Origin of the sequence: Palleronia marisminoris, assembly GCF_900172315.1 — a bacterium.
GTDB lineage: Bacteria > Pseudomonadota > Alphaproteobacteria > Rhodobacterales > Rhodobacteraceae > Palleronia > Palleronia marisminoris.
In genome coordinates this window covers 1-56,996 of record NZ_FWFV01000006.1, presented here as the reverse complement: position 1 = coordinate 56,996, position 56,996 = coordinate 1, and the positions used below count along the sequence as shown (strand labels likewise).

52 protein-coding genes (1 of these 52 running past the window's edge) are annotated in these 56,996 nt (G+C 66.1%); 39 read left to right on the top strand and 13 right to left on the bottom strand.

The window, feature by feature from the left end; genetic code table 11:
* The 3 genes in view from PAM7066_RS11215 to PAM7066_RS11205 are tightly spaced (at most 31 nt apart) and all read left to right on the top strand, a layout consistent with a single transcriptional unit that may run on beyond the window.
* Positions 1-570, top strand: the 3' portion of a protein-coding gene (locus tag PAM7066_RS11215; protein ID WP_085854262.1) for a double zinc ribbon domain-containing protein. The gene continues 156 nt to the left of window position 1, outside the view; 570 of the gene's 726 nt are visible here — the last part of the coding sequence; the start codon falls outside the window, past its left edge; it ends in the stop codon at positions 568-570.
* A gap of 31 nt (positions 571-601) precedes the next feature.
* Complete coding sequence (gene grxC, locus PAM7066_RS11210; RefSeq protein ID WP_085854261.1) at positions 602-856, top strand: glutaredoxin 3; 255 nt, start codon at positions 602-604, stop codon at positions 854-856.
* A complete protein-coding gene (locus tag PAM7066_RS11205; RefSeq protein ID WP_085854260.1) occupies positions 853-1,674 on the top strand; it encodes a carbon-nitrogen hydrolase family protein in 822 nt (273 codons plus the stop codon). Before grxC ends, PAM7066_RS11205 begins: the two co-directional genes overlap by 4 nt.
* Here the strand turns inward: PAM7066_RS11205 and ubiG are convergent.
* Positions 1,664-2,395, bottom strand: coding sequence for a bifunctional 2-polyprenyl-6-hydroxyphenol methylase/3-demethylubiquinol 3-O-methyltransferase UbiG (ubiG, locus tag PAM7066_RS11200; protein WP_085854259.1), 732 nt, complete (start codon positions 2,393-2,395; stop codon positions 1,664-1,666). The two genes, PAM7066_RS11205 and ubiG, sit on opposite strands and share 11 nt — an antisense overlap.
* A gap of 67 nt (positions 2,396-2,462) precedes the next feature.
* Between ubiG and pip the strand changes: the two genes are divergently transcribed.
* From pip to PAM7066_RS11150, 10 genes are all read left to right on the top strand, one after another.
* On the top strand, positions 2,463-3,434 hold the full coding sequence (gene pip / locus PAM7066_RS11195; RefSeq protein WP_085854258.1) for a prolyl aminopeptidase: 972 nt from the start codon (positions 2,463-2,465) through the stop codon (positions 3,432-3,434).
* A gap of 163 nt (positions 3,435-3,597) precedes the next feature.
* The gene (gene rimP, locus PAM7066_RS11190) at positions 3,598-4,206 is read left to right on the top strand and encodes a ribosome maturation factor RimP (RefSeq protein WP_085854257.1); all 609 of its coding nucleotides are present in this window, start codon (positions 3,598-3,600) and stop codon (positions 4,204-4,206) included.
* Positions 4,207-4,212: 6 nt separating this feature from the next.
* Positions 4,213-5,832 (top strand): transcription termination factor NusA, encoded by a 1,620-nt coding sequence (gene nusA / locus PAM7066_RS11185; protein ID WP_085854256.1) that lies wholly within the window; start codon positions 4,213-4,215, stop codon positions 5,830-5,832.
* Positions 5,833-6,471 carry an RNA-binding protein gene (locus PAM7066_RS11180; protein ID WP_085854255.1) on the top strand — a complete coding sequence of 213 codons (639 nt, stop codon included), beginning with the start codon at positions 5,833-5,835 and terminating at the stop codon, positions 6,469-6,471.
* Entirely contained in the window at positions 6,464-8,965 is a 2,502-nt protein-coding gene (gene infB, locus PAM7066_RS11175; RefSeq protein ID WP_085854254.1) for a translation initiation factor IF-2, read from the top strand. The genes PAM7066_RS11180 and infB overlap by 8 nt, the downstream gene beginning before the upstream one ends.
* 217 nt (positions 8,966-9,182) lie before the next feature.
* The gene (locus PAM7066_RS11170; protein ID WP_085854253.1) at positions 9,183-9,950 is read left to right on the top strand and encodes a flagellar motor protein MotB; all 768 of its coding nucleotides are present in this window, start codon (positions 9,183-9,185) and stop codon (positions 9,948-9,950) included.
* Between the two features lie 68 nt (positions 9,951-10,018).
* Positions 10,019-11,308, top strand: a complete 1,290-nt coding sequence (locus PAM7066_RS11165; RefSeq protein ID WP_085854252.1) for a flagellar hook protein FlgE — start codon at positions 10,019-10,021, stop codon at positions 11,306-11,308.
* 8 nt (positions 11,309-11,316) lie between these two features.
* Positions 11,317-12,753: a flagellar hook-associated protein FlgK gene (gene flgK / locus PAM7066_RS11160; RefSeq protein ID WP_085854251.1), complete on the top strand. Its 1,437-nt coding sequence runs from the start codon at positions 11,317-11,319 to the stop codon at positions 12,751-12,753.
* A gap of 1 nt (position 12,754) precedes the next feature.
* Positions 12,755-13,777, top strand: a complete 1,023-nt coding sequence (locus tag PAM7066_RS11155) for a flagellin (RefSeq protein WP_175484627.1) — start codon at positions 12,755-12,757, stop codon at positions 13,775-13,777.
* The gene (locus PAM7066_RS11150; RefSeq protein WP_085854249.1) at positions 13,774-14,871 is read left to right on the top strand and encodes a flagellar basal body P-ring protein FlgI; all 1,098 of its coding nucleotides are present in this window, start codon (positions 13,774-13,776) and stop codon (positions 14,869-14,871) included. Before PAM7066_RS11155 ends, PAM7066_RS11150 begins: the two co-directional genes overlap by 4 nt.
* Positions 14,872-15,077: 206 nt before the next feature.
* On the opposite strand, the gene PAM7066_RS11145 is transcribed toward PAM7066_RS11150, so the two are convergent.
* Complete coding sequence (locus tag PAM7066_RS11145) at positions 15,078-15,299, bottom strand: hypothetical protein (protein ID WP_085854248.1); 222 nt, start codon at positions 15,297-15,299, stop codon at positions 15,078-15,080.
* A 51-nt stretch (positions 15,300-15,350) separates the two neighbouring features.
* On the bottom strand, positions 15,351-15,614 hold the full coding sequence (locus PAM7066_RS11140; protein WP_085854454.1) for a DUF7218 family protein: 264 nt from the start codon (positions 15,612-15,614) through the stop codon (positions 15,351-15,353).
* Between the two features lie 81 nt (positions 15,615-15,695).
* Between PAM7066_RS11140 and PAM7066_RS11135 the strand changes: the two genes are divergently transcribed.
* The 4 genes from PAM7066_RS11135 (at position 15,696) to PAM7066_RS11120 (ending at position 24,578) form a co-directional block, all read left to right on the top strand.
* The gene (locus PAM7066_RS11135) at positions 15,696-16,562 is read left to right on the top strand and encodes a formate/nitrite transporter family protein (protein ID WP_085854247.1); all 867 of its coding nucleotides are present in this window, start codon (positions 15,696-15,698) and stop codon (positions 16,560-16,562) included.
* Positions 16,563-16,653: 91 nt separating this feature from the next.
* Positions 16,654-18,456 (top strand): autotransporter assembly complex protein TamA, encoded by a 1,803-nt coding sequence (locus PAM7066_RS11130; RefSeq protein ID WP_090928953.1) that lies wholly within the window; start codon positions 16,654-16,656, stop codon positions 18,454-18,456.
* Positions 18,457-18,466: 10 nt separating this feature from the next.
* On the top strand, positions 18,467-24,280 hold the full coding sequence (locus PAM7066_RS11125) for a translocation/assembly module TamB domain-containing protein (RefSeq protein WP_085854245.1): 5,814 nt from the start codon (positions 18,467-18,469) through the stop codon (positions 24,278-24,280).
* Positions 24,281-24,395: 115 nt separating this feature from the next.
* A complete protein-coding gene (locus PAM7066_RS11120; RefSeq protein ID WP_085854453.1) occupies positions 24,396-24,578 on the top strand; it encodes a DUF1328 domain-containing protein in 183 nt (60 codons plus the stop codon).
* Between the two features lie 80 nt (positions 24,579-24,658).
* Here the strand turns inward: PAM7066_RS11120 and PAM7066_RS11115 are convergent, their stop codons facing one another.
* Positions 24,659-25,483, bottom strand: coding sequence for a response regulator (locus tag PAM7066_RS11115; protein WP_085854244.1), 825 nt, complete (start codon positions 25,481-25,483; stop codon positions 24,659-24,661).
* Positions 25,484-25,590: 107 nt separating this feature from the next.
* Between PAM7066_RS11115 and PAM7066_RS11110 the strand changes: the two genes are divergently transcribed.
* Genes PAM7066_RS11110 through PAM7066_RS11085 form a run of 6 tightly spaced genes read left to right on the top strand, consistent with a single transcriptional unit; the run spans position 25,591 to position 31,284 of the window.
* Positions 25,591-25,755 carry a NepR family anti-sigma factor gene (locus PAM7066_RS11110; protein ID WP_245749664.1) on the top strand — a complete coding sequence of 55 codons (165 nt, stop codon included), beginning with the start codon at positions 25,591-25,593 and terminating at the stop codon, positions 25,753-25,755.
* Positions 25,748-26,323 carry an RNA polymerase sigma factor gene (locus tag PAM7066_RS11105; protein ID WP_085854243.1) on the top strand — a complete coding sequence of 192 codons (576 nt, stop codon included), beginning with the start codon at positions 25,748-25,750 and terminating at the stop codon, positions 26,321-26,323. The genes PAM7066_RS11110 and PAM7066_RS11105 overlap by 8 nt, the downstream gene beginning before the upstream one ends.
* Position 26,324: 1 nt before the next feature.
* Positions 26,325-28,040, top strand: a complete 1,716-nt coding sequence (locus tag PAM7066_RS11100) for a sensor histidine kinase (protein WP_085854242.1) — start codon at positions 26,325-26,327, stop codon at positions 28,038-28,040.
* Positions 28,037-29,578, top strand: a complete 1,542-nt coding sequence (locus tag PAM7066_RS11095) for a phospholipase D-like domain-containing protein (RefSeq protein WP_085854241.1) — start codon at positions 28,037-28,039, stop codon at positions 29,576-29,578. Before PAM7066_RS11100 ends, PAM7066_RS11095 begins: the two co-directional genes overlap by 4 nt.
* A gap of 33 nt (positions 29,579-29,611) precedes the next feature.
* On the top strand, positions 29,612-30,568 hold the full coding sequence (locus PAM7066_RS11090; protein ID WP_175484626.1) for an amidoligase family protein: 957 nt from the start codon (positions 29,612-29,614) through the stop codon (positions 30,566-30,568).
* Entirely contained in the window at positions 30,565-31,284 is a 720-nt protein-coding gene (locus PAM7066_RS11085) for a gamma-glutamyl-gamma-aminobutyrate hydrolase family protein (protein WP_085854239.1), read from the top strand. The genes PAM7066_RS11090 and PAM7066_RS11085 overlap by 4 nt, the downstream gene beginning before the upstream one ends.
* Before the next feature lie 3 nt (positions 31,285-31,287).
* Here PAM7066_RS11085 and PAM7066_RS18975 read toward each other — a convergent pair whose 3' ends face one another.
* On the bottom strand, positions 31,288-31,890 hold the full coding sequence (locus PAM7066_RS18975) for a hypothetical protein (protein WP_175484625.1): 603 nt from the start codon (positions 31,888-31,890) through the stop codon (positions 31,288-31,290).
* A gap of 202 nt (positions 31,891-32,092) precedes the next feature.
* On the opposite strand from PAM7066_RS18975, the gene PAM7066_RS18970 reads away from it, so the two are divergent.
* The 3 genes from PAM7066_RS18970 to PAM7066_RS11070 all read left to right on the top strand — a co-directional run bounded on the left by PAM7066_RS18970 (position 32,093) and on the right by PAM7066_RS11070 (position 33,686).
* Positions 32,093-32,386, top strand: coding sequence for an ElaB/YgaM/YqjD family protein (locus PAM7066_RS18970; RefSeq protein ID WP_176237567.1), 294 nt, complete (start codon positions 32,093-32,095; stop codon positions 32,384-32,386).
* Between the two features lie 97 nt (positions 32,387-32,483).
* Entirely contained in the window at positions 32,484-32,795 is a 312-nt protein-coding gene (locus PAM7066_RS11075) for a hypothetical protein (protein WP_085854237.1), read from the top strand.
* A gap of 159 nt (positions 32,796-32,954) precedes the next feature.
* Entirely contained in the window at positions 32,955-33,686 is a 732-nt protein-coding gene (locus tag PAM7066_RS11070) for a Crp/Fnr family transcriptional regulator (protein WP_085854236.1), read from the top strand.
* Here the strand turns inward: PAM7066_RS11070 and PAM7066_RS11065 are convergent, their stop codons facing one another.
* Positions 33,687-34,643 (bottom strand): YihY/virulence factor BrkB family protein, encoded by a 957-nt coding sequence (locus PAM7066_RS11065; protein WP_085854235.1) that lies wholly within the window; start codon positions 34,641-34,643, stop codon positions 33,687-33,689.
* 241 nt (positions 34,644-34,884) lie between these two features.
* Between PAM7066_RS11065 and rsfS the strand changes: the two genes are divergently transcribed.
* The 8 genes from rsfS (at position 34,885) to PAM7066_RS11025 (ending at position 43,762) form a co-directional block, all read left to right on the top strand.
* A complete protein-coding gene (gene rsfS, locus PAM7066_RS11060; protein ID WP_085854451.1) occupies positions 34,885-35,253 on the top strand; it encodes a ribosome silencing factor in 369 nt (122 codons plus the stop codon).
* Between the two features lies 1 nt (position 35,254).
* Entirely contained in the window at positions 35,255-35,725 is a 471-nt protein-coding gene (gene rlmH, locus PAM7066_RS11055) for a 23S rRNA (pseudouridine(1915)-N(3))-methyltransferase RlmH (RefSeq protein WP_085854234.1), read from the top strand.
* Between the two features lie 61 nt (positions 35,726-35,786).
* Positions 35,787-37,310 (top strand): 2,3-bisphosphoglycerate-independent phosphoglycerate mutase, encoded by a 1,524-nt coding sequence (gpmI, locus tag PAM7066_RS11050; RefSeq protein WP_085854233.1) that lies wholly within the window; start codon positions 35,787-35,789, stop codon positions 37,308-37,310.
* The gene (locus tag PAM7066_RS11045; RefSeq protein ID WP_085854232.1) at positions 37,307-38,422 is read left to right on the top strand and encodes a murein hydrolase activator EnvC family protein; all 1,116 of its coding nucleotides are present in this window, start codon (positions 37,307-37,309) and stop codon (positions 38,420-38,422) included. The genes gpmI and PAM7066_RS11045 overlap by 4 nt, the downstream gene beginning before the upstream one ends.
* Positions 38,423-38,429: 7 nt before the next feature.
* Positions 38,430-39,773 (top strand): S41 family peptidase, encoded by a 1,344-nt coding sequence (locus PAM7066_RS11040; protein ID WP_085854231.1) that lies wholly within the window; start codon positions 38,430-38,432, stop codon positions 39,771-39,773.
* Positions 39,770-40,255 carry an RNA pyrophosphohydrolase gene (locus PAM7066_RS11035; RefSeq protein WP_085854230.1) on the top strand — a complete coding sequence of 162 codons (486 nt, stop codon included), beginning with the start codon at positions 39,770-39,772 and terminating at the stop codon, positions 40,253-40,255. Before PAM7066_RS11040 ends, PAM7066_RS11035 begins: the two co-directional genes overlap by 4 nt.
* Positions 40,252-40,722, top strand: coding sequence for a hypothetical protein (locus PAM7066_RS11030; RefSeq protein ID WP_085854229.1), 471 nt, complete (start codon positions 40,252-40,254; stop codon positions 40,720-40,722). Before PAM7066_RS11035 ends, PAM7066_RS11030 begins: the two co-directional genes overlap by 4 nt.
* A 40-nt stretch (positions 40,723-40,762) precedes the next feature.
* Complete coding sequence (locus PAM7066_RS11025; RefSeq protein ID WP_085854228.1) at positions 40,763-43,762, top strand: error-prone DNA polymerase; 3,000 nt, start codon at positions 40,763-40,765, stop codon at positions 43,760-43,762.
* On the opposite strand, the gene PAM7066_RS11020 is transcribed toward PAM7066_RS11025, so the two are convergent.
* From PAM7066_RS11020 to PAM7066_RS11000, 5 genes are all read right to left on the bottom strand, one after another.
* Entirely contained in the window at positions 43,752-44,165 is a 414-nt protein-coding gene (locus PAM7066_RS11020; protein ID WP_085854227.1) for a VOC family protein, read from the bottom strand. The two genes, PAM7066_RS11025 and PAM7066_RS11020, sit on opposite strands and share 11 nt — an antisense overlap.
* A gap of 50 nt (positions 44,166-44,215) precedes the next feature.
* On the bottom strand, positions 44,216-46,390 hold the full coding sequence (locus PAM7066_RS11015; RefSeq protein WP_085854226.1) for a xanthine dehydrogenase family protein molybdopterin-binding subunit: 2,175 nt from the start codon (positions 46,388-46,390) through the stop codon (positions 44,216-44,218).
* Positions 46,387-47,358: an FAD binding domain-containing protein gene (locus PAM7066_RS11010; protein WP_085854225.1), complete on the bottom strand. Its 972-nt coding sequence runs from the start codon at positions 47,356-47,358 to the stop codon at positions 46,387-46,389. Before PAM7066_RS11010 ends, PAM7066_RS11015 begins: the two co-directional genes overlap by 4 nt.
* On the bottom strand, positions 47,355-47,882 hold the full coding sequence (locus PAM7066_RS11005; RefSeq protein WP_085854224.1) for a 2Fe-2S iron-sulfur cluster-binding protein: 528 nt from the start codon (positions 47,880-47,882) through the stop codon (positions 47,355-47,357). The genes PAM7066_RS11010 and PAM7066_RS11005 overlap by 4 nt, the downstream gene beginning before the upstream one ends.
* Before the next feature lie 88 nt (positions 47,883-47,970).
* A complete protein-coding gene (locus PAM7066_RS11000; RefSeq protein ID WP_085854223.1) occupies positions 47,971-49,386 on the bottom strand; it encodes an alkaline phosphatase D family protein in 1,416 nt (471 codons plus the stop codon).
* Positions 49,387-49,469: 83 nt separating this feature from the next.
* On the opposite strand from PAM7066_RS11000, the gene PAM7066_RS10995 reads away from it, so the two are divergent.
* The 4 genes from PAM7066_RS10995 to xth all read left to right on the top strand — a co-directional run bounded on the left by PAM7066_RS10995 (position 49,470) and on the right by xth (position 53,240).
* Positions 49,470-50,561: a THUMP domain-containing class I SAM-dependent RNA methyltransferase gene (locus PAM7066_RS10995; protein ID WP_085854450.1), complete on the top strand. Its 1,092-nt coding sequence runs from the start codon at positions 49,470-49,472 to the stop codon at positions 50,559-50,561.
* Positions 50,562-50,935: 374 nt separating this feature from the next.
* Positions 50,936-51,274, top strand: a complete 339-nt coding sequence (locus PAM7066_RS18650; protein WP_139214995.1) for a hypothetical protein — start codon at positions 50,936-50,938, stop codon at positions 51,272-51,274.
* Positions 51,275-51,637: 363 nt separating this feature from the next.
* Complete coding sequence (locus tag PAM7066_RS10990; protein WP_085854222.1) at positions 51,638-52,348, top strand: nitroreductase family protein; 711 nt, start codon at positions 51,638-51,640, stop codon at positions 52,346-52,348.
* A 106-nt stretch (positions 52,349-52,454) separates the two neighbouring features.
* Positions 52,455-53,240, top strand: a complete 786-nt coding sequence (gene xth, locus PAM7066_RS10985) for an exodeoxyribonuclease III (RefSeq protein WP_085854221.1) — start codon at positions 52,455-52,457, stop codon at positions 53,238-53,240.
* 78 nt (positions 53,241-53,318) lie between these two features.
* On the opposite strand, the gene csgH is transcribed toward xth, so the two are convergent.
* Both csgH and PAM7066_RS10975 read right to left on the bottom strand, forming a co-directional pair.
* Complete coding sequence (csgH, locus tag PAM7066_RS10980; RefSeq protein ID WP_085854220.1) at positions 53,319-53,705, bottom strand: curli-like amyloid fiber formation chaperone CsgH; 387 nt, start codon at positions 53,703-53,705, stop codon at positions 53,319-53,321.
* A 63-nt stretch (positions 53,706-53,768) separates the two neighbouring features.
* Positions 53,769-54,209: a hypothetical protein gene (locus tag PAM7066_RS10975; protein ID WP_085854219.1), complete on the bottom strand. Its 441-nt coding sequence runs from the start codon at positions 54,207-54,209 to the stop codon at positions 53,769-53,771.
* Positions 54,210-55,986: 1,777 nt separating this feature from the next.
* On the opposite strand from PAM7066_RS10975, the gene PAM7066_RS10970 reads away from it, so the two are divergent.
* A partial coding sequence (locus PAM7066_RS10970; protein ID WP_246799790.1) for an ABC transporter permease occupies positions 55,987-56,996 on the top strand: 1,010 nt, incomplete at its 3' end.

Sequence of the window (56,996 nt, the reverse complement as noted above, 5' to 3'; positions counted from 1 at the left end):
CCGGGCGAGGATGCGTCCCTCGATCTGCGCTGCGACGATTGCCTCGTGGTCGGCCGGCCGTGGTCCCGGGGCCGGTCGGCGCTCGCTTACGAGGGGCCGGCGCGAACCATGCTGCTGCGTCTGAAGCATGGCGACCGCCTGGATCTGGTCGCGCCGGCAGCGCGTTGGATGGCCGAGGCGGGGCGGGCGATCTGGCCCGACGCGCCCTTGCTCGTGCCCGTGCCCAATCACTGGACCCGCCGCGTCAAGCGTCGCTACAACCAGGCGGCGCTTCTGGCCCGTGCGATTGCCCGGCAGACCGGGGCCGAGGTCGCGCCCCGTGCGCTGGTCCGAACGTCCCAGACCGCGCTTCTTGACGGAAAGAGCCCGGCGGCCCGCTTCGAGGCGCTGGATGGCGTGATCGCCGCGCATCCCACTCACGGAGGCGTCGTCGCCGGCCGCAACGTCATCGTGATCGACGATGTGATGACGTCGGGCGCCACTCTTGCGGCCGCGACGGAGGCCCTGATCGGCGCGAGCGCACAGGAGGTTCGGGTTCTCGCACTGGCACGGGTCCTGAAGGAGACCTAGATCTCGTGGCAACACAGAAAGAGGACATCCCATGGCAACCGTCGAGATCTACACCACGCCGCTTTGCGGCTACTGCCACGCCGCGAAACGCTTGCTGAAGTCGAAGGATGTGAGCTTCTCGGAAACCGACGTATCCCGCGACCCCGACCTGCGGGCGAAGATGACCCAGCGGGCGAATGGCAGCCGGACCGTGCCGCAGATCTTCATCGACGACACCCATGTCGGCGGCTACGACGACCTCGCCAAGCTCGAACGGGACGGAAAGCTCGATCGGTTGCTTGCGTGAGGATCGGTCTCGTCCAGATGACGTCGTCGGATGATCCGGCGGCGAACCTGGTGACCGCCCGGGACGCGGTGCGCGAGGCAGCCGGGCAGGGCGCGGAATTCGTCCTGACGCCCGAGGTCGCGAACTGCGTGTCGGCCAGTCGCACCCGGCAGCGCGAGGTTCTGCGCCGCGAGGGCGATGATCCGACCCTCGCCGCACTGCGCGACGAGGCGTCGCGGGCGGGCGTCTGGCTGCTGATCGGCTCGCTTGCGCTGGCGACCGAGGAAGAGCGGTTTGCCAACCGGTCTTTCCTGATCGCGCCGGATGGCGAGATCGCGGCACGCTACGACAAGATCCACATGTTCGACGTGGACGTCTCGGAGACCGAGACCTACCGCGAGTCTTCCGGCTTCCGCCCTGGCGAGAGAGCCGTGATGGCGACGACGCCCTTCGGCTGTGTCGGCCTGACGGTCTGCTATGATGTGCGGTTCGCCTATCTCTACAGGGCGCTGGCTAAGGCAGGGGCGGATATCCTTACGGTGCCGGCTGCCTTCTCGCCGGTCACGGGTGCTGCGCATTGGGAGCCGCTTTTGCGCGCCCGTGCCATTGAGACGGGCTGCTTCGTCCTCGCCCCGGCGCAGACGGGCCGGCACCAAGCCGGTCAAGGCCGCGCGCGCGAGACTTACGGGCACGGGATGGTCGTCGCACCATGGGGAGAGGTGCTGCTGGACCAGGGGACCGAGCCGGGCATCGCGGTCCTCGACATCGACCTTTCGCAGGTCGAGGCGGCGCGAAAGCGCGTGCCCAGCCTGTCCCACGACCGGGACTTCAGCTTTTGACGGCGGCGCCCACGTAGTTCACCGACAGATCCGTCGCGCTGAGCGACCACTTCCAGGACAGCGAGTCGAACACCATTCCGGTGCGGTCCACGCAGGCCAGTCCCGCGCCTTCCATCATCTGCTTCATCTCGTCGGGCTTGACGAAGCGGTCCCAGTCATGCGTGCCGCGGGGCAGCCAGCGCAGCACCCATTCCGCCCCGACGATGGCGAGCGCAAAGCTTTTCGTCGTGCGGTTCAGGGTGGAGCAGATCATCAGGCCGTCGGACTTCAGAAGCGATCCGCAGGTGGTCACGAAGCCGGGCGGGTTGGCGACATGCTCGATCACCTCCATCGCGAGGACGACGTCGTAGGTCGACCCGTCAGAGGCGAGTGCCTCGGCCGTGGCGGCGCGGTAGTCGATCGTCAGTCCCTGTTCCTCGGCATGGGTCTGGGCGACGGGAATGTTGCGCTCGGACGCGTCGATCCCGGTGACGGTGGCGCCGAGGCGGGTCATCGGCTCGGCCAGCAATCCGCCGCCGCAGCCGATGTCGAGGAGGGAAAGACCTTCAAACGGACGTTTCGCCCGCAGGTCACGTCCGAACTGGGCGGCGATCTGGCGGGTGATGTAGTCCAGGCGGATCGGGTTCATCTGGTGGAGCGGCCGGAACTTTCCGTTCGGATCCCACCACTCGGCCGCCATTGCGGAAAACTTGTCGACTTCGGAGGGGTCTATGGAGGACATGCCACGCCTTTGATTTTCCGGGTCGCGCCCCTCGCAGGGGCCGTCGCCGCGTCTATATAGAGCGCCCATGGATCATGCAGCAGGGCAAAAAAGCGCGGCGTCATACTTGTACCCGCGATTGGATCCCTTCGACCAGCGGATGCTGGCCGTTGGAGACGGACACTCGGTCTATGTCGAGCAATGCGGCAATCCCGAGGGTGTTCCCGTCGTGGTGCTGCATGGCGGCCCTGGGGGCGGGTGTTCGCCGTCCATGCGCCGCTATTTCGATCCCGAGCACTACCGGATCATCCTGTTCGACCAGCGGGGCTGCGGGCGGTCGCGGCCCCACGCATCGGTCGTCGACAACACCACCTGGCACCTCGTGGCCGATATCGAGCTGATCCGGAGCACCCTCGGCATCGAGAAATGGGTCGTCTTCGGCGGATCGTGGGGCGCAACGCTTGCCCTGATCTATGCCGAGGCCCATCCCGACCGGGTCCGCCACCTGATGCTGCGCGGCGTGTTCCTGATGACCCAGGCCGAGCTCGACTGGTTCTACGCCGGCGGAGCGGGGCGGTTCTGGCCGGACCTGTGGTCGAAATTCGTCGATCTGGTCCCCCACGACGAGCGCGACGATCTGGTGGCCGCCTACCACAAGCGGTTGTTCTCGGGCGAGCTGATGACCGAGATCCGCTATGCACGCGTCTGGGCGGGATGGGAGAACACGCTCGCGTCGATCGACAACGAGGGTCCCGCAGGCGAAAGTCCGGCGGAATATGCCCGCGCCTTCGCAAGGCTCGAGAACCACTATTTCACCAACCGCGGGTTCCTCGACTACGACGGCCAGATCCTGGGCGAGATCGACCGGCTGGCCAATGTACCCGGAACCATCGTGCAGGGGCGCTACGACATGATCTGCCCGCCCGGTTCGGCCTATGCGCTGCACGAGGCGTGGCCGCTGTCCAAGATGATCTTCGTGCCACGCGCGGGTCATGCGCTGAGCGAGCCCGGCATCAGCGCGGCGCTGGTGCGCGAGATGGATCGCCTGAAGACACGGTAGGTCTTGCACTCCGGAGCGATTGCGTCTATCTGCCCCTTCAACAGCGGCGCGCCGGGGTCCAAACCCGGCCCCACCGGACTTGTACGAACGGGCCGCGGGCCCGTTTTTTTGTGCCCGATCCGCCCGAAACGCGCCTGAACCTTGTAGGAGCCTCGTAGGACTCATGTCGGACCTCATCGCAAAGGCCAGCATCGACCGCCGCCTCGCCGAGGTGGTGACGCCCGTGATCGAGGATCTCGGGTTCGAGCTGGTTCGCGTCCGTTACCAGGGGGGCAGGACGCCCACCGTGCAGATCATGGCCGACCGTCCCGAGGGCGGGATCGAGGTGGACGACTGCGCCACGATCTCGACCGCCGTTTCCGCACATCTGGATGTCGAGGACCCCATCGAAGAGGGATACCACCTCGAGGTGTCCTCGCCGGGGATCGACCGGCCGCTGACGCGGCTCAAGGATTTCGACATGTGGGACGGCTACGTCGCCAAGATCGAGACGAACGAGACCATCGACGGCCGCCGCCGCTTCAAGGGCACCCTGCAGGGGACCGAGGGCAACGAGGTGCTGATCGAGATAGAGGAACATGGGCAGCCGGTCACCATCGGGCTGCAATTCGACTGGCTGTCGGACGCCAAGCTGGTGCTGACGGACGACCTGATCCGCGATGTCCTGAGGTCCCGCAAGGACAAGGGCGAGGTGGACGAGAGCCAGTTCGACGAAGTGGAAACCATCATCGACAGCGAAGACGATGCGCGTCTTCCTGAACAGAAGGACTAAGGCATCATGGCCATTACCTCTGCCAACCAGCTCGAGCTTCTGCAGACGGCCGAAGCGGTCGCGCGCGAGAAGCAGATCGACCCCGGCCTTGTCGTCGAGGCGATGGAAGAGAGCCTCTCTCGCGCCGCGAAGTCCCGCTATGGCAGCGAAATGGACATCCGCGTGTCGATCGACCGCAAGACCGGCCGCGCGAAATTCACCCGCGTGCGCACGGTGGTCGCCGAGGAAGAGCTGGAAAACTACCAGGCCGAGATGACGGTCGAGACCGCCAAGCAGTACATGGAGAACCCGCAGATCGGCGACACTTTCGTCGAAGAGGTTCCCCCGGTCGAGATGGGACGCATCGCCGCCCAGTCCGCCAAGCAGGTGATCCTGCAGAAGGTCCGCGAGGCCGAGCGCGACAAGCAGTACGAAGAATTCAAGGACCGCGTCGGCACGATCATCAACGTCGCCGTCAAGCGCGAGGAATACGGCAACATCGTCGTGGACCTGAACCCCGGCGAGGGCGTGTTGCGCCGCAACGAGAAGATCGGGCGCGAGCTTTACCGCCCCGGCGACCGCATCCGCGTCTACATCAAGGACGTGCGCCGCGAGCCGCGCGGCCCGCAGATCTTCCTGTCGCGCACCGCGAACGAGTTCATGGCCGAGCTGTTCAAGATGGAAGTCCCCGAGATCTACGAGGGCATCATCGAGATCAAGGCCGTCGCTCGTGACCCGGGTTCGCGCGCCAAGATCGGCGTGATCTCGTACGATTCCAGCATCGACCCCGTCGGCGCCTGTGTCGGTATGCGCGGTTCGCGCGTGCAGGCCGTCGTGAACGAACTGCAGGGCGAGAAGATCGACATCATCCCGTGGAACGAGGACATGCCGACCTTCCTGGTGAACGCGCTGCAGCCCGCCGAAGTCTCGAAGGTGGTGTTCGACGAGGATGCCGAGCGGATCGAGGTCGTGGTGCCCGAAGAGCAGCTGTCGCTGGCCATCGGTCGTCGTGGTCAGAACGTGCGGCTCGCGAGCCAGCTGACCGGCCTGAACATCGACATCATGACCGAGGAAGAGGAAAGCGCGCGGCGCCAGAAGGAGTTCGAGGAGCGCACGCAACTGTTCGTCGACACGCTGGACCTGGACGAGTTCTTCGCGCAGCTTCTGGTGGCCGAGGGATTCACCAACCTCGAAGAGGTCGCCTATGTGGAGCTCGACGAGCTGACCGTGATCGACGGCGTGGACGAAGACACCGCCGAAGAGTTGCAGGCCCGAGCGCGCGACTTCCTCGAAGCCAAGAACAAGGCGGCGCTGGATCACGCCCGCGAGCTGGGTGTCGAGGACAGCCTGGTTGAATTCGAGGGCCTGACGCCCCAAATGGTCGAAGCACTGGCGGAAGATGGCGTGAAGACGCTGGAAGATTTCGCCACCTGCGCCGACTGGGAGCTGGCGGGCGGCTGGACGACGGTCGATGGCGAGCGCGTCAAGGACGATGGCCTTCTGGAGAAGTTCGACGTCTCGCTCGAAGAGGCGCAGACGATGGTCATGACGGCCCGTATCCTGCTCGGCTGGGTCGATCCCACCGAACTGGAGGGTGAGACCGCCGAGGATGAAGGTGACGAGAACGAAGAGGAGGCGACCGCCTAAGTGACCCGCGGCACGCCGAAACCCGCGCCGGATGAACCCGAGCGCAAATGCCTCGTCACCGGCGAGGTGAGTCCCAGGCGGGGGCTCATCCGCTTCGTGGTGGGGCCCGAGGATAAAGTCTATCCCGATGTTGCGGCCAAGTTGCCGGGGCGCGGGATGTATGTTTCGGCCGAGCGCGAGGCGCTCGAGACGGCCGTGAAGAAGCGGCTGTTCTCGCGCGGGGCCAAGCGGCAGGTGAAGGTGCCCGAGGACCTGGTCGACCAGGTCGAGGCGCAGCTCGCGCGACGCGCGGTCGACCGGCTGGCGCTGGGACGCAAGGCGGGCCAGGCGGTGGCCGGGTTCGAGAAGGTCAAGGACTGGCTCGACAAGGACAAGTGCAGGATACTCCTGCAGGCGTGCGACGGGTCGGAGAGAGGTAAGTCGAAGCTGCACAGGCCGGGTGGCCGCGGCAGCTTCTTCGACATCCTGACGGCGGATGAATTGGGTTTGTCCTTCGGTCGGGAACGTGTGATACATGCGGCGCTTGCCGCAGGCAGACTCGCTGAGGATTTCAGGGATGATGCCGTGCGGCTATCGGGCGTCCGCAAGCGGGAAGTTGGCGGAGAAGACGCCGGAAAGGTGAATAGACCTGATGAGTGAGAACGACGGCAAGAAGACACTCGGCGTGCGCGGCCCTGGCCGGCCCGGACAGGTGAAGCAGAGCTTCAGCCACGGCCGGACGAAGAACGTCGTGGTCGAGACCAAGCGCAAGCGCGTGGTCACGCCGAAACCCTCCACGGCGAAATCCGAAGGTGGCAGCGCGAAGCCCATCGGCGGCGACCCCAAGAAGCGTCCCGCCGGGATCACGGATGCCGAGCTCGAGCGCCGGATGAAGGCGCTTGCCGCCGCCCGTGCGCGCGAGGCCGACGACGCCAAGGAGCGCGAGGAAGAAGAGGCGCGACGCACCGAAGAGCGTGAGCGCCGCCGCCGCGAGATCGAGGAACGCGAGCAGGAAGAGCGCGAGCGCGAGGAAGCCATCAAGGCCAAGGCCGAAGATGACGCCCGTCGCCTGCGCGAGGAAGAAGAGGCCAAGAAGAAGGCCGCGGAACCCAAGGCCGCTCCCGCCGCCGCCGATCCGTCCGAGGCGCAGGCCCGCGAGCAGCGCGGCCAGAAGACGGCTGTGCCGGCCCGCCCCGATCGCGATGCGCGCGAGAAGGAACGCCAGGCGAAGCCCGTCAAGGGTGCCGAGGACAAGCGCCGCGGCGGCAAGCTGACGGTGAACCAGGCCCTGACCGGTGGCGAAGGCGGCCGGCAGCGCTCCATGGCGTCCATGAAGCGGCAGCAGGAACGTGCCCGCCGCAAGGCCATGGGTCAGAACCAGGATCGCGAGAAGGTTACCCGGACGGTTCAGCTGCCCGAGGCGATCGTCGTTTCGGAACTGGCCAACCGGATGTCCGAGCGCGTCGCAGACGTCGTCAAGGCGCTTATGCAGAACGGCATGATGGTCACGCAGACGCAGACGATCGACCAGGACACTGCCGAGCTCGTGATCGAGGAATTCGGCCACAAGGTGCAGCGCGTCAGCGCGTCCGACGTCGAGCAGGTGATCGAGCAGACCGCGGATCGGGCGGACGATCTTCAACCGCGCGCGCCGATCATCACGATCATGGGCCATGTCGACCACGGCAAGACCTCGATCCTGGACGCGATCCGCAAGGCGCGCGTCGTGCATGGCGAGGCCGGTGGCATCACCCAGCATATCGGCGCCTACCAGGTGCAGTCCGAAAGCGGCACGCCGCTGACGTTCCTCGACACGCCGGGTCACGCGGCCTTCACGTCGATGCGGGCCCGTGGTGCGCAGGTGACGGATATCGTGGTGCTGGTGGTTGCCGCGGACGATGCGGTGATGCCGCAGACGATCGAGGCGATCCACCATGCCAGGGCCGCGAAGGTCCCGATGATCGTCGCGATCAACAAGGTCGATCGGCCCGAGGCGAACCCCGACAAGGTCCGCACCGACCTGCTGCAGCACGAAGTGATCGTCGAGAAGCTGTCGGGCGACGTTCAGGATGTCGAAGTCTCGGCCAAGACCGGCACGGGCCTCGACGAACTGCTGGAGGCAATCGCGCTTCAGGCAGAATTCCTCGAGCTGAAGGCCAATCCCGATCGTCCTGCCGAGGGCGCGGTGATCGAAGCGCAGCTTGACGTGGGCCGCGGCCCCGTGGCCACCGTGCTCGTGCAGCGCGGCACCCTGCGGACGGGCGACATCTTCGTCGTCGGCGAGCAGTGGGGCAAGGTCCGCGCCATGGAGAACGATCAGGGCGACCGCGTTACCGAAGCCGGTCCGTCGGTTCCGGTCGAGGTTCTGGGCCTCAACGGCACACCGCAAGCGGGCGACGTTCTGAACGTGGTCGAGACCGAGGGGCAGGCCCGCGAGATCGCCGAGTACCGGCAGAACGCGGCCAAGGATAAGCGCGCCGCGGCCGGTGCCGCGACCACGCTCGAACAGATGATGGCGAAGGCCAAGGCCGACGAGAACGTGGCCGAACTGCCGATTCTCGTGAAGGCCGACGTTCAGGGCTCGGCCGAGGCGATCGTCCAGGCGATGGAGAAGATCGGTAACGAGGAGGTCCGGGTGCGGGTCCTGCATTACGGTGTGGGCGCGATCACCGAGACCGATGTCGGCTTGGCGGAAGCGTCCGGCGCCCCGATCATGGGCTTCAACGTGCGGGCCAACGCCTCGGCGCGGCAGACGGCGAACCAGAAGGGTGTCGAGATTCGCTATTACAGCGTGATCTACGATCTCGTGGACGACGTGAAGGCGGCGGCCTCGGGCCTGCTCTCGGCCGAGGTGCGCGAGCACTTCATCGGCTACGCCGAAATCCGCGAGGTCTTCCGGGTCACCAAGGTCGGCAATGTCGCCGGCTGCCTGGTGACCGAGGGTCAGGCGCGTCGTGCGGCGGGCGTGCGTCTGTTGCGGGACAACGTGGTCATCCACGAAGGCACGCTGAAGACGCTCAAGCGCTTCAAGGACGAGGTGTCCGAGGTCATCTCGGGTCAGGAATGCGGTATGGCGTTCGAGAACTACGATGATATCCGCCCCGGCGACGTCATCGAAATCTTCACCCGCGAAGAGGTCGAGCGCTCGCTCTGATCCTCGTGCTCTGAAAGATGGAAGGCCCGGCTGTTTAATGCAGCCGGGCCTTTTTCGTTCTCCGTCGGCTTCTCTTGAAGGGTTTCCGAAGCCGGACGGTGCCTCCGGCCGGGCGAACTTGGGCGAAACTGTGGAATACGCGGGCGGTTTTACTTGTTAGCCCGGTGTTCATGGCTGCTGTTGCAGGTTAGCCGTGGGGAACGAAGGGGGTACAACCATGGCCGCGGTAGGGCAGTCACGGATTATCATCAAGAGGAAGAAGAGCGGCCGGAGCGAGGTTCATCACGGCGGCGCGTGGAAGGTGGCCTATGCCGACTTCGTGACGGCCATGATGGCCTTCTTCCTCATGATGTGGCTTTTGAGCGCGACGACCGAGGGCCAGAAGCAGGGCCTCGCTGACTATTTCAGCCCGCAGTTCGCGATCTCTCCTGAATCAGGTGGGTCGGATTCCATGCTGTCGGGCCAGAGCATCGCCGTCGATGGTGCTGTCGGGCAGGCCCGTGCCGAGGCCGAAGAAGACACGTTGCGCAGCGTCGAGTCCAAGTTCGACGCCAACTCGGGCGAGAGCGCGGTCGAGGATGAACTCCTTCAGCATATCAAGACGCGCATCACCGACGAGGGTCTGATCGTCGACCTGTTCGACCTTCCGGGCGCGCCGCTGTTCCAGCCGGAAACAGCCACGCCGACGCTGTTGCTGGGCGACCTGATCGCTGTGGTGGACGATGTGTTCCGCGGGGTTCGCAATGGAATCGCCGTGAAGGGCCACGTGAGATCGACCGCAGTGGTCGTTCGCGACAAGGATGCATGGCCTCTTTCGGCCGGACGAGCCGAGGCGGTGCGAGACCGACTCGCGCGTGGCTGGACGAGCGAGAGCCGGCTTCGCAGAACCGAGGCCCATGGCGACATGGCGCCTGCGCTTCCCGACAGAATGGACGTTCGCAACAACCGGATCGAGCTGATCCTCTTGAGAAACGTCGCACGTTAGGACGGCGTTAAGTTGGCGCACGTAAGACGGGACCCAGCAGGTAACGGAGCGGAAAGGGTCCCGTCCACATGTCCATCTCAGCCTCTCTCGCATCCGGTATCAGTGGCCTGAGCGCGAACTCGACGCGACTCGCCAGCATTTCGGACAACATCGCGAACTCGGCGACCTACGGGTACAAGCGGAGCGTTACCGAGTTCCATTCTCTCGTGGTCAGCGGCGGCGGCCAGCAAAGCACGGGTAGTGGTGTGCGTACGACGGGCCAGCGTCTGGTCGACGAGCAGGGGCAGCTACAGAATTCTTCCAATTCGACCGACATCTCGATCAACGGCCGCGGCTTTCTCCCGGTGACCGACCTCGAGGGATACAACCCGGGCGGTGCCACGAAGCTCGCATTGATGACGACTGGTTCGTTCCGGCCGGATGCAGAAGGCAACTTGGTCAACGCGACGGGCAAGGTGCTTTTGGGCGTTCCGGCGAATCTCGACGGCTCATTCCCGAACTTCCCGCGTGACAGTGTCGACGGGCTCGAGCCGGTTAACATCTTCCACAACCAGTTCGCGGCCAACCCGACGACCGAGATGACTCTCGCCCTGAACCTGCCATCGGACGACTCGGTGTCCGACCCTCTCGGGGGTCCTCATGATCTCACCGTCGAATATTTCGGCAACCTCGGCCAGGCGGAGTCGCTGTCCTTCGGCTTCGAGCCTACCGGGGACGCGAACGAGTGGACCATGACGGTAACCGACAGCCAAAGCGGCGACACAGTCGGCGAATTCACGATCCTCTTCAACGCAACCAATGACGGCGGCGGTCAGATCGAGACTGTGACTCCTTTCGGTGCGTCGGGCGGCACCTACGATGATGCTGACGGCAACATCACTCTTCCGATCGGTGGTGGAACGATGGCTGTGAATATCGGCGGCCCGAACCAGTCGACCGGCATCACTCAGCTCGATTCGAGCTTCGCTCCCTCGAACATCATCAAGAACGGTGCCGCGACCGGGAACCTGACCGGTGTCGAGGTCGCCCAAGATGGTATCGTACACGCAATCTACGATACCGGCATGACCCGCCCGATCTTCCAGGTGCCGGTCATCGACGTGCCAAACCGAAACGGGCTCAAGGCCTCCGATTCGCAAACCTATGAAGTGAGCCTCGAGTCTGGCGGCATCTTCCTCTGGGACGCGGGCACCGGGCCTGTCGGGGCGACTATGGGATACTCTCGCGAGGGTTCCACCACCGACGTTGCGACCGAACTTACCAATTTGATCCAGACGCAGCGCGCCTACTCGTCGAATGCCAAGGTCATTCAGACGGTGGACGAGATGCTGCAGGAAACCACGAATCTGAAACGGTGATCTGACCCATGGGCATCTCTTCCGCCATCGCGTCCGCCACGTCGGGCTTGTTTGCGACCGCACGTTCGGCTCAGACCGTTTCGGACAATGTCGCAAACGCCCTGACGCCGGGCTATGCCGCGCGCGAAGTTGTCCTCGCGACGGGTCAGTTCGGCGGCGTCGGCGTCGCCACCATCGCCCGGCGCGAGACGCTGAGTCTCATCACCGACCGGCGAATGGCCGAGGCCGACACATCAGGAGAAAGGGCGCGCAGCCAATCGCTCTCCAAGGTCGTGGATCTCGTCGGTTCTGCCGACGATAGTGGGTCGCTTTCCGGTCGCGTAGCGACCTTCGCGGCCGGCCTGACTGCGGCGGCGAGCCTGCCTTCTTCGGACCAGCGGCTGGAAACGGTGCTGACTTCTGCTCAGGCCCTTGCGACGCATCTGAACAAGGCGGGTGATGGGATCCAAGCCGAGCGTCTCGCAGCCGATCATGCCATTGGCGACGCGGTGGAGGCCCTCAACCAAGGGCTTCTGCGGGTCGAACAACTGAACCGCGAAATCGCCAGGCAAACAGCGTCAAAGGGCGACGTGAACACACTGCTCGATCAACGTCGTGCCGTAATCGACGGGATATCCGAGTTCATCCCCGTTCGCGAATACCCTCGCGAGAACGGGCGCGTCGGACTGATCACGGAAACTGGAGCGGTCCTCTTGTTGGATTCTGCGGCAGAGATCGGATTCGATAAATCCGCTGGCATGACGCCCGGGATGATGATCGACGACCCCTTGTCGGGCCTGACGATCAACGGTCGCGCGGTCGACACCGCACGTGAGGGCGGTCCTATCGCCGGTGGCCAGATCGCGGCACTGTTCGAACTCAGGGACGAAGAGTTGCCCGAGGCGCAAGTTCGCCTGGATGCCTTCGCCGAGGAACTCGTCGTCCGCTTCCAGGATATCAAGACTGATCCGTCGCTTGAAGCGGGAGAAGCCGGGCTCTTCATTTTCAGCGGTGACGCCACGTCCACGAAAGGCTTCTCTCAGCGACTCGCGGTGAACGAGGACAAGGTCAATCCCGATGCCGGAGGAGAGCTTTGGCGGCTACGGGACGGGCTCGGGGCCGACGAGGCAGGTCCGTCCGGCGATGCGCGCGTTCTACAATTCTTTTCGAGTGGACTTGAGCGTGCGTCGGTTCCAGCGAACTCTGCCCTCGGGACGTCCAGCCTTGGGATCGGCGCGCTGGCGGATCTTGTGGTCGGCTCTACCGCCGGGGCCGCGTATCGCGCCGAGACAGATCTGAGCTATTCCGAGGGCCGTCTGAATATCCTGGAAGAGGCCGTGCTGTCGGAAGGCGTCAATACGGACGACGAAATGCGAATGCTTCTGCTCATCGAGCAAGCCTATGCGGCAAATGCCAGGGTCATCCAGACCGCTGGCATCATGCTGGATAGAATATTGGAGATCTGAGATGCCAGTAACCTCAATCGGCGACCTCGCCCAGAACTTCAAGCAACGCTCGATCGGAAATCGGCTGCACCGCGAATTGTCCACGCTGAACCTCGAGCTTACAACTGGGCTCAAGCAAGACGTCTCGAAGGCCGTGGCCGGGAAAACGAAACCGGTCGCCGCCATCGAGCGCGCGCTAACGCTTATCGACGCGCAGAGCCTGGCGGTCAAAGAAGCAAACATCTTTGCCGATGCCACGGGAACGGCCTTGGCTGCGACCAAGTCGCGTATCGAGGGTATTGAACTGGGTGGCATGGCCATCACGAACGGAATGCCCAAACTGCAGATCGACGCTATGGCACAATCGGCGCGTATTGCGTTCACCGGGATGATTTCGGACCTCGGAACTCAGGCCGCCGGGCGTGCCTTGTTCGGCGGCGCCACCGGAACTTCGCAAACGCTGCGGTCGGCCGAGGACATCTTGGCTGATCTCGCAGCCAGCCTCGCCGGCGCGACATCGGCAGCGGATATCGAAGCCGGCGTGAACGAGTACTTCGGCATCAACATCGATCCCTCAGAGGAATATGCATTTCGGACGAACGACTACCTCGGCGAAGCGGTCGATCTGGCGCCCTTCGACCTCGGCGACGGTTCAACTGCCGATATCGGGATCCGTGCCGACGACACCGAGATTCGCACTGCACTCGCCGAAGTCGCGCGCGTCGCTGTGCTGAGCGAGGATCTCGGGGTCAGTCAACAGGCTCGGGCTGAAACGCTCGCCGAGGGTTCACTGGGTCTTCTTCAGGCTCGAAACGAGATCATCGCCTTGGAGGCGCGGCTCGGAACGGGTGCGGCCTCGATCGAGGATGCGATGGTCCGTATTGGAATCGAGCGAGATGGTCTTCAAACAGCGCGGCTCGGACTGTTGGCGGCCGACCCATATGAGACTGCCACCCGCCTGCAACAGACAGAATTCCAGATTTCGTCGATATACACGCTCACGGCCCGGCTGTCGGGGCTCAACCTGGTCTCATACCTGCGATGAAATCTCTCCTGTTCATCCTGTTCGCCGTGTGGGGCGCAATGGTCGATGCTGCGGCCGTTCGTATCAAGGATCTCGTGGAATTCGATGGTGTCCGAGGAAACGACCTAGTAGGCTACGGTCTCGTAGTGGGTCTGAACGGGACGGGCGATGGCCTGCGCAATTCGCCTTTCACGGAAGAGATCATGTCGACGATCCTCGAACGACTCGGGGTGAATGTCAGCGGCGAGGACTTCAGACCGAAGAACGTAGCGGCGGTGCTCGTGACAGCGGATCTTCCGCCTTTCTCTCGAGCAGGGAGCCGGATTGACGTGACCGTCTCGGCGATTGGCGACTCGTCGTCCCTTTTGGGCGGAACACTCGTGATGACGCCGCTGAATGCGGCTGACGGAGAGATCTACGCCGTCGCTCAGGGAACGGTGCTTGCCGGCGGCGCGGTCGCCGAAGGAGAGGCCGCGAACGTGACGCAAGGAGTCCCCACGTCGGGGAGCATCCCTAGCGGCGCGCGTGTCGAGCGCGAGATCGACTTTGCTTTCGGCGATCTCGATACGGTGAGGCTTGCCTTGCGGACTCCCGATTTCACCACGGCCGGCCGGATCGAGCAGGCGATCAACGGCGCGATGAAGCGGAGCGTCGCAGTCATGCTCGACGCCGGCACTGTCAGCGTGGATATCGCGGCGACCCATGCAGCCTCGCCTGCTCACGCGCTGTTGCAGATCGAGAACATAACGGTCGAACCGGAACAGCGCGCACGTGTGGTCGTCGATCAGAGATCCGGCACCATCGTGATGGGTCAGGATGTGCGCATCAGCCGTGTTGCCGTCAGCCAGGGCGGTTTGACGCTACGGGTCGAAGAGGCGCCGATCGCGGTCCAGCCCAACCCGTTCGCACCGGGTGAGACCGTCGTCGTTCCCCGCACGGGCGTCGCGCTCGAAGAGGAACCGGGCATCGGGTTGGCCGAAGTGCCGGATGGAGCCACACTGTCGGATGTGGTTGCGGGGCTGAACGCGCTGGGCGTGGCGCCTAGGGACATGATCGACATCCTCAAGAGCATCAAGGCGGCCGGCGCACTGCACGCGGACTTCATCGTGCACTAGCGCAGCCCCGAGGGCGCAGCTGATCGTTCGCCGACGGGGCTGCCAAGGCTGAGCGGTTCGGTTGAGGTCGCTGGCATGTGTCCGCCACTCAGGTCACCGCAACGTTGTGCTGGACTCGCGACGGACTGGTGTCGCGTGTTCGTCGATCCGACGGAGGAGCCTGAATGGACCTTCGGCAGGCTCAGTCCGTCGCTGGCTCTTTCGCGCTACTCGGGCACGACAGAGGCACTTTCGCCGCGACCCTGTGCAGGGTCTAAGGCGAGCCTCGGCAAGACCGGTGTGGCCGGCAGGATGATGCACATGATCTGCGCAACAAAGTGGTGCAGGCGATCGCTCCCGTCGCGGATCAGGCGAACCGGCGCGCCGTCAGGGGCGATGGCAATCCCGCCAATCTCATGCACGAAGCCGACGGTGCTCAGAACCTGCAACGCCGGCGGACGGGCGCTCCATCGATCCGAATTCGACAAGTTCGAGGGGGGTCAGTGGTTGCGCAGCGCCTCGATCAGCTTGTCCTTGGTCATGTCGGACCGCCCCTCGATCCCGACCTTCTGGGCCTGATCGTAGAGGTCATCCTTGGTCCAATCCTCGTATCGCGGGTTTTGGCCTCCCTTCTCAGAAGGGCTCATCTCGTCATTGGACTTGGCGTTCGCGATGCGGGCTGCCTTCTCCTTGGACATGCCCTTGTCCCGAAGCGCCTCGAAAGTCTCGTCGTCCTTGATGGTCGGTCCGTGATCCTTGGTCATCATCGCCTCCATGCTAGCTTGGAAGGGAACGGAACGCCGGAGGCGCGGTTCCGACCCGGCTAGTTATCCGAGGAATCCGGAATGGTGGACAACACCGAAGAACGGGTGAAAGCCCACGAGCTCAAGCGCCAGAAGCGCGGCCAGGACGACGTCAGCGGCGAAGAAGAGAACTGGGTGGACCAGGCGACGCGCCTGTCTGCCCGATTGATCTTCGAGGTGATCCGCCGCGACGGCGTGGACGAGATGACGCGGCCCAAGACCTCGTTGCTCTTTTCAGGCCTCGCCGCAGGAATCCTGATCGCCTTCTCGATCATCGGCGAGGGGATCCTGCGCGCCTATCTGCCCGATGCGCCATGGCGTCCTCTGGTCGAAAGCTTCGGCTATACGCTGGGTTTCCTGCTGGTCATCAAGGGCCGGATGCAGCTGTTCACCGAGAACACGATCACCACGGTCCTGCCGCTCATGTCGCATCCCTGCCGTGAGTATTTCTATCTCACCGGACGACTCTGGGCGATGGTGCTGAGCGCGAACGTGGTCGGCGCCTTCATCGCAGCCGCGTTCATGTACTGGACTCCGACCTTCACCCCCGAGGTGAAGGCGGCCTTCCTCGCGATCTCGGAGCATGCGGTGTTGCACCCGCCGCTCGAGGCGTTCTTCAGGGCGATGCCTGCCGGCGTGATCATCGCGGCGATCGTGTGGATGTTGCCCACATCGACGGGTGCGCCGTTCTTCGTCATCGTCACGTTCACGTGGCTGATCGCGGTGGGTGGCTTCACCCATATCATCGCGGGATCGGTCGAAATGGCATATCTGGTGGTCAGCGGCGGCATCGGCTTCATCGAGGCGATAAGCTTCTTCATCCCCGTGCTCGCTGGCAACGTCGTGGGTGGAACGGCTGTCTTCACGCTCATCACCTGGGCTCAGGTGGCGTCCGAGGTTGATGAATAGATCGCGCAAAAGAAAAACGTGATCCGCCTCGGGTGGCCCTTGGGTCAAGCGCGCCCTACACTCGCTTCGTGCGTAACGGGGGGCGGAAAACGTGACGAGACGCTTGGTCGGTGGGGTGGGGCTCGCCGTTCTTTGCCTTGGGGCGCCTGCATGGGCCTTCGACGAGCTTCGTTTCGTCGTCCGGGGGGGCAACGAAGATCTCGAACGGACATTACGCAATGCTTCCCTTCTGGTCGCAGCCCAGAACGAGGACGTGACCGACGCGACCGAGCTTCTGGCCGCAGCCCGGGCCGACTACGCGCGATTGGTGGGCGCATTGTACTCCACCGGGCGCTACGGGCCGGTGATCCACATCTACATCGACGGGCAGGAGGCCGCCGCCCTGTCTCCGCTGACCCGGCTGCAGCAGATCGACACGATCACCGTCGATGTGCAGCCCGGCCCCGTCTATCCCTTCTCGCAGACCGAGCTGGGCCCGCTGGCCCCCGAGACCGAGATCCCCGACGGGTTCACGGTGGGAGAGCCGGCGGAGTCCGGCACGATCCGCGACGCGGCGCAAAGCGCGGTGTTGGCGTGGCGCGAGGTTGGCCATGCCAAGGCCGAGGTTGGCGACCAGCAGGTCGTGGCGCAGCACGAAGAGAACCAGCTTGCCGCCGATATCGACATAGCGCCGGGGCCGTTGGTGCGGTTCGGAGACTTGATCCTGACCGGCAGTGAAGCGGTCCGCCCCGAGCGCCTGCGCGCGATCGCGGGTTTTCCCGCCGGCGAAATCTACAGCCCCGACAAGCTCGACGACGTGACCCGGCGCATCCGGCGCACGCAGGTCTTTTCGACCGTCGCGTTGACCGAGGCCGAGACATTGACCCCGAACGACCGTTTGGATGTAGAGGCGAACCTCGTCGCGTTCCCGCCCCGCCGGATCGGCTTCGGCGCCGAGGTCTCGACCGTGGACGGGCTGACGCTGTCGGGCTTTTGGCTGCATCGCAACCTGCTCGGCGGGGCCGAGCGGCTGCGGCTGGACGGCGAGATTTCCGGCCTCGGCGGCGGGACCGGTGGCCGCGACTACGAGTTGGGCGCCCGGTTCGAGCGTCCGGCGACCTTCGCGCCCGAGAACACCTTCTTCGCCGAGGCCGCCGTCGCGCGCCTGAACGAAGAGGACTACACCTCGGACGCGGGCGAGCTGACCTTCGGCATCCACCGCTACGTCAATGAAGAGATCGAGATCGAGTACGGCCTCGGCTACCGGTTCAGCCGCGTCGAGGACGAGAGCGGCACGACCGATTACAGCATGCTGATCGCGCCATTGTCGGCCACCTTCGACAACCGCGAGAACCCACTGAACGCGACAGACGGCTTTTTCCTCGACACGACCCTGACGCCCTTCCTTGGCACGAACGATCAGACCGGAACCGGCGCGCGGCTGACCTGGGACGGGCGCAGCTATCTCGGCTTCGGCGAGGATGACCGGTTCGTCCTGGCGGGCCGGCTGCAGGGCGGTTCGATCATCGGCGCCGAGCTTGAAGCCGTGCCGAACGAGTACCGCTTTTATTCGGGCGGCGGCGGAACCGTGCGCGGACACGAGTACCAGTCCCTGGGCGTGGAGCTCGATTCCGGAATCCGCTCGGGCGGGGCGAGCTATGTCGTCGCGTCGGCTGAAGTCCGCGCCGGACTGACCGAAAAGATCGGGCTGGTGGGCTTCTACGACTACGGCACGGTCGGCTACGACGCGTTCCCCGACGGCGAGCGCAGCCATGCGGGGGCGGGGCTGGGCCTCCGGTACCAGACGCCGGTGGGGCCGATCCGGCTGGACGTGGCGACGCCGGTCAGCAGCTTCGATGACGAGGACGACGAAAGCTCGTTCCAGGTGTATGTGGGTATCGGACAGGCGTTCTGAGGTGGGTCAAATGCGGAAAATCGCGCGCTTGTGCGTCCTGTCCCTCGGCCTCGCGGCGGTGCCCGTTGCGGCGCAGAACACCGATGCCGAAGACGAGGATGGCGGTGGCTTCCTGGAGAACCTGATCGAGGATCGCCTGTCTTCGGAAGGATTCCAAGTCGAGGTGCGCGGCTTCCAGGGCGCCCTGTCCTCGCGCGCAACCATCGGACAGATCACCATCGCCGATGCCGAGGGCGTCTGGCTGACGATCAACGACGCGGTGCTCGACTGGAATCGCTCGGCGCTTCTGCGGGGGCGGCTCAGCGTCGACGAGATCGCCGCTGCCGAAATCCTCCTGCCCCGCCTGCCCCAGGGCGAGGAACAACTGGACGTGCCGCAGCCCGAGGCGCAGCCGTTTTCGCTGCCCGAGCTGCCGGTCTCGATCAATATCGGCCAGATCAATGCCGAACGCATCGAACTGGGCGAGCCGGTGATAGGCGAAGAGGCCGTCATAACCCTCGAAGGCTCGGCCCAGCTTGCGAATGGCGAGGGCGAGGTCGATGTCCGGGCCGAGCGGATCGACGACGAACTGGGCATCTTCCAGATCGCCGGCAGCTTCGAGAACGGCTCGCGCCAGCTCGAGGTGAACGTCGCGCTCGAGGAAGGCCCCGATGGAGTCGTTGCCAACCTGATCGACCTGCCGGGCCGCCCCGCGCTGTCCGCCAGCGTTGAAGGATCCGGGCCGCTGTCGGACTTCGAAGCCGCGATCGACCTCGACACCGATGGCGAGGACCGGCTGGACGGCACCGTCGCCCTGCGCGACGTGGATGACACCAGCCGCTTCGCGGTCGACCTCAGCGGCGACGTGACCGCGCTTTTTGCGCCGACCTACCGGCCGTTCTTCGGCCCGAACGTGTCGCTCGAGGCGGAGGGTGCGCGGTTCCCCGACGGGGCGATCGCGGTGGACGAGCTGTCGCTGCAGGCCCAGGCGCTGAACCTGCAGGGCGAAGTACGGATCGGGCCGGACAACGTGCCGAACCTGATCGACGTGACCGGCGAGATCGCGAACCAGGACGGCACACCCGTTCTGCTGCCCGTGGGCGAGGGGATCCGGGTGAACCGGGTTGGTCTGGACGTGGATTTCGACGCCAGCGAAAGCGAGGAATGGTCCGGCGAGATCGTGATCGAGGGGCTCGATCAGCCGGGCTTCGCGGCCGAGCGTGTGGCTCTCGACGGTTCGGGGATCATCGCGGGCTCGGGCGAGACGCTCGATGTCGAGGCCGGGTTCGACTTCACCGCCGCCGGGCTGTCGCTGGACGATGGCGGGCTGGCACAGGCGCTTGGCGACGAGATCGACGGCCGGATCGAGCTTGGTTACGAGGCGGGCGAACCCATCCTTCTGAACACGCTGAACCTGTCGGGCGAGGGTTTCTCGCTGGAGGGGTCGGGCGAGGTCGATCCCGATGGCGAGAACGTGCCGCTTTCGCTGACCGCGGCGCTCGATGCCGAGGATATGTCGGTGTTCTCGGGCCTGGCCGGGCGGCCGCTGGACGGCGCCGCGTCGCTGGACATCGACCTGACGGCCGAGGCGCTGTCCGGGGCGTTCGACGTGACGCTGGAAGGTCGGACGCAAGACCTTGAAACCGGCATCGCCGAGGTCGATCCCCTGCTGACCGGCGCAACGCTGCTGGACCTCGCGGCCGAACGGGACGAGACCGGCCTGCGGGTCGAACGACTGGTCCTGCAGAACGAGCAGATCGACGTCACCGCATCGGCCGACCTGTCCTCAGACGGAGGCACGGCCGAGATCGACGCGCGGGTCGAGGATCTGTCGCTGATCGACCCCACCCTGTCGGGCCCCGCCACGCTCACCGCGACGGCCGCGCGCCCCGAGGATGTCTGGCAGATCGACCTGAATTTCGAGGGCGCCGAGGCCGTCGTCAGCGGCGACGTCGCGATCCGCGAGCTCGAGGCCGAAAGCCCGCTGGCGGTGTTCGACCTTGTGGTCGTGGCGGACGATCTGGCAAATTTCGGTGCCATTCTCGACCAGCCTCTTTCCGGCGCGGTGGATGTTTCGGCCCGCGGGCAGGGGCGGCTGGATCTCAGCAACGGGAACGTCGTGCTGGATGGAACCACGACGGATATCGAGATCGGGCAGGAAGAGGTCGACCGGCTGCTGTCTGGCCGCACCGATATCGACGTGAGCGTCCGCCGTGAGGGGCCGCAATTCACGGTGCCGATCCTGTCGATCGAGAACCCGCAGATCACGGTGACGGGCGACGCCTTCTACGGCGCGGGCCAGGGTGCCGTCGACGCGCGCATCCTGCTGGACGAGCTGGGCGATGTGGTGCCCGAGATGAGCGGCCCGGCCGACATCTCGCTGGAGGCGGTCGAAGGCGAGGATGGCTGGGTCGTCGATCTGGATGCCATCGGCGCGGGCGCGCGGGTCGTGGCGGATGTGACGGTCGAGGATCTTCAGACGGTGGGAATATCGCCTCGCGTCGCGGGCAGCGCAGAAGTCTCGGCGGATGACCTGAGCGTGTTCTCGTCACTGGCGAACCGCGAGCTGGGCGGCTCGGTCGACCTGTCGCTGAACGGCGGCGGCCGGTTCGACTTGAGCGAGGCTTCGGTGGATGCCGAGGGCACGGCGCGCGATCTCGAGATCGGGATCGAAGAGGTGGACCGGCTGCTCTCCGGCGTGACTGAGCTGAGCGTCGATGCGGCGAAGGACGGCGACGTGATCGACGTGAACGAGCTGTCGATCGAGAACCCGCAGATCTCGGTCAGCGGCCGGGGCGATATCAACCCCGGCGACAGCGCGGCGCAGTTGCGGGTGGAACTGGACGAACTGGGGGATGTGGTCCCCGAAATGCAAGGCCCGGCGACGATCACCCTCGACGCGACCGAGGAGGGGGATGTCTGGACGCTGGACGTGGACGCCTCGGGCGCCGGCGCAGAGATCGTGGCCGACGCGACGATCGAGGATCTGCGGACCGAGGGGGTCTCTCCCCTTGTCGACGGCACGGCCGAGGTCGAGGTGGATGATCTGAGTGTCTTCTCGTCGCTCGCGAACCGCGAACTGGGCGGGACGGTAGATATGTCCCTGACCGGCAGTGGTCGGTTCGACCTGAGCGAGGCAGCGATCGACGCCGAGGGAACGGCGCGCAATCTCGAGATCGGAATTGAAGAGGTGGACCGGCTGCTGTCCGGCGTGACCGAATTGAGCATCGACGCGGCGAAGGACGGCGACGCGATCGACGTGAACGAGCTGACGCTCGAGAACCCGCAGATCTCCGTCCAAGGCCAGGGCGATATCAATCCCGGCGACAGCTCGGCGCGGTTGCAGGTGGAACTGGACGAGCTGGGGGACGTGATCCCCGAGATGCGCGGCCCCGCGACGATCATCCTCGACGCGACCGAGGACGGGGACGTCTGGTCGCTGGATGTGGATGCCACCGGGGCCGGCGCGCAGATCGTGGCCGATGCGACGGTCGAGGATCTGCGGACCGAGGGGGTCTCTCCCCTTGTCGATGGCACGGCCGAGGTCGAGGTGGATGATCTGAGCGTGTTCTCCCGGATTGCGAACCGCGAACTGGGTGGCGCCGTGGACCTGTCGCTGGACGGCCGCACCCGGTTCGATCTGAGCGAAGCGGCGGTCGAGGCCAGCGGCACGACCCGCAACCTTGCCATCGGTCAGCCGGAGGTCGACCGGCTGCTCGAAGGGCTGACGACCTTCGACGTGGCGGCGGAAAAGGATGGCGAGACGCTGCAGATCGAGACATTGCAGGTGGAAAACCCGCAGATCAACGCCGTGGCCGAAGGCAGCTATGGCGGGCCGGATGCGAACGCTCTGCAGGCCAACGTGACTGTCGCCGAGCTGTCGGATGTGCTTCCCGAGCTGTCGGGGCGTGCGACCGTCAACCTCGTGGCCGAAGAGACCGGCGATGCGTGGCAGGTCGCGCTGGACGGCGACGGCGCGGGCGTGGTCGTGGACCTGCTGGGCGAGGTGAGCAACCTCGACGCCACGCCGGCCTTCGATGGCCGGGTGAACCTGCAGGCGCAGGACATTTCGCGCTTTTCGCGTCTGGCCGGCAGGTCGCTGTCGGGCTCCGTGACCCTTGAGGCCGAGGGAGAGGCAGCGTTGGACGGCAGCCGGTTCGACGGGACGGCGAATGCGCAGGCCAACAACCTGCGCGTTGGGGTGCCGCAGGTCGATCAGCTTCTGTCGGGCGGCACGACGACCCTGACCGCCGAAGCCAGCCGAAGCGGCCCGAACGCGCCGATCCAGGTGCAGCGCTTCCAGCTCGACGCGCCGGGCCTCGACGCGCAGGCGAACGGCGCGATCCTGGGCGGGGCGAGCAACCTGACCCTCGACGCGCGGCTGGCGGATCTTGGTGCCTATGTGCCCAACTTTAGCGGCCCGGTGACGGCGCAGGGAAGTGTGGGGCAATCCGGGTCGAACATCACGCTCGACGTGGCGCTAACGGGGCCGCAGGGTCTGACCGCGCGGATCGACGGTACGGTCGCCGAAAGCTTCAATCAGGCGAATATCGACATCACGGGCGACGCGCCCCTGCGGCTGGCGAACCCGTATCTGGGCAACCGCGCGCTCAGCGGGACGGCAAGCTACGACCTCAGCCTGAACGGGCCGCTAGCTTTGACCTCGCTTGGTGGGACGGTGACCGTCTCGGGCGGGCGGCTCGTCGATCCCAGCGTGCCGTTCGTGTTGAACGACATCAACGGGACCGCGCAGATTCAGGGCGACCAGGTGGTCCTGAACGTCACCGCCGACAAGCAGGAGGGGGGCACGCTCGCGCTTGCCGGCACCATTGGCCTGTCGGGCGGCTACCCTGCCGATCTGGGGGTGGAACTGAACCGGGTGGTGGTCGAGGATCCCCGCCTCTACCGGACCGTCGCGAATGGCCGGGTCACGCTGACCGGGCCGTTGACCGGGGGTGCCGTGATTGGCGGGACGGTGATCCTGGGCCAGACCGAGATCCGGGTGCCGTCGACGGGGCTGGGGGCGACGGGACCGATCCCGGCCGGGCTGGTCCATGTGAACGAACCCAAGGACGTCTATCGCACGCGCGCCCGTGCCGATCTGGTCGACGCGGAGGATGCCGAGGCCGATGCGGGCCCGGCCGTCGTCTATGGGCTGGACCTGACGATCCTGGCGGAAGACCAGATTTTCGTCCGCGGGCGGGGCCTCGACGCCGAGCTTGGCGGCCAGCTGACGCTTGGCGGGACCACGGCGAACGTCATCCCTACCGGGCGGTTCGAGCTGATCCGGGGTCGGATCGACCTGCTGGGCCAGCGGATCACCCTGACCGAGGGCTACGTGACGCTGGCGGGCGATTTCACTCCGACGATCCGCCTGGTTGCGCGGACCGAGACCGACGACGACGTCACGGTGCTGATCATCGTCGAGGGCGAAGCGACCGAACCCGACATCACCTTCTCGTCCGAGCCCGAGCTGCCCGAGGACGAGGTGCTGTCACGGCTGCTCTTCGGCCGGTCGATCGACAACATCTCGGCGTTGCAGGCCGCGCAGCTGGCGAATGCCGTGGCGACCCTGTCGGGCCGGGGCGGCATCGGCATCATCGAGAACCTGAGGGAGTCCACGGGCCTCGATGATCTGGACGTGACGACGGACGAGGAAGGCAACGTGGGGCTGCAGGCCGGCGCCTACCTGTCCGAGAACGTCTATTCCAGCGTGAACGTCGACTCCGAGGGTGAGGCCGAGATCAACCTGAACCTCGACGTCACCGACTCGATCACCGTACGCGGAGCCGCGTCGAACGAGGGAGAGACGTCCCTGGGGGTGTTCTTCGAACGCGACTATTAAGTCACGTTCCCACGCTGCTCAGGGTAGAAGCTACATTTTTTGACATTCAGGCAGGAACTGCATCGCCGCAGGCGGTTTCTCCATGCGGGGGGAGTGGAATGTTGGGAAACGCGACATGATCTATTGGGCATACGTATCATTTACCGTTGCACTCACCTCGGGTCTGTTCGGCTTCGGCGGACAGGCGACGCTCGTCGCTGGCGTGGCCCAGACCCTCTTTTTCGTCTTCCTGGGCGTGGCACTTGTGCTGGTTGCCGCGAAAATGGCGCACGAGCACGATTCCGACGACATGCGCTAGGGCGCTTGCGGCCACTCAGGGCCATGAAAAAAGGGCGACCCCTGTGAAGGGTCGCCCTTTTTCGTCGGATCGCCGTTCGCTCAGTTCGCCTTGAGGGACTCCGTCGACGAGAAGAACATCGCCTGGCTCACCGCCGAGCGCACCTGTTCCTCCGAGTAGGGCTTGGCGATCAGGAAGGCCGGCTCGGGCTTGTCGCCGGTCAGCAGACGCTCGGGGAAGGCGGTAATGAAGATCGTCGGGATGTCCCCGAACTGCGCGAGGATGTCGTTCACCGCGTCGATGCCCGAGGAATTGTCCGCCAGCTGGATGTCGGCGAGGATCAGGTCGGGCTTCTCGCGGGCGCCAAGTTCGACCGCCGCGTCGCGGGTCCGGGCGATGCCGGTGATCTTGTGGCCCATCTCGGACACGATGGAGTGGATGTCCATCGCGATGATCGCCTCGTCCTCGATGATCATGACCTTGCCGGTCATCGATTTCTCCATCTCGGTGATGGCGATATCTACCAGCGACGACGCCTCGTCCCCGTCGACATCCATGATGCGGCCGATCTCGTCGAAGTCGAACCCTTCGATCGTCGACAGCAGCAGCGCTTCGCGGGTGTTGTTCGTCAGGCCCGCCATGTGGTCGAGGGCGCGGCTTTCCAGCCGGTTCGCCGGGTCCTCGGTATCGGCCGTGGGCGCGCCGGCCGTGGACCAGATCATGTGGAACGCGCGGAACAGCGCCGTCTTCGGGGCGAGAGATCGTTCGAAGATCCCCGGTTCCTGCAGGATTGCTTCCAGTGTGGCGGCGGCATAGTTGTCACCGGTTCGCTGGGACCCGGTCAACGCGCGGGCGTACCTGCGAAGGTAAGGAAGTTCGTCTCCGATGACCTCTGAGAGATCGACCTGCTCGGACCGTGATGGCATGATGATATAAGTCCCTAGTCGCACATTTATTTTGGAACAAACAGTTAGAAGGCACGTTGGTTCCAAGCGTGCGCAAAAAATCAAATCAGCTGAGTGGCATCCAACTTATGTCGAAAGACAACAAGACGTCGAACGTGATGCGGCAGATCGACGAAAATCTCCGTCGTGTCTATTTCGAGAACAACGAAGAGGACATCCCTGATCGTTTCAAGGAGCTTCTTGCAAAACTGAAGAACCAGGACGGCACCAGCGAGAGGGACTCGGATGGCTGATGGCGTGCATCGCGATCCCCGGGACGAGCTTGTCGAACATCTGGGCGCGCTCCGAGCTTTCGCCATGTCCCTGACCAGAAATTCGGCCGCGGCCGATGACCTGGTGCAGGACACGATCGAGAAAGCCTGGAAGAACATGGACAAGTTCCAACCGGGCACCAATCTCCGTGCATGGTTGTTCACGATCCAGCGCAATGCCTTCTACTCGATCCGCCGCAAGGCGAAGCGAGAGGTTGCGGACGTGGACGGTGCCATGGCCGCCTCCTTGTCGGAAAAGCCGGCGCACGACGGCCGCTTGGCGATGAACGACTTCCGCAAGGCGTTCGAGCAGTTGCCCGACGAGCAGCGCGAGGCGCTGATGCTCGTGGGAGCCAGCGGCTTTGCCTACGAGGAAGCCGCCGATATGTGCGGCGTCGCCGTCGGCACGATCAAGAGCCGTGCCAACCGTGGTCGCCGGCGCCTGGCCGAGCTCATGGGGCTCGACCCGGACGAAGACCCGGTCATCGGAGATACGACCAACGACTCGATCATAGCGTCTTCGCAGTCGCGTCAGTCCCGGCAGGGCTGACATGCTGAGCGGTGGCGGCGGGATCAACGGCCTCGACCGGCTGGATGTGAGGCTCGTGGCGCTTCTGGGCCTCGCGCTCCTGCCGATCGGACTGATCGCGATGGTGCAGACGTACCGCGTGATCAGCGAGGCCGACCGCACCGCCGAGGCCGCGCTGACCGGCGTCACCTTGTCCGCCGCCACGACCGAGCGCGAGACGCTGCTGCGCGTGCGGGGCGCGGCGCAGATGGCGGCCGAGTTCGCGCCGACGATCCTGAACGATCCGACCCTATGTTCCGAGCGGATGCAGAATTTCGTCCGGTCGAGCAAGACGATTGCCTTCGCGGGATTCGTGTCGGCGGACGGATATGCCGTCTGCGCCTCGGACGGGGCAGGCACCGACGTTCGGGATACCGATGCCTACCGCTCGTATCTCGATGATCCGGTCCCCCAGATCGAGGCCGTCGTCGGAAAGATCTCGCAACGCAGCGTGGTGGTCATTACCGAGCCGGTGGTCGTGAACGAGGTGCCGATCGGGTATATCGCCATGTCGGTCCCGCAGCAGAGCCTCAGGCTGCCCACGGCGCGGAACGTGGGGCTCGATCCGATATTCACCACGACATTCACCGAGTCGGGCGAGATCCTCTGGGCGGACGGCGATCTCGAGGCGCTTGAACTTGCGCTGCCCGCGGACCGCGCCCTGACGGCACTTGCCGGCGAAGAGACGGTGAGCTTCCGCAGCGATGCTGTCTCGGGAGAGGAGCGGTTCTACACCGTGGCCCCGTTGATCCAGAACGAGATCTACGCGCTTGCGATCTGGCCGGCGAACGCGATCCGCACCTCGGGCCTGACCGCGGCAAGCGCGATCCTGTTCCCGATCCTGATGTGGCTGGTGTCGATCGGCGTGGCCTATTTCGCCGTGCACCGCCTTGTCGTGCGACACATCCGCTACCTCCGCCTGCGGATCCGCGCGTTCACGGCGAACCGCCGCATCATGGCGCCGACATACGCGGCGGACACGCCCTCGGACCTGCGAGAGGTGATCGAAGCGTTCCACCAGATGACCGAACGGATCGTTCGCGACGAGGCCGACCTGGAGAACAACCTGCACGAGAAGGACGTCCTGCTGAAGGAGGTTCACCACCGGGTGAAGAACAACCTCCAGCTCATCGCGTCGATGATGAACATGCAGCTCAGGAAGGCGACCCACGACGAGACGCGCTTCATCCTGCGCCGTCTGCAGGACCGGGTGCTGGGCCTCGCCACGATCCACCGCAACCTCTACCAGGCGTCGGTGCTGAGCCGGGTGAATTCGTCCCAGCTCATCGAAGAGCTGGTCGCGCAGAGCCTGCGCAATTCCGAGGTGGTCAAGCAGGGGGTCAAGCTGGACATCTCGGTGGACCCGGTGTCGCTGTATCCCGACCAGGCCGTGCCCCTGTCCCTGCTTGTCACCGAGACGATGACGAACGCCATGAAATACGTGGGCCGGCCGGCGGAAGGCGAGCCTTGGATCGAGCTGAAGCTGGCGGCGCTTCCGAGCGGCGAGGTGAAGCTGCGGGTCGCGAACTCGCTCGGCGATCCGCTCAGCGACGAAAGCCGCACCACGACGGGGCTGGGGACTCAGCTGATGGGCGCCTTCGCCATGCAACTGGATGCCCGTAGCGAGATCGGCGAGACCGACGGGGCCTTCGTCGTGGACGTGACCTTCATGCCCAGCGAATTCGCCGACGAACCATGAGCGGCGATGTCGAGTATCTCCTGACGGCGGGCGAAGCTTGGCCGGCCTTCGAGCGTGAGATGCTGCGCGCGAAAACCCGTATCGCCGCGGGCTTTCGGGTGTTCGACCCCTCGACCGGGCTCAGGACCGACGAGGCCAAGGCGATCGGCGAGGATTGGTTCGACCTGATCCTTCACGTGCTGGGCAAGGGCGTCCGGTTCGACCTGATCCTTTCGGATTTCGAACCCATCGCCGCCCCGGACATGCACGAGCTGACGTGGTCGAGCATGCGCAAGTTCGCGGTCCTGCGCGAACTCGCCGGCCCCGAGGCGCCGCTCTCCATCGTCGCGGCCATGCACCCGGCCGAGGTCGGAGAGCTCCCGCGCGCGGCGCTTTGGCCCAAGGCCCGGCAAGAGCTGCACGACCTGTGCGACGTCCTGAACGACTATCCCGCGGAGCGACGCCGCCAGAGCTTCGCGGATCTGCCGGGCACCCATGACTGGCTGCGCTTCGACGCTGACGGAAAGCTCGAGGTGTACGCAATGGGCCCGCCGCGGCTGAACCCTGTGACGCACCACCAGAAGCTGGCGGTGTTCGACGGAGAGGTGCTCTATATCGGCGGGCTCGACCTGAACCCGCGGCGCTACGACACGCCGCTCCACCACCGCTCGGCCGAAGAGACGTGGCATGACGTGCAGGTTCTCGTGCGGGACAAGGTGGCCGCAACGGCGGCCGAGGCCCATCTGGACAACATGCTCGACTCCGTCGCGGGCAAGTCGGATCCCCCCGAAGAGGCCGGCGGCTTCTGCACGACCCTGACGGCGTGGCGGAGCACCCACTTCTCGATGGCGCCCGCGATCGTCCGCAACTCGATCGGCGACAACCACTACGCCGAGATCGCGCGGACCGAGCGGCAGTTCTACTTCGAGACGCAGTTCTTCCGCGACCTGAAGCTGGCCGACGCGCTTGCCGCCCGCGGCAAGGAGATGCCTGAAGCCGAGTTCCTGATGATCCTGCCCGCGGCCCCCGAGGACGTGGCGTTCGAGCGTCGGCGCAAGCTCGACTCGCGCTATGGCGAATACTTGCAGGCCCAGTGCGTCTCGCGCGTGATGGAGGCGTTCGGCGATCGCTGTTTCTTCGCGGTGCCGGTGCAGCGCCGCACGGCGCAAGCCGGTCCGATGGACGAGGACGATCGCTCGACCTTCGGGGGTGCGCCGCTTGTCTATGTGCACGCCAAGGTCAGCGTCTTCGACCGTCGGTCGATGATCGTCAGTTCAGCCAACCTCAACGCAAGGTCGCTGCGCTGGGATACCGAGGCCGGCATCCGGCGCGAGGATTCTGCCCTTGCGGATCAGATCCTGCGGCGGTCCATGACCCACTGGCTGCCCGAGACCCCGATCGACCATGACGCGCCTCTCGTCCCGCAGGTCCGCGAGCAGGCCGAGCTTGACGCGGTGCGCCAGCCCGACAACCGTGGGGGCTACCTGCTGCCCTACGACGTGTCGATCGCCGCGAGTTTCGGGACCAATCTGCCGGGCGTGCCCGAAGAGCTGGTCTAGGGAACGATGCCCCCCACGCCGCGTTCGTGGGCCATGCCGGATCTGAAGTCTCTTCCCGTTCCCACGACGCATGGCGGTGAAATCCGTAAGGTCGGGATCGAGGTCGAACTGGGTGGCTTGAACGAGGACCGCGTCGGCGCGATCCTGGCGGACCAGCTGGGCGGCACGGTCAGGCGGACCGCCGAATACGAACGTCGCGTCGAAGGCAGCGCCATCGGTGACATCGACATCCTGCTGGACACTGCCCTGCGCGACAGGGTCGCGGGGCAGATAGCGCGCATGGGCCTCGACCTTGGCCGCGCGGTGATCCCGGTGGAGTTCGTGACCTCTCCCATCCCGCCCGAGCAGATCGCCGAGGTCGACCGCGCGTGCCGCGCCCTCAGCGCCGCCGGTGGCACCGGCACCCAGTCGGGACTGCTTCTGGGGTTCGGCGTTCACCTGAACGTGGCCCTCCCCGGCGTCGCTCTGGACGACATCCTCCCGACCCTGACCGCCTTCGCGCTGATCGAGGACTGGATGCGCGAGAAGATGCAGCTCGACGCGGCGCGGCGGGTGCAGCCTTTCGTGGACACCTACCCGTCCGAGCTGGTGGACCGGCTCTGCGACTCGCGCCTCGACTGGACCTTCGAGCGGCTGACGGATGCCTACCTCTCGGTCGCGCCCGACCGGAACCATGCGCTGGACGCGCTGCCGCTCCTCAAGCACCTGAACCCCGAGGCCGTGGCTCGGGCCGTCCCGCAGATGGCACGCAAGAGCGGCCGGCCTGCCTGGCACTACCGGCTGCCCGATTGCCGCATCGACGAGCCCTCGTGGTCGATCGCACTTGAATGGAACCGGTGGTGCATGGTCGAAGAGATCGCGAACGATGCCGACCTGATGGACCGGCTCAAGATGACGTGGCGGACCTACCGGAACCGCTCTCTACCCATTCCGGGGCGCTGGCACAGCGTGTCGGGCGAATTGCTGGACCGCGAGGTGGCCTTCGTATGAAACCCCTGATCGGCGTGACGACTTCGGCACGCTCGGGCTGGCGGATCTTTCCGCTGGTGGCCTTCAACCTTTGGCTGGCCGGCGGGCGCGGCGTGCGGTGGGTCGCGGGGCGGCCATCCGATGTCGCGGAGGTGGACGGCATCATCATCGGCGGCGGAGACGACATTTCGCCCGATCTCTATGGCGGGCAGCTCATCACGTCGTCCACGCTGGACGACGAACGGGACGCGATGGAGCGGCGTCTTGTCGAAGAAGCGATGGCCCAGGGCAAGCCGGTGCTGGGGATTTGCCGTGGCTCGCAAATGCTGAACGTGGCGCTGGGCGGGCGGCTGGATCAGGATGCATACGGCACCTACGCCACGTCCGAAAGGTTCTGGACCATCCTTCCCCGGAAGACGGTCGAAATCGTCCCCCAGACGCGTCTGGCCGCCCATGCCGGCACGGTTCCGATGAAGGTGAACGCGCTGCACAGCCAGGCGGTGACGACCTTGGGGCAGGGGTTGCGCGTGGCCGCGCGCGATACCGGCGGAATGATCCAGGCGGTCGAGCGCACGGAAGAGCCCTTCGCGCTGGGCGTCCAGTGGCATCCCGAGCACCTGTTCTACGCCCATCGGCAGCGCGCGATCTTCCGGGCTCTGGTCAGCGCCGCGCGGGCCGCGTCCCGGAAAGAGGCACAGCTGCCGCAGGTGGATACGGGGGCGCCGCAAGCGCCCTGAGCGTCAGTCGAAGACGAAGTGCCCCTGTTCCGCCATGTGCCGCAGGCGCGACAACGGAACGGTGCGATCACCGTCAAGCACCAGCGCGGTGATCGTCAGGTCGTCAAGCACCAGGTCGTGGACCTTGCCCATGTGACCGTCCGGCCCGAACGCATCGCGGTCCAACCAGTCGGACGAGCGTTCAAGCCCCGCGAACCGGCCGTCTTCGCTTTCGAGCGGTTCCGGCCCGGCTTGATCAGGGATGTCGGGAAGGCTTCGCTCGGCGGACCGGTTCATCCCGGCGGCCATCAGCATGGGCGAGAAGGTGTATCCGAAGGGCCCGACGATCAGCGGCGGCATCGCCGCGCCGAGGCCGTCGGCATGCTCCCATTCGGGGGCGCCCTCCAGCTCGTCCCGGCCGAGGGACATGGGCCATCCGTCGTCGCCAGGAGGGCCGAAACGATCGAGCGAAACCATCACCTCGCGGCGGTCGAGCCACCCGCCGATATCCACGGCGGCGGCTTTCAGGCGGCGGGTCTGCGGCTCGTGGAACAGCGCGCGGATCGGGAAGCGGTCGTCGCCGCTGACGGCTTCGGCGCCTAGAAGGCGTGTCAATCGGTCGGTCATCTGGTCCTCCTTGTCGGGCCAAAGCGCCGCGCGCCCCGGTTGTTCCGGGAACATAGCGGGCTTTCCGGCGCTTTCCCCAGCGTCGTCGCCCGGCTTTGCTCGCGCGCGATCCCTTCGCGCTGGAGTGGAACCAACGCGGGCCGGGCCGCATTGGGCCCAGGAATTGAACCTTCCACTGAAAGGCTGCAACATGGTGCGACCCGTGACATCCGAAGACATGGACCCGACCACCCGGAATCCCACGACCGAGGATCTTGCCCGGCAGGTCGATGCCCTGAAGGCGGACATCTCGCGCCTGACCGAGTCGCTGGGCGAGTTCGGAAAGGCCAAGAGCCAGCAATACCGGACCGAGGCGCAGCGCCGCGCCGAGGGGCTGCGTGACCAGGCGCAGGGTCGGATGGACGAAGTCGAGGTCTATGTGCGGCAGAACCCCACGCAGGCGCTTGGCATCGCTGCGGGCGTCGGACTGCTGATCGGCCTCTTCAGCCGCCGCTGACCGCATGCTCGGATCCCTGCTCGGACCTCAGATCGCTGCTCTGAAGCTTATGCTCAGGGCGAATTTGCGCCGTGCGACCTGGGGCGCCGCCGGAGGGATGCTGATCCTTCTTGGGGTGGTGTTCTTCGGCATCGCGCTCTTGATCCTGCTGGCGCAGGCCGTGGGCGTCGTGGCGGCCCTGCTGATCGCGGGTTTCGCGCTGATCCTGTTCGGGATCGCCGTGCGGGCTTGGTCGCGCTATCCGCCCCGGGTTGCCCCGCGCCCGACTGCCGCGCCCATTCGCGACCCGATGGTCGATCCAATGGCTGGCCCCGTGGCCGGGTCGCCGCTGACTGCGGCGACGATCATAAACGCGGTCGTCATGGGGATTGCCGCCGGCCGCGCGGTGCGCAGGCGCGACCGGCCGTAGGCACCCGAGGGGGCGAGGGTGCCCCCTCTCTTTCGCGCGACTCGGAACGAGTTTCTCTCATTTTCAACACATCGGGCGGGTTGGAACAGCCCGAAGGGTTGATTTTGCCATGTGTTTCACGTTCTTAAGTCGAGCACGTTCTGTGGCGGGAGAGATTCGATGGCGATCGACTGCCGGAACTGCCCGCTCCGGGCCAACCCTCTGTTCCAGACGATGACGGAAGACGAGCTCGAATTCATGCGGGACTTCAAGTCCGGCGAGATCGAGATCCCGCCCGGTGCCCCGATCCTCGTCGAGAGCGAACCGTCGCCGCGGCTCTACACCGTGCTCGACGGCATGGGGCTGAGGTTCAAGACGCTCGACGACGGCCGCAGGCAGGTTCTGAACTTCGTGATGCCGGGCGATTTCCTTGGCCTGCAGGCGGCCTTCGGGGCGCATATGGGTCACAGCGTCGAGGCCACGACGCCGATGCGCCTCTGCGTTTTCGAACGCTCCGAATTCTTCTCTGTCTTCGCAAACCAGCCATCGCGGGCCTACGACGTCACCTGGATTGCGGCCACCGAAGAGCATTTCCTGGGCGAAGCTCTTGCCAGCATCGGTCAGCGTTCGGCGATCGAGCGGATCGCGTGGGGCCTCGTCCAGATATTCGAGCGTGCGCGGCACCTCGGAATGACCCAGGGCACGACGCTGGATTTTCCGTTTCGCCAGCAGGACCTCGCCGACACGCTGGGACTGTCGCTCGTGCATACGAACAAGACGCTGGCGAAGCTGCGCGAGCGCCAGCTTGCCACCTGGATGGGCCGTCAACTGACGATCCACGACCTCGACGGGTTGAACAAGCTTGCCATGGCCTCGCCGGGCGTCCTGCTGAAAGAGCGCCCGCTGATGTGATCAGTCGCCGATATAGATGTCCGCCGCGGCCGCCCCACGCTGCCCCATCGGGCGATCCTTCCCGACGGTCGTGTCCTGGCGGGTCCGACGCTCCAGCTCGGCATTGAGCGACGCGCCGAGAAGCACCGAGAAGGCGCTCAGATACAGCCACATCAGCAGCGCGATGACGGCGCCCAATGCGCCGTAGACCTCGTTGTAGCGGCCGAAATTCGACAGGTAGTAGCTGAACCCGTAGGAAATGCAGCCCCAGATCACGACCGCGACCAGCGCACCCGGCGTCAGCCATTGCACCCGTGGCCGACGACGGTTCGGGCCATAGCGATACACGACGCCGATCCCGGTGATCACCACGGCTAGCGCGACGACCCAGCGCACGCTTGCCACCAGCAGCGTGGTCAGCGGCCCCAGCGGCAGGATCGACAGGATGATGGGAAGCACCACGACCGACAGCAGCGCGACCAGCGCCACGCCGATCAGCAGGAACGTCACCCCGAAGGCGGCGGCGACTTGGCGCACGCCGACGCGGTTCTTCTCGCGGTAGATCGAGTTCAGCCCCCGGATCAGCGCCGCCACCCCCGCCCGCGACGACCAGATGGCCGCGGCCAATGAAATCGCGGTGGTCCACCCCAGGGTCGAGGTGTTGGCCGTGATGAGCGACGTGATCTGCTCGTCCAGGATGGCGTATGCGTCGCCGGGCATGAGGCCGCGCATGGTGCTGAGTTGCTCGTACACCGTGTCGGGATCGGCGACGAAGCCCCAGATCGCGATGATGGCCGCGAGGCTGGGAAAGATGGCAAGCATCCCGAAAAACGCGACCCCGGCCGAGATCAGCCCGATATTGCTGTCGTTGAGGTCCATGAACACGGCCCGTGCCGCCCCGAGCCAAGCGCGCCAGCCCAATCCCGGCCCAAGTGCGGCCGATCTGGTTCTGAGCGGGATCTCGGCATCGGTTTCCATCGCGATACGATATAGACGGCGGGGCCCGTTGGGCATGTTCCCGCCCAGACAAAGCGGGAAATGTCGCCACGTCGCAACAGGTGGGGTGCGGCAAGCTGCCGCGGAACTGTTGGACTTGCGCGTCCGAGTTGTTATTCTGGACGCATGCCCGGCGCCGGGGCTTGGCGGCGCAAGTGCTTAGGAGGACTATGTCCTGTCTCTTGCAGAGATCGCGGTGCAATCCGACACCGCAAACCACGGCATGAGTGCCGCAGCCACGCAGAAGCTGACCAGCGAAGAGCTGCTGGCCGACATTCTCACTTCCCTCGACGATGACAAGGCCGACGACATCGTGCAGATCGACCTGCGCGGGAAGTCCGAGATTGCCGATTACATGGTCGTGGCCACGGGCCGCTCGACCCGGCAGGTCGTGTCGATCAGCGAAAAGCTGACCGAGCGGCTGAAGCTGGAGCATGGCGTTCAGTCCAAGGTCGAGGGCAAGGATGGCGGCGACTGGGTGCTGATCGATACGGGCGACGTGATCGTCCATGTCTTCCGCCCGGAAGTGCGCGAGTTCTATCAGCTGGAAAAGATGTGGCTTTCGCCCGAGCAGGCCGCGGCCCGCTACTGACGTGAAGCTCCGCATCTGCGCGGTGGGCCGGATGCGCTCCGGCCCCGAGCGCACCCTGATCGACGACTACATCGCCCGGTTCGACCGGACGGGGCGAGCCCTGTCCCTCGGGCCGCTCGAAGAGGCCGAGATCGAGACACGCAAGGTCTCGGGTTCCGGTCCCGAGGCCGAAGCCCTTCTGAAATCCGTCCCCGACGGCGCCCTGATCGTCACGCTCGACGAGCGCGGGCGCGAGATGACCTCTCCTGAATTCGCCGACCGCCTCGCCGCCTGGCGGGACGAGGGGCGGCCCGAAATCTGCTTCCTGATCGGCGGCGCGGACGGGTTGGATGCGTCGCTGCGCAGTCGGGCCGATGCCTCGATCCGCTTCGGCAAGATGGTCTGGCCGCACATGCTGGCGCGGGTGATGCTGTCCGAACAGCTCTACCGTGCGGCGTCAATTCTGGCGGGAAGCCCCTATCATCGCGCCTGAGTGGTTTGCGTCCGGCGGCATGGCCGCTAACTAGGGGGCGGAACGAACAAGGAAGCGCCCCATGTCCACGCCGAAGCCCGTCGTCCTGTGCATCCTCGACGGTTGGGGTGACCGCGCCGAGACCGAGGCGAACGCCCCGGCACTGGCGCAGACTCCCAATTTCGACAGAATCCGGGCCGCGGGTCCGTCCTCGCAGCTGACGACTTTCGGCCCCGATGTGGGGCTGCCGCAGGGACAGATGGGCAACTCCGAGGTCGGCCACACCAATATCGGTGCCGGCCGGGTCGTCGCGATGGACCTGGGCCAGATCGACCTTGCGATCGAGGACGGCTCGTTCTTCGAAAACCCGGCGCTTCTGACCTTCATCGACAAGCTGAAGGAAACCGGCGGCACTGCGCATCTGATGGGCGTCGTCTCGGATGGCGGGGTCCATGGCCACCTGAGCCACATCGTGGCCGCAGCCCGGACGATCGCCGAGGCGGGCATCCCCGTCGCGATCCACGCCATGACCGACGGCCGCGACGTCGCGCCGAAATCGGCTATCGGCTTCCTGGACGACCTGTCCGCCAAGCTGCCCGAGAGCGCCCGGATCGTCACCGTCACGGGGCGCTACTACGCGATGGACCGCGACAACCGGTGGGAGCGGGTCGAGACCGCCTACCGCGTGATGGTCGAGGGCCGCGGCGAGGCGTCGGCGCCTGATCCGCAGGCGGCCGTCCAGCAATCCTACGACAAGGACAAGAACGACGAGTTCATCCCCGCCACCGTGATCGGCGACTACGCGGGGATGCGGGACGGGGACGGCCTGTTCTGCCTGAACTTCCGTGCCGACCGCGCGCGCGAGATCCTGCGCGCCATCGGGCAACCGGATTTCGCCGAGTTCGACGTCTCGAACCGGGCGAACCTCGCGGTGCGGCTGGGGATGGTGGAATACAGCGATGACCATGCCGAGTGGTTCTCGCCGGTCTTCCCCAAGCGCGAGCTGGTGAACACGCTGGGCGAATGGGTCGCCAAGCACGGCAAGCGCCAGTTTCGCGTGGCCGAGACAGAGAAGTATCCCCACGTCACCTTTTTCCTCAACGGCGGCAAGGAAACGCCCGAGGAAGGCGAGGATCGCACCATGCCCAAGTCGCCCAAGGTGGCGACCTACGACATGCAGCCCGAGATGAGCGCGGTCGAAGTGACGGACCGCTTCGTCGAGGCCATCGAGGGCGGCTACGACCTGATCGTCTGCAACTACGCCAACCCCGACATGGTGGGCCATACCGGCGACCTCGACGCCGCCATTGCCGCCTGCGAGGCGGTGGACCGGGGTCTCGGGCGGGTGCTCGAGGCGCTGGAACGGCAGGGTGGGGCGATGATCGTGACCGCCGATCACGGCAATTGCGAAACGATGGTCGATCCCGAGACGGGCGGGCCACACACGTCGCATACGCTGAACCTCGTGCCGTGCGTCCTGGTCGGCGGTCCCGAGGGCGCGACGCTGGCTGACGGACGGCTTGCCGATCTCGCCCCGACGCTGCTGGAGTTGATGGGGATGGAGCAGCCAGAGGAAATGACCGGGAAAAGCCTGATCCGCCGATGATCCGCGCGGCCGCCCTTCTTGTCCTGCTCGCCCTGCCCGCGGTGGCACAGCCGACGCCCGAGGCGCTCGCACGCGACGCGGCGCGGCAGCTCGAAGCGGCGGGGGCCGAGCTTGCGCAGGCGGGCGAGGGCTATGACAGGATCGACGGGCTGACCCGCGTGATCCACGCCTACGAGAGCGGCCTCGCGGCCATGCGCCACAGTCTGCGCGCGGCGCGCCTGCGCGAGGCCGAGGTGACGCAGAGGCTCGACGACGAAAGTACGCAGGTGGGTGCCGTGCTGAACGCCCTGACCACCATGGGGCAGGCGCCCGAGGCGATGCTGCTGCTCCACCCGTCAGGCCCCACCGCCACCGCGCGGGCCGGGATGCTGATGAGCGACGTCACCCCCGCGATGTTGGGCGAGGTCGAGGCGCTGAAGGGCGATCTGCAGGAGATCGCGACATTGCGGGCCCTTCAGGGCAGCGCGCTGGGCGATCTCGAGGCGGGTCTCCAGCAATGGCAGGATGCCCGCACCGGCCTTGCCGACGCGATCGAGGCGCGCGCGGATCTCCCGCGCCGGGTGACAGAGGATGCCGCAGCGATGGCGCTGCTCGCCGCGAACGCCCGGACACTCACCGAGTTCGCCGACGGCCTTGCCACGCTGCCCGAGGATGCGATCAGCGCCCGGCTGCCCGCCTTCGAAACGGCGGTCGGCCAGCTCTCGCTGCCCGTGCATGGCGAGGTCCTTCGCCGGTTCGACGAGGCCGACGCGGCGGGCGTGCGCCGCTCCGGCTGGGTCTTCGCGACCCTGCCCGGCGCGCTGGTGACGACACCGTGGCCGGCGACCATCCGCTACCGTGGTCCGCTTCTGGACTACAGGAATGTGATGATTCTGGAGCCCCAGGCCGGCTATCTGATGGTGTTCGCCGGTCTGGCCGAGGTCTATGGTGCCGCCGGAGAGGTTCTTCCGGCCGGTGCGCCCCTCGGGATCATGGGCGGTGCCGCCGAGGCGGGGATGGCCGGATTCCGCCCGGACGAAGGTGCGGTTTCGAGCCAGAGATTGTATGTTGAGGTGCGGCGCAACGGCGAGCCGGAAGACCCGGCGAAGTGGTTCGCGCCCAATCAAGGATGAGGCAGAGATGAGAAAATTCGCGATGGCCGCGCTCGGTGGCACCGTGGCGGGGGTCCTCCTGACCACGCAGGTCGCCGGCCCCCTGATCGCTCAGGAGAATGCCGAGAGCGAGAACGTCTACGAGCAGCTCGACCTGTTCGGCGACATCTTCGAGCGTATCCGCGCCCAGTATGTCGAGGAAGTCTCCGAGAAGGAGCTGGTCGAGGCGGCCATCGACGGGATGCTGACCTCGCTGGACCCGCACTCGTCCTACCTGTCGCCCGACGATGCCGAGCGCATGCGCACCCAGACCCGCGGCGAGTTCGGCGGCCTCGGCATCGAGGTCACGCAGGAGGAAGGCTTCGTGAAGGTCGTCTCGCCCATGGACGGGACACCGGCGTTCGAGGCGGGCATGGAGGCGGGCGACTTCATCACCCATGTCGACGGCGAGTCGGTGCTGGGCCTGACGCTGGACGAGGCGGTCGAGCTGATGCGCGGTCCCGTGGGCTCGGAGATCGTCATCACCGTCGTCCGCGAGGACCAGCCCGAGCCCTTCGACGTCTCGATCATCCGTGACACGATCGAACTGACCGCCGTGCGTGGCCGGCTGGAAGGCGACACGGTCGTCCTCCGGGTCATCACCTTCAGCGACCAGACCTATCCCAAGCTGGAAGAGACGCTGAACGAGCTGGTCGAAGAGGCCGGTGGCATGGACCAGGTCAACGGCTTCGTCGTCGATCTGCGCAACAACCCCGGCGGCCTGTTGACCCAGGCAGTCCGCGTCAGCGACGCGTTCCTCGACGAGGGCGAGATCGTCTCGACCCGCGGCCGCGAGCAGGAAGACAGCGACCGGGTGAACGCGACCGAGGGCGACCTGGCCCAGGGCAAGCCGATGGTCGTGCTGATCAACGGCGGCTCGGCCTCGGCCTCCGAGATCGTGGCCGGTGCGCTGCAGGATCACCGCCGCGCCATCGTCATCGGCACCAAGTCCTTCGGCAAGGGCTCGGTCCAGACGGTCATGCCGCTGCGGGGCGAGGGGGCCATGCGCCTGACCACCGCGCGCTACTACACGCCCTCGGGCCGCTCGATCCAGGCCCTGGGCGTGTCGCCCGATATCGTGGTGCAGCAGCCCCCGGTCGAACCCGAGCCCGAGGAGGAAGAGGACGACAGCCCCGCCGCCAGCTTCTCGCGCTCCGAGGCCGACCTGCGGGGCGCGCTGACGAACGACTCGCTCAGCGAGGACGAGCAGGACACGATCCGCGAAGAGCAGGAGGCCGCCGAAGAGTCCGCGCGCCTGCGTGAAGAGGACTACCAGCTCGCCTATGCGATCGACATCCTCAAGGGCTTCCTCGCGCTGAGGTCCGAGCAGTGAGCCGCCCGACGCGCGAGGATCTTCCCTATCGTCCCTGCGCGGGAGTCGTCCTGGTGAATGCCGCCGGCCACGTTTTCGCCGGGCGGCGGATCGATCACGATCAGGGCGCGTGGCAGATGCCCCAGGGCGGTATCGACGAGGGGGAAGACCCTCGCGAGGCCGCCCTGCGGGAGCTGGAAGAGGAGACCGGCGTCGCCCGCGACCTGGTCGAGGTCGAGGCCGAGACCGCCGATTGGGTGCACTACGATCTGCCCGACGAGTTGCTCGGCCGGATCTGGAAGGGAAAGTACCGGGGGCAGGCGCAGAAATGGCTGCTCTGCCGCTTCCTTGGCCGGGACGAGGATATCGACATCGGCACCGGCTCGCCCGAGTTCAGCGCCTGGAACTGGATGCCGCCGGCCGAGTTGCTCGACCAGATCGTGCCATTCAAGCGCGATGTCTATGAACGCGTGTTCCGCGAATTCGAGGACCGTCTGTCATGATGATCCGCCTTGCCCTTCTGTCCCTCGTGGCGGCCCAACCGGCCTTTGCGCTGTCCTGCCTGGCCCCCTCTGCCGCCCGTTCGGCCGCCGAAGCGGTCAGCGCGGAAGAGGTCTTTCACGTCGCCGTCGGCACCTTTGCCTATGACGAGGTCGAACTGCCGGCCGGCGGCGCCTCGATCGAGCCGACCGAGACGTCGATCCCGGCGGTGTTCGAGGGCCGCGCGCTGACGCAAGCCGGGTTCACGGGCGAGATCTCGGGCCAGGTGATCCTGCAGGTCGAGTGCATCGGCCCCTCGTGCGGATCGGTTCCGGCTGACACGGAGACGCTGGCGTTCTTCCGCGAGAGCGCGGGCGAGATGGTGCTCGACGTCAATGCCTGCCCGAACTGGGTGTACCCCGAACCTACCGAGGCGCAGCTTGAAACCGTTCGCGCTTGCGTTCTGGACGGAGACTGCGCCGAGGGCTGACCGGACTCCACACCGGAACAAAAATGGAACATGATGGGGCATGACGACTCAGCCCCCCATCGCGGAACTTTCGATCACCTCGAACTTCACCTTCCTGACGGGGGCTTCTCATCCCGAGGAGTACGTGGATCGGGCAGGGCTGCATGGAATGGGCGCGCTTGCCATCGCCGACGAGAACTCGGTCGCGGGAATCGTGCGCGCCTGGACGCGGGCGAAGGAACTGCGCCGCCAAATCGAATGGCGCGCGGCGGAGGACCCCATCGGCCCGCCCCGGCCCAAGCATATCCCCAAGCCGCCAAGCCTCGATATCACGACTGTCCCGCGCGTCCTTGCCGCGGCGCGGATCGTCACGGACCAGGGGCTCGAGGTTACTTTCCTGCCCCGCGACCGAACCGCGTGGGGACGGTTGTCTCGCCTTCTGACGCTGGGTCGGCTGCGGGAGGACAAGGGGAAGTGTCGAATTTCCCTGCAGGATCTTCTGGACTGGGGCGAGGGGGCGGAGCTTCTGATCCACCCCGGCGGCCTCAAGGACTGGCGGGGGCACGCGGCGCGCCTGGTCGAGACGTTCCCGGGCCAGTGCAGCCTTGCGCTCAGCCCCCGCTATGACGGGCAGGATGCTGCCCGGTTCAAGCGGCTCGTCCGGGTCGCGGATGATCTCGGCATCCCGCTTGCCGCCACGGCGCGCCCCCTGATGCACCACGGCAGCCGGCGGCGGCTGGCCGACGTGCTGACCGCGATCCGGCTGGGGCGACGGGTGGACAACCTGGGCCGCGCCGCACTTCCCAATGCCGAACAGCGCCTGAGAAGCCCGTCCGAGCTGCGCCGGCTCTTCGCGGGGGTGCCCGATGCCATCGACGCCGCCGCGCGGATTGCCGAACGCTGCACCTTCGACCTGGGCGAGCTCAGCTACGAATACCCCTCCGAGGCGACCGCGAGCGAAACCGCCGATCAGCGCCTCGCCCGCCTCGCCCACGAGGGGCTCGCCTCGCGCTATCCCGACGGCGCCCCCGAGCATGTGCAGAACCTGCTGAAGCACGAGCTGACGCTGATCGGCAAGCTGGGCTATGCGCCCTACTTCCTGACGGTGAACGACATCGTCGCCTTCGCCCGGTCGCGCGACATCCTGTGCCAGGGGCGGGGGTCGGCGGCGAACTCGGTCGTGTGCTACTGCCTTGGCGTCACCAGCGTCTCTCCCGAGATCGGGACGATGGTGTTCGAGCGTTTCGTCAGCGAGGCCCGCAACGAGCCCCCCGATATCGACGTCGATTTCGAGCACGAGCGCCGCGAGGAGGTGATCCAGCACATCTACGAACGCTACGGCCGCCACCGCGCCGGGCTCTGCGCCACGGTGATCCACTATCGCGGCAAACGAGCGGTGCGCGAGGTGGGCAAGGTGATGGGCCTGAGCGAGGATACGGTCGCCGCGATCTCCTCGCAGATCTGGGGGTTCCTGGGGAAGGAGGGGCTGGAGACCTCGCGCATGGCCGAAATCGGCCTCGACCTTGGCGACCGGCGGCTGGCGATGACGATGGACCTGATCCAGCAGATCATCGGCTTTCCCCGGCATCTCAGCCAGCATGTCGGCGGCTTCGTCATCACCGAGGGGCGGCTGGACGAGCTGGTCCCGATCGAGAACGCGACGATGGAGGGGCGGACGGTCATCTGCTGGGACAAGGACGACATCGACAGCCTGGGCATCCTGAAGGTGGATATCCTGGCGCTGGGGATGCTGACTTGCCTGCGCAAGGCATTCGACCTGATGCGGCAGCACCACCGGCTGAACTATACGCTGGCCAACCTGCCGGTCGAGGATCCGGCGACCTACCGGATGCTGTCGAAGGCCGACAGCGTCGGAGTGTTCCAGGTCGAAAGCCGGGCGCAGATGAACTTCCTGCCGCGGATGAAGCCAAAGACCTTCTACGACCTGGTGATCGAGGTCGCGATCATCCGCCCCGGCCCGATCCAGGGTGACATGCTCCACCCCTACCTGCGCCGGCGAGAGGGAAAGGAGGCGGTGTCGTTCCCGAGCGACGCGCTGGGCAAGGTGCTGGGCAAGACGATGGGCGTGCCGCTGTTCCAGGAGCAGGCGATGCAGATCGCCATCATCGGCGCCGGATTTTCGCCGGACGAGGCCGACCGCCTGCGCCGGGCGCTGGCGACGTTCAAGAAGCTGGGCAATGTCAGCGAGTTCCGCACCCGATTCCTGCGCGGGATGCGCGAGAACGGCTATGACGACGACTTCGCCGAGCGGTGCTTCAGCCAGATCGAGGGGTTCGGCAGCTACGGCTTTCCCGAAAGCCACGCGGCCAGTTTCGCGCTGCTGGTCTATGCGAGCGCCTGGATCAAGTGCCACTATCCCGGCGTCTTTGCCTGTGCGCTGCTGAACGCGCAGCCGATGGGGTTCTACGCGCCGGCGCAGATCGTGCGGGACGCGCGCGAGCACGGGGTCGAGGTGCGCCCGGTCTGCGTCAACCGCAGCTACTGGGACAACACGCTCGAGCCTGATGGGCGCGGCGGGCTGGCGCTGCGGCTGGGGTTCCGGCAGATCAAGGCGCTGCGCGAGGACGAGGGGCGCTGGATCCCCGCCGCGCGGGGCAACGGCTATCAGGCGGTCGAGGATCTGTGGCGTCGCGCGGGCGTGGCCCCTCGGGGTCTGCGCATCCTGGCCGAGGCGGATGCCTTCGCGTCGATGGGCCTCAACCGGCGCGAGGCGATCTGGGAGGCGAGGGCGATCGGCGGGCCTGCGCCGCTGCCGCTGTTCTCGGGCGATATCGACGGCGAGGGCATCGTCGAGCCCGCCGCCTACCTGCCGCAGATGACGGCGGGCGAAGAGGTGGTCGAGGATTACGTCGCCACGCGCCTGACGTTGCGGGCGCACCCGATGTCCTTCCTGCGCGCGCGCCTGACCCCGGGCATGGGGACGATGCCGCAGGGGGACGTGCTGCCGGGGCGGCGGTTCGGAGAGGCCCGCGGGCTCGTCCGGTCCGACGCCTGGAGCATGGAAGAGGCGGGCGGCAAATGCGTGACGGTCAGGGAGTAGCGTGCCAGAGCTTCGGCTCGGCGATCTCCAGCGAGTTGCCTGCCGGGTCGCGAAAGTAGATCGACCGGGCACCGTTGGGCCACGTGATGCGGCGTTCGATGGGGATGTCGTGGCCGGTCAGGTGCTTTTCCCACCCGTCGAGATCCTCCGAAGCGAGGCAGGCGTGGCCCGGACCGCGCGCGCCGTGGGGCGGGGCGGCGAGGGGGCTGTCGCCGGGGGTCGCGGCGGCGGCGGGGTCGAAGATCAGCAGGATGGTCCGGCCCGCGCGGAAGAAGACGTGGCGACCCTCCATCTTCAGCACCACGGGCAGGCCGAGGGTCTGGCCGTAGAAGCGCTCGGCGGCGTCGAGGTCGTCTGCATAGAGCGCGGCCTCGAGAAGGCCGGTCGTTCCTGGCGTGGTCATGGCCTTCCTCCGGAAACCGCCCCCGGCGCGAAGACCGGGGGCGGTCGTGGTCAGAGATGCGGGAAGATCTTGTCCGGTGTGGCGGGATAGTCGCGGACGCGGACGCCGCAGGCGTTGTAGATCGCGTTGGTGATCGCAGCCCCCGCGCCCGAGATGCCAAGCTCGCCGATGCCCTTGACCTGCATCGGGTTGGCGTAGTCGTCACGCTCGTCCACGAACAGCACGTCCAGATCGCCGATATCGAGGTTCACCGGCACGTGGTACTCGGCGAGGTCGTTGTTGACGACGTGACCCGTGCGGTGGTCGTGCTGGATCTCTTCGGTCAGCGCCGTGCCGACGCCCCAGATCTGGCCGCCCCACACCTGGCTCTGGGCGGTCTGCTCGTTCAGGATGCGTCCGGCGGCCATGACCGCCAGCATCCGCTGCACGCGCACCTCGCCCGTCACGGAATTGACCGCGACCTCGGCGAAATGGGCGCCGAAACCGGCCTGCGTGACCTCTTGCTTGCCGGGTTCGATATGGCCCTCTTCGGTGACCGGCCCGTCGAGGAGTTCCGAGATCGGGCGCCGGACGTTGCCGCCGGTCGCGATGCCGTCCTGCAGGCGCAGGGCGTCGGGGTCGCAGCCCAACCGCTCGGCGATCTTGCGGCGGATCGCCTTGGCACCAAGGAACACCGCCGACCCCGAAGAGGCCGCACCCCACGAGCCGCCGGAGCCCGAGGCGTGGGGCAGGTCGGTATCGCCCAATTCGACGGTGACCTGGTCCGAGGGCAGGCCCAGCATCTCGGCCGCGATCAGGCTGAGGATCGAATAGGTGCCGGTGCCGATATCGGTCATGTCGGTCTCGACCAGCGCCGTGCCGTCGGGGTTCAGGGTCACGCGCGCCTTCGATTCCATCAGGATGTTCGTCCGCGCGGCCGACGCGACGCCCATGCCGACGAACCACTCGCCCTCGCGCCGTTCCTTGGGGGCCTTGCGGTCCGACCAGCCGAAGCGGTCGGCGCCTTCGGTCAGGCACTGGGCCAGCGAGCGCGAGGAATATTGGAAGCCGCTTTCGGGATGCACTTCGGGGATGTTGCGAACGCGCAGGTCGATCGGGTCGATCCCCGCAGCCTCGGCCAGTTCGTCCATGGCGTTTTCCAGCGCGAGCATGCCGATTGCCTCGCCCGGCGCGCGGACCGAGCCGCTGGCCGGCCGGTTCAGGCGGGCGACATGGGTCGCGTAGGTCCGGCTGTCGCCGCCATAGAGGAAGTGGGTGGCGGTATCGATCGGCTCGGAGAACGTCTCGTCGGGCAGGTTCGACTGCCAGTTCTCGTGCCCGACGCCCAGCAGGTTGCCGTCCTTGTCGGCGGCCAGGCGCACGCGCTGGCGCGAGGGGGTGCGCAGGACGACGGCCTCGAACACGTTGTTGCGGTGCATCTCGACGCGCACTGGGCGGCCGAGATGGCGCGACGCCACGGCGGCCGACACGCAGGCCGCGTCGATGCCCAGCTTCGAGCCGAAGCCGCCGCCGATGTAATGCGACAGCAGGCGCACGTTCTCGGCCGGGATGCCCAGCGAATCCGCCAGTTCGTTCTGGTTGTACTTCAGCATCTGGAGCGAGCCGCGGACCGTGACCTTGTCGCCCTCCCACGTGGCCAGTGCCGTGTGAGGCTCCATCGCGGCCGAGTTGTGGGGGCTGGTGGTGAAGGTCGCATCCACGGTGAAGGCGGCGTCGGCCATCGCCTGTTCCAGGTCACCCTGGCTGAGGGATTTCTTCTCCTGCTCCTTGAAGTTGGTCGCGGTCGAGAAGTCGGGGGTCGCGTCGTCCTCGCGCTGGTAGTCCACCTTGACGGCGTGGGCGATGTGGCGCGCCTGCTCGAACGTCTCGGCCACCACCACGGCGATGGGCTGGCCGAGATACTGGATCTGGGGGCCCGGCTGCACCGGGTTGGTGTTCGCCGTGCCCTGGGCCGAGTTGCGGATCATGTGGTCGGTGAAAAGCCCGAGGAAGCCGGGCATGTCCTTGACCGAGTCGCGGTCGATCTTGAACGTGCCCTTGGTGATGCCGGCCCGGACAAGGTAGCCCTGGGCCATGTTCTCGGCCTTGTATTCGCCGGCATATCTGGCCGTGCCGGACACCTTCAGCGGCCCTTCGGGACGCGGCGTCGGCTTGGTGATCGCGCCCTGTCCGGTCTCGTCCAGCAGGCGGGGCTGGATCTTGTCCATTTTCAGATGCTCTGTCATTGGGTCGCTCCCGTCAGTTCGCCCAGGACGGCCTTCACGACGCGCCGGGTCAGGGGGATCTTGAAGTCGTTGTCGCCATGGCTCTGCGCGCCTTCCAGAAGCACGTCCGCCGCCTTGTCGAAGAGCGCCTCGGACGGAGCCTCGCCGATCAGCAGGCGTTCCATTTCGGTGTTACGCCACGGCTTGGGGGCAAGGCCGCCGAAGGCCAGTGCGGCATCGGTGATCTTGCCGCGATCGGTCGCGACGACCGCCGCGCAGGACACCAGCGCGAAGGCATAGGACGACCGGTCGCGCACCTTGCGATACATCTGCGCGCCCTTGGGGGCGTCGGGCAAGTGGACCGCGACGATCAGGTCGCCGGCTTCAAGCGCGGTTTCCTCGTGCGGGGTGTCGCCGGGCAGCTTGTAGAATTCGTCCAGCGTCAGGATCTGCGCCTCGCCGCCGGGCTTCTCGATCTCGATCCGGGCGTCGAGGAGGCGCATGGCGACGGCCATGTCCGACGGATGCGTGGCGATGCAGTGCTCGGAGGTGCCAAGGATGGCGAGGATGCGGTTGCGCCCCTCCATCGCCATGCAGCCCGAGCCGGGCTCGCGCTTGTTGCAGGGCTGGGTCGTGTCGTAGAAATACGGGCAGCGGGTGCGCTGCAGCAGGTTGCCGCCGGTGCTGGCCTTGTTCCTGAGTTGACCGGTCGCCCCGGCAAGAAGCGCGCGGCTGAGGACGCCGTATCTTTCGCGGATCAACGGGTCGGCGGCTAGGTCGGCATTGGTCACCAGCGCGCCGATGCGGACGGAATTCTCGGCCTCTTCGATTTCCGTCATGTCGAGGCGGGTGACGTCCAGAAGCTTGGTCGGCGTCTCGATCTCGTGCTTCATCAGGTCGAGAAGGTTGGTGCCGCCCGCGATGATGCGCGCGGCGGAATCGTGGGCATCGGCGTGCGAGGTGGCGCGGACGTAATCGAACGGCTTCATTCTGCGGCCTCCTTGGACGTGCCTTCATCGGGGGCGGCTTCGGTGATGGCCGCGCAGATGCCGGGATAGGCCGAACACCGGCACAGGTTGCCCGACATCCGCTCCTTGATCTCGGTCCGGCTGAAATCCGGCATGGCGGTCAGGTCGTCGGTGACGTTCGACGGCCAACCCATGTTGAATTCGTCGATCATGCCTTTCGCGGACATGATCTGACCGGGCGTGCAGTAGCCGCACTGGTAGCCGTCATGCTTCACGAAGGCCTTTTGCAGCGGGGACAGCGCGCCGGGCTGGCCGACGCCTTCGATCGTGGTGATCTCGTCATCCTCGTGCATCACCGCCAGCGTCAGGCAGCCGTTGATGCGGCGGCCGTTCACCAGCATCGTGCAGGCACCGCATTGCCCGTGGTCGCAGCCCTTCTTGGATCCCGTCAGGTCGAGGTGGTTGCGCAGCGCATCCAGAAGCGTGGTGCGCGTGTCTATGTCGAGCCTGTGGCTCTCACCATTTACGTTGAGCGTGATTTCCATGGATGCCCCCAGTTCAAGCGTCTGCGGGGGTAAGGACCCGGGCAGGGGGGCGGTTCCGGGGAATCATTCCAGTGCAAAAAAGTCGGATTTAAAGGTCAAGCGGCGCGGTCTCGCCCGACTCTTCCAAGTGCCACGCCGCGGACCAGCGATCGGCGCGCCGCCTGAGGATCAGGTAGTTGCGCTCGGCCGTGTACGAGCGCGTCTTTCCGGGCAGGGGGTGCAGCCGGATCGGGTGGCCCTTCACGGGGGCCTCGCCCAGCCGGGCCAGCAGCGACAAGGCGGTGGCGAGCCCGTCGGGCGGCGCGGGGTGCGAGATGCCCGAGGCCACCAGCTGGTGCAGCGCACCCGTTTCGGTGCGCATCGTGCCGCGCATGGCGAGGTGGATCTCGCCCGACAGGACGGCCAGGGAATGGTCCGGGCGGTCCTGCACCTCCATCAGCGCGGTCAGGAAGCGACGCCACTCCGGCCGGTGGGCGTAGCTTTGCCACTGGTCGCGCAGGTCGTCCTCGTAATCCTCCATGTGGCGGGTCAGCTTCATCGCCCGTTCGACCAAGGACATCCGCGGCCCGAGCGCGGGCACGGACGAAATCAGGAAGGTCTGTGCCTCGGTCCCGCGGAGGGCGGGGGAGAGGTCGGCCCACGCCTCCTCGCTCATCACCTGGGACTTCGACCGGGTCGAGCGCAGGTCGGGGGCCATCAGCGTCACGCCCGGCAGGTCCACGCGCCACGCCAGCGCGCGCCCGCGGCCGATGCAGATCTCGGGTCGCTCGTCGGGGCGGCAGCCGAACTGGAACAGCAGGTAGGCCTCGCGTGCGGCGGCGTAGAGCACCTTGGCGACGTCGCTGGTCTGGGCCTTGCGCCGCAGCGACCCCCAGCCGTCGCAGATGTCGTGGTCGTCCCAGACACAGAGCGAGGGAATCCGCGCGACGGTCTCGGCATAGCCCTCCTGCGCCCACTGGGTGGCGTAGCGGCGGAAGAACTCGGCGTCGAGCGTCGCTTTCAGGTCGCGCCATTGCTCGCCCGTCAGGTGGTCGGGCACCTCGTTCGGCCACTCCTCGGACAGCGGATGGGCCTTCGTCACCTCGTCGGCATAGATCTGGTCGCCGCCGTTCAGCAGCACCTGCACGGGCTCGTCGTCCAGCCGCGCGCCCAGATGCGCCCACAGCGCATTGCGGTCGGCGGAGGGACGGTCGAGATCGCCGTTCTCCTGCCCATTGCACGACGCGAAGGCGAGGGTGACGTCGCCGGTCACGTCGGTCGAGACGCGATGCTCCACTCCGTCGCAGGTATAGGTCGCGCCGCCGGAGGGCAGCGTCATCTCGGCCCGCCAGAGCGTCGCGCCGGCGCGGGTGGCAAGCGCCTCGGCCTCGTGTGGCGTGTCGGTCGCGAAGGCGGGAGGTGGCGCGCCCTCGAGGCGCATGGCGGTGACGGCGACGCGCACGCCCCAATCGCCGGCGGCGCGGAGGAAGAGCATGGGGCCGGTCGGGGGGGCTGTCTCTGTCATGGATCCAAGCTGGCTTTGGGTGCGCGCGGATGCAACGGCGGTTTCGCCTCGCCGTTCCCCTGTCGGCCTTGTATGACCCCGCCATGACGGAGCCCATGGAAATCTTTCTCGTCGCCCCGCCGGGGCTGGAGCCGACCCTTGCCGAAGAGGTTCGCGCGCTGGGCTACGTGGCCGAGGTGACGCCGGGCGGCGTCAGCGTGCAGGGCGGGTGGCCGGATGTCTGGCGGCTGAACCTCGAATGCCGGGGTGCCGGGCGGGTCCTGGCGCGGATCGCTACGTTCCGCGCCTTCCACCTCGCGCAGCTCGACAAGCGGGCGCGCAAGGTGGATTGGGCGGCAGTGCTGCGCCCCGACGTGCCCGTGCGGGTCGAGTCGACGACGCGCAAGTCCAAGATCTACCACGCCGGCGCCGCGACCGAACGTATCGCCCGCGCCATCACCGAAGAACTGGGCGCCCCCGTCGCCGACGACGCGCCGGTCGCCCTGAAGGTGCGGATCGACGACAACAACGTGCAGGTCTCGGTCGATACCAGCGGCGAGGGGCTGCACAAGCGCGGTCACAAGGAATGGGTCGGCAAGGCCCCGATGCGCGAGACGATGGCGGCGCTGCTGCTGCGGATGGCGGGCTTCGACGGGCAGATGCCGGTGGTCGACCCGATGTGCGGCTCGGGGACCTTCGTGCTCGAGGCGGCGGGGATCGCCGCGAGCCAGCAGCCGGGCCGCGACCGCAGCTTCGCGTTCGAGCAACTGGCGAGCTTCGAACCGCAGGCGGTGGCGGCGCTCGGCCGCGCGGGCGGCACGACGCCACCGCAGTTCCACGGCTTCGACCGCGATGCAGGCGCGGTACGGGGTGCGACGGCCAATGCCGCCCGCGCCGGTCTGGCCGCGGCGACCCGCTTCACCGCCCAGCCCGTCAGCGACCTGACCCCGCCTGTGGGGCCGCCGGGCCTCGTCATCTGCAACCCGCCCTACGGCGCGCGGATCGGCAACCGGAAGCCCCTGTTCGCGCTGTACGGCTCGTTGGGGCAGCGTCTGTCAGAGCATTTCGCCGGCTGGCGCGTGGCAATCGTCACCTCGGACGCCGGTCTCGCCCGCGCCACGGGCCTTCCGCTGACCGAAAGCGTGCCGATCGCCCATGGCGGCCTGAAGGTGCGGCTTCACACGACGCAATTGTAGGGGACTACCGCCTTTTCCGCGAGGCCCCGGATCCGAGCTTCTGAAACGGAGAAGGGCCCCGCACGGCCAGGGCTGTAGTCAGAAAATGAGATCGGTCGCCCACGAATGATACCAGGCCAGGCGCACCTTGGACCGAGATGGCCGAAATTCCAGATGGCGCGGGACGAAACGCTGAACCTTGACGTTTTTCTCGCTTATCGGCCTGCAACATAGTTGCTCGAATCGTACTCACCTAGTTACGATAGTTTCACTGCGCGGGTTGACGTCTCGCCTCGGTCCCGGCCCCGCAGGCAACTTGCGAGTCACCTGAAGGCCCCGGTGAGTCGCCTGTTCCGTGGGATTGTGAGGTATCGATCCGCCCTGGAGCACACGCCATGAAGGAAACCATTGTCCTTTCCGATGAAGCCTACCACCGCCTGGTTTACGACCTCCTACAAGCACGCGACGAGTTCCAAGTGATGGAACTGATCGGCGGCGTGGCGAACGTCTGGCCCGAGTCTGCCCTGACCGGCCCGGAACGGGAACACTGCGATCGTCAGATTGCCGCCACGGCCGAACTGGGCGACCGAGTTCTCCGCGCCGCGACGAGGCCAGCTAATTCGGCCTACGAGTGCACTCAGGAACTTGGGGCGACGCCGCTCACGTGGCCGCCGGCCAGACCCCGACCGGTGCGACCCGGAGTTTGCAACCCGCCTTGGGGCACCTCAAGATGAAGAGATGCGTGCCGTCGTAAAGTGACCTTACCGCCTGGTCTCTGATCTGAGTGCCGCGACTGGAGAGATCCGCCTGATCAATGCGACTATTCGAGTCGCGAAGTGGCGCGATCCCGTCGCGGAGTTCATTTTCCGACCTCTCGCTCGGACCGGCGGCTATCGAGCCGGCAAGGACGTGCCAAGCGACCAACTCCCGGTCTCGGTCTCCCCGCTTCGCGGCGCGCTACGGGGAGACGGCTCTGGTGCAGCGTGTCGCCGAAGCTTCGTCCGGACTCGCGATCTTGCGAGAAGCGCGGCTGGATGATCTGGTCGCGCGGGAAACCTGCTGGCGTGGCAGTGGGGGACTGCTCGGAAGGACAATGAATGTATCACAAGGGTGAAGTCACCTATGAGCCGCTGCCCCTGCCGGACCGGGTTCAAATGGCCGAGGTTGACGCAGTCGTAGCTGCGGAAGCCTTCCGGGACTACATGCGGAAGCGCCATTCGGTCCGCCACTACGACACGCGTCCCGTTCCAGAGGCGGTCGTTGCTGCCTGCATAGAGGCGGCGGCCACCGCACCTTCGGGAGCGAACCACCAGCCTTGGCATTTCGTGGCGATCTCCGATCCGGAGGTGAAGGCCCGCATACGCGCAGCCGCCGAGGAGGAGGAAAAGGACTTCTACGCTGGCGGCGGCGGTGATGAATGGCTGTCCGCCCTCGAGCCCATCGGGACCGGGGCCAGCAAGCCGCACCTGACGGACGCCCCGTGGCTGATCGTCGTTTTCGCACAGCGTTACGGCGTGACGCAGGACGGCGCGCGCTACAAGAACTACTACGTCCCCGAGAGCGTGGGCATCGCTACCGGCTTTCTGATTGCGGCTCTGCATCACGCGGGCCTCGTCTGCCTGGAGCACACGCCGAACCCGATGAAGTTCCTGCCCGAGCTCTGTGGCAGGCCAGCCCACGAGAAGGCGGTGATGATCCTTCCGGTCGGCTATCCGGCGCCTGACGCAACCGTGCCTGCTGTCGCGAAGCGAAAGAAACCGCGGTCGGAGATCCTGACGGTGATGCGTCCGCGCGCGGAGCCACGATGATGTCAGATAGCGAAGGTCCCCAGCTTCAGGTCGGCCACCCCTTGATCTATGGGCGCGGTCACGGCTCAGAAAGACGCGCGGCTTGCCCCTGTGCCTGCCGCTCCCTTTGAAGATTGCGACCTTCAACATCAATGGCGTCAAGCGGCGGCTCGGCAACCTGCTCGAGTGGCTGGAGGACGCACAGCCGGACGTCGTCTGCCTGCAAGAGCTGAAAGCGGCGCAAGGCGACTTCCCGGACGCCGCGATCGAACGTGCTGGTTATGAAGCCGTCTGGGCGGGTCAGAAGTCATGGAACGGCGTCGCGATCCTAGCGCGAAATGCGAAGCCTGTGTTGACGCGCACCGGCCTTCCCGGCGATCCGGCAGATCGGCAGCGTCGCTACATAGAGGCTGCGGTCAGCGGCGTGCTGATCGCCTCGATCTACGCGCCGAACGGCAATCCACAGCCCGGGCCGAAGTTCGATTACAAGCTCGCTTGGCTCGACCGCATGAACCGTCACGCGGCCGGCCTGCTCGCGGCCGAGGTGCCGGTCGTGCTGGCAGGCGACTTCAACGTGGTCCCGGAGGCGCGCGACATCTACCAGACGAGATCCTACGATCAGGACGCACTGGTGCAGCCCGCCTCTCGAGATGCCTACCGGGCGCTCCTGGAGCAGGGATGGACGGATGCGCTTCGCACTGCGCACCCGAGCGACTCCATCTTTACCTTCTGGGACTATCGCCGAAACCGCTGGACGCGCGACGCCGGGCTCCGGCTCGACCACATCCTGCTCAGCGGCAAGCTCGCGCCCAAGCTGATCGAGGCGAGCGTCGACCGCGACGTCCGTGGACGTGAGGGTGCGAGCGACCATGCGCCGGTGTGGGTCGAGCTAGCGGCCCCGGATCGTGGGTAGCAGCTGGGCGCTGTGCGGGCTGCCGATTCACGGATAATCTCTCGCTCTGCTTTCCGGTAGAGCGGACTGGTCCACAGCTCAGACGTCCTGTTCGAGCACCACGCAAGCATAGGTTCGGCCATTCCAACCGACATGGATCGCGACTTCGTAATCCCCAGCATCGCCCGGCAGTGTGGCCGATCCAAGCGGAGCAGGGGTGTCTGGTGCCGCCTCGAATTCGCCCGTCTGCTGCAGCGAAACGCTTGTTCCCGCCCGACGGGATTGGATCTTCAAGCTGTATGTGCCGACAATCGGCTCTGCTGTAGTCAGGCTCCCTGCCATGTGCACTCCGGTCCTCGTTTCCTCTGACTGGACCGTGCAAGAGAAGGGCGGCGCGGAATCGTGGGCGGAAGCCGAAGCGGCCAGCCCACCAGCTCCGAGGGCGAGCAGCGCCGCCATGATCGACGTGTTTCGAATATCAAGCATCTCCGTCTCTCCTATGCGAGAACGACCCGGGCGCAGCGGAAGAGCAGCTGCGCCCGTGCCAGATCAGTCCTGGACGACCACGATGACGTTTCCGCGGCCCTTCTGGACCACATCGGCAGTATTGCCGTCACCTGCCTGGATCACGCCGATCGCGTTGCTGCGACCTTGCTGGGTCGTGATCGCTTCGTTTCCCGTCCCGATCTGCGAAACGCCGGTGATGTTGTTCTTCCCGCGCTGCAGGCTGTCGGCAAAGTTGCCGCGCCCGATCTGTCCGATCACGGCACGGTTCCGATGACCGTCCTGAATGCTGATCGCGGTGTTGGACCGGCCGCTCTGGAATGCCGTCAGCCGGTTGTGCCCGCCGCGCTGTCCGACCCCGACTTCATTGCTGCGCCCATACTGCTCGACCGTGACGTTTGAGCCGCCGGCGGAGGCAGGGGCGGCTACACCGGCCGCGAGGATCAGGGAAAGGGCCGTAAATTTGATGGTGTTCGCAAAGGTCATGTTCTCGATCTCCCGTTGAGCTTCATTGGTTCTGTGCCGTCGGGCAGCAGCCTGCCTGCACGTGAACCAGCTGAGGATGGGAGCGGATGAAAAGCGATCTCATCGCCATGACAGGCGATCACGTCGCGGCCGCTATCGGATAGCAGTGACCGGTAACGCTCTGACTGAGCATCTATGGGAACAGAAAGAGGCGTTCGACAGGGCAGCCATCGTCCCCACCTGCGCCCCGAGAAGTAGGAGCTTGCCGACCCGCCTCTGTAGTCCGTGCAAGCGACAGAATGCGAACGCAGTGCTGCTAGACTGAGCTACCTATGCAGGGGTCGGGTCGGCATGCACCCCCAGCCCGCGATACGAGTGTCCTTGACCTGCCGAAAGACTTGCGCACGAAGACGTGGGGCATGACCATGCCGAGATAGGCGTCACCAGGGCAATGGGTTCCGAGCCATCACGCCCCGGCAGGAGGGATTGCTCCGCGCCGTCACCTCTATGCGCCGCCGGATGAACTTTGCGAGAAGGGCATCATCGCGTCGTTGGCGTAGGGTATAGATGGGCGACCTCTGGTGCGTCCGCCGCGCACTCGTCACGCCGCCGTCTCGCCAAGTGTTTCGGAAACCTTCTTCATCAATCGCCTGTTATCCTTCGAAGAGTTCCTCTTGGAACGACGTCGAGGAGGATTTTGTGGTCGACATGATCGGGGCAGCAGTAGCGGAGTCAGCCTCCACGGAATGGCAGAACCCTAGCGAGGTGGTTTGACATGCGCGGTGCACTGTGGCGGATCATCGAATCCGTCTCGTGGCGCACACGCTACATCCTGACTGGGGATCGCAGGAGCTGGTGTGCTCATGCGTGGACAAACCGGCACAAGGTCCACTGGCGCATCCATGTGACCATCTGGGACGCGGTTTTCATGCGCCTCGGCGAGCGGGATCACTGCCGCCGCGCCGCTGCGCATTGGGCGCGGCGAGGCCGGTGAACCGGCAGTGTCACCGGGCCGGTGCAACTGCTCGCGCTGCTGGTGGCTTCAAGTTGGGGCCGGACGGTGCACTCCATCAAGAGGAGGGAGGCGTCTACATGTCCGTCCGAACTATGTTCGCATCGTAGTCTGTTGGCCGGGAGCGGCCGTTGCCTAGCGCCGCTGCAAGTGCCGGACACTCATCGCGAAGTGAGCGTGGTGAACGTCAGGGTCGACCATGTCATCAGCTGCATTCCTTACTGCTCTGCTAGTTGCCTTCATGCTGCTGCTGCAAATCCTCGGTTCGCCCGCGTCTGCGCGTCCAGCTAGCCGATCTCGTCCCGGCCTTGATCACCTTGGCCGAAACAGGCGCGTTACTGGTCCGCCATGATGGCGAAGATACTGAGGCTGACCGTGACCCTCGGCGTCCGCGCATGTCCCGCTTCCTTTCATGCCGCAGGTAATTGCGGAGCTGCTTGGCCTGCCCGATCGCGTCATCCTTGAGCGTCGAGCTTTGCAGGTTCATGCCGGACCGAGCGGCCATGGCTACCGTCGCTTTGGAACCCGCGCCCAGCTATGGGCCCGCGGCCCCTGTGACTGGGGAATGACTAGGAGATGATTAGCGATGCACTGAACGCGCCGCTGCACCCAGGCGCGGTGAAATACTATAAGGAACGCGGCTGGATGTAATCCGACCACTCGGGCATAAGTCTCTTGCTTGCGGCCATAGGCGGGGCCGGTGGCACGAACGTTTGGCGTCTGCTAGGTGACCCACCAAACAGTTCGCCATGGGCATCGGTTGCCTGGGCATCGCGAGGCTCTGTCATGAAGTTTCTGAGACGCGCCATCGCCGCGCTTTTTGCGGCGGACGACAATCGAAGCGGTATGCTGCGGCGGCTCTTGACCGAACAGGCGGCCGCGCAGCGTAAATGGTATGCGCTGGCGGCCGTCGCGATGGTGGTCGTGGCGGCCACAACCGCTGCCACTGCTCTTTTAATGGAATTCATCGTCGACGCGATGACCGCCACCGACAACAGGAGCATCGCCCTTCTGGTGGCGGGCGCCGTTGCGGCTACGTTCACGATCAAGGGCTGCGCGAACTACGTGCAATCGGTGGCGATGTCGCGGGCCGGCAACCGGATCATCGCCAACCAGCAGGAAGAGCTGTACCGAAAGCTGCTCAGGAACGGCGTCTCGTTCTTCAATCAGCAGGAATCGTCGAACCTTCTGATGCGCCTGACCTCAGGCGCGGCGGCCGCGCAGCAGGTGATTGAATTGATCGTCGCCTCGATCAGCCGCGACGCGCTGATGCTGATCGGCCTGCTGGCCGTCATGATCTACCAGGCGCCGTTCCTGTCGATCTTCGCGCTGGTCGTCGGGCCGGTCGCGATCTTGGGCATACGCAGACTCCTGGGCCAGATCCGCGAGATCATGCGTAGCGAGCAGGCATCGGCCGCCGAGATCATGAAGGTGGTGCAAGAGACCTCGAAAGGGATCCACGTGGTCAAGGTCTTCTCGCTCGAGGACCAGATGCAGGGCCGCATGGGCGTGGCCGTGCGCAACGTGGAACGTCGCCGCAACGCGATCGCACGGATCGGCGCCGTGACAAGTCCCTTGATGGAGACGCTTGCGGGCTTCGCCATCGCCGGGATCGTGGCAGTCAGCGCCTACAACCTCTTCGGGGGCGAGCCCACGACCGCGGGCGAGCTGATGTCGTTCATCACCGCCTTCATGATGGCCTACGAGCCCGCCAAGCGGCTCAGCCGCGTGCGCATCAAGCTGGAGACGGCGATGGTTCGCGTGCAGATGATGTTCGAGCTTCTGGACTATGAGGA

Bases quoted from the DNA above. Each gene is read 5' to 3' on its own strand.
- rsfS (WP_085854451.1), top strand. From the start codon at position 34,885: ATGAGTGCCGCAGCCACGCAGAAGCTGACCAGCGAAGAGCTGCTGGCC.
- PAM7066_RS11015 (WP_085854226.1), bottom strand. From the start codon at position 46,390: ATGACAGAGCATCTGAAAATGGACAAGATCCAGCCCCGCCTGCTGGAC.
- PAM7066_RS11090 (WP_175484626.1), top strand. From the start codon at position 29,612: ATGCCGGATCTGAAGTCTCTTCCCGTTCCCACGACGCATGGCGGTGAA.
- flgK (WP_085854251.1), top strand. From the start codon at position 11,317: ATGGGCATCTCTTCCGCCATCGCGTCCGCCACGTCGGGCTTGTTTGCG.
- PAM7066_RS11005 (WP_085854224.1), bottom strand. From the start codon at position 47,882: ATGGAAATCACGCTCAACGTAAATGGTGAGAGCCACAGGCTCGACATA.
- PAM7066_RS11170 (WP_085854253.1), top strand. From the start codon at position 9,183: ATGGCCGCGGTAGGGCAGTCACGGATTATCATCAAGAGGAAGAAGAGC.
- PAM7066_RS11100 (WP_085854242.1), top strand. From the start codon at position 26,325: ATGCTGAGCGGTGGCGGCGGGATCAACGGCCTCGACCGGCTGGATGTG.
- PAM7066_RS11105 (WP_085854243.1), top strand. From the start codon at position 25,748: ATGGCTGATGGCGTGCATCGCGATCCCCGGGACGAGCTTGTCGAACAT.
- PAM7066_RS11065 (WP_085854235.1), bottom strand. From the start codon at position 34,643: ATGGAAACCGATGCCGAGATCCCGCTCAGAACCAGATCGGCCGCACTT.
- PAM7066_RS11075 (WP_085854237.1), top strand. From the start codon at position 32,484: ATGCTGATCCTTCTTGGGGTGGTGTTCTTCGGCATCGCGCTCTTGATC.
- gpmI (WP_085854233.1), top strand. From the start codon at position 35,787: ATGTCCACGCCGAAGCCCGTCGTCCTGTGCATCCTCGACGGTTGGGGT.
- PAM7066_RS11135 (WP_085854247.1), top strand. From the start codon at position 15,696: ATGGTGGACAACACCGAAGAACGGGTGAAAGCCCACGAGCTCAAGCGC.
- PAM7066_RS11155 (WP_175484627.1), top strand. From the start codon at position 12,755: ATGCCAGTAACCTCAATCGGCGACCTCGCCCAGAACTTCAAGCAACGC.
- PAM7066_RS18650 (WP_139214995.1), top strand. From the start codon at position 50,936: ATGAAGGAAACCATTGTCCTTTCCGATGAAGCCTACCACCGCCTGGTT.
- PAM7066_RS11150 (WP_085854249.1), top strand. From the start codon at position 13,774: ATGAAATCTCTCCTGTTCATCCTGTTCGCCGTGTGGGGCGCAATGGTC.
- PAM7066_RS10995 (WP_085854450.1), top strand. From the start codon at position 49,470: ATGACGGAGCCCATGGAAATCTTTCTCGTCGCCCCGCCGGGGCTGGAG.
- PAM7066_RS11095 (WP_085854241.1), top strand. From the start codon at position 28,037: ATGAGCGGCGATGTCGAGTATCTCCTGACGGCGGGCGAAGCTTGGCCG.
- PAM7066_RS11120 (WP_085854453.1), top strand. From the start codon at position 24,396: ATGATCTATTGGGCATACGTATCATTTACCGTTGCACTCACCTCGGGT.
- PAM7066_RS11070 (WP_085854236.1), top strand. From the start codon at position 32,955: ATGGCGATCGACTGCCGGAACTGCCCGCTCCGGGCCAACCCTCTGTTC.
- PAM7066_RS11030 (WP_085854229.1), top strand. From the start codon at position 40,252: ATGATGATCCGCCTTGCCCTTCTGTCCCTCGTGGCGGCCCAACCGGCC.
- ubiG (WP_085854259.1), bottom strand. From the start codon at position 2,395: ATGTCCTCCATAGACCCCTCCGAAGTCGACAAGTTTTCCGCAATGGCG.
- PAM7066_RS11045 (WP_085854232.1), top strand. From the start codon at position 37,307: ATGATCCGCGCGGCCGCCCTTCTTGTCCTGCTCGCCCTGCCCGCGGTG.
- csgH (WP_085854220.1), bottom strand. From the start codon at position 53,705: ATGCTTGATATTCGAAACACGTCGATCATGGCGGCGCTGCTCGCCCTC.
- PAM7066_RS11040 (WP_085854231.1), top strand. From the start codon at position 38,430: ATGAGAAAATTCGCGATGGCCGCGCTCGGTGGCACCGTGGCGGGGGTC.
- nusA (WP_085854256.1), top strand. From the start codon at position 4,213: ATGGCCATTACCTCTGCCAACCAGCTCGAGCTTCTGCAGACGGCCGAA.
- PAM7066_RS11020 (WP_085854227.1), bottom strand. From the start codon at position 44,165: ATGACCACGCCAGGAACGACCGGCCTTCTCGAGGCCGCGCTCTATGCA.
- infB (WP_085854254.1), top strand. From the start codon at position 6,464: ATGAGTGAGAACGACGGCAAGAAGACACTCGGCGTGCGCGGCCCTGGC.
- pip (WP_085854258.1), top strand. From the start codon at position 2,463: ATGGATCATGCAGCAGGGCAAAAAAGCGCGGCGTCATACTTGTACCCG.
- PAM7066_RS10990 (WP_085854222.1), top strand. From the start codon at position 51,638: ATGTATCACAAGGGTGAAGTCACCTATGAGCCGCTGCCCCTGCCGGAC.
- PAM7066_RS11110 (WP_245749664.1), top strand. From the start codon at position 25,591: ATGTCGAAAGACAACAAGACGTCGAACGTGATGCGGCAGATCGACGAA.
- grxC (WP_085854261.1), top strand. From the start codon at position 602: ATGGCAACCGTCGAGATCTACACCACGCCGCTTTGCGGCTACTGCCAC.
- PAM7066_RS11010 (WP_085854225.1), bottom strand. From the start codon at position 47,358: ATGAAGCCGTTCGATTACGTCCGCGCCACCTCGCACGCCGATGCCCAC.
- PAM7066_RS10975 (WP_085854219.1), bottom strand. From the start codon at position 54,209: ATGACCTTTGCGAACACCATCAAATTTACGGCCCTTTCCCTGATCCTC.
- PAM7066_RS11025 (WP_085854228.1), top strand. From the start codon at position 40,763: ATGACGACTCAGCCCCCCATCGCGGAACTTTCGATCACCTCGAACTTC.
- PAM7066_RS11165 (WP_085854252.1), top strand. From the start codon at position 10,019: ATGTCCATCTCAGCCTCTCTCGCATCCGGTATCAGTGGCCTGAGCGCG.
- PAM7066_RS11115 (WP_085854244.1), bottom strand. From the start codon at position 25,483: ATGCCATCACGGTCCGAGCAGGTCGATCTCTCAGAGGTCATCGGAGAC.
- PAM7066_RS11125 (WP_085854245.1), top strand. From the start codon at position 18,467: ATGCGGAAAATCGCGCGCTTGTGCGTCCTGTCCCTCGGCCTCGCGGCG.
- PAM7066_RS11140 (WP_085854454.1), bottom strand. From the start codon at position 15,614: ATGACCAAGGATCACGGACCGACCATCAAGGACGACGAGACTTTCGAG.
- rimP (WP_085854257.1), top strand. From the start codon at position 3,598: ATGTCGGACCTCATCGCAAAGGCCAGCATCGACCGCCGCCTCGCCGAG.
- PAM7066_RS11085 (WP_085854239.1), top strand. From the start codon at position 30,565: ATGAAACCCCTGATCGGCGTGACGACTTCGGCACGCTCGGGCTGGCGG.
- PAM7066_RS11000 (WP_085854223.1), bottom strand. From the start codon at position 49,386: ATGACAGAGACAGCCCCCCCGACCGGCCCCATGCTCTTCCTCCGCGCC.
- PAM7066_RS18975 (WP_175484625.1), bottom strand. From the start codon at position 31,890: ATGACCGACCGATTGACACGCCTTCTAGGCGCCGAAGCCGTCAGCGGC.